This is a genomic window from Frankia sp. RB5 (genome assembly GCF_059816245.1).
This window is the reverse complement of record NZ_JCBATA010000074.1, coordinates 1-40,806: the sequence shown is the minus strand read 5'-3', so window position 1 is coordinate 40,806 and position 40,806 is coordinate 1. Positions and strand designations below refer to the sequence as shown.

Below are 40,806 nucleotides of genomic sequence, written 5' to 3'. Positions count from 1 at the left end.
GATTCCGCTTCCAGGACGTGAGCATCCTGTCGGTTTCGGCGTGGGTGACCCGCCGCTGTTCCTGAGACCAGGCCCGGTGCCGTTCGGCCAGCGCACGATTGTACACGTAGCGCACGCAGCCGAAAGTACGGGAAAGCTGCGTGGCCTGTTCCGGTGTCGGGTAGAAGCGGTAGCGGTATGCCCGCTTCACCACCCGATTCCCCATACCCGAAAGAATACATCATGCCGCTGTCATCCTGACGCCGGAGCTGATGCGCTAACCCCGCCCTGAAGGGCGCGGCCTGCGCGCTACGTTTCCCGGTCATAGGGCTCCAGCTCCACTTCTACGGCTCGTAGTAGAAGGCCGGGTTCAGGGTAGGCGCGGGTGGACGGCGCGTGTGGCGGCTTTCGTCGTGGATCTCCCTCACGGTGTGGGCGTGCCGTCCCTGACCTGCTCGGGTCGTGGTGGTAGGCGCGGCGTCGGCCGTCCGGTGGGTGCGCTTTGGTGGCGTGGTCGCGCCCGGTCGGGCGGCGCTCCGGTATGAAGTGATGGATCGGGTGCACTGTGTCACGCTGCCGGTGTGGGGGTGCGGGGGCGCGGCGTCGGTCGCGACGGTGCGACGGGGACGCGACGGTGAGCGGCACCGGCGACGCGGGTGCGGGCGGGCCGAGCCGGCGGGGTCTGCTGTGGCGGCTCGGCGGCTTCGCGTGTGTCGGCGCCACCGGGCCTGGGCGCGCGGGTCGATGGGCCGCGGGCGGACTCGTCGCGGCTCTGGCGGCGGGGCTCGGCAGCGACAGCGCGGGGCGGAAGGCCACTGCGGCGGCGGGTGGGGTCAGTCAGGGTGACGAGGGACAGGCGACTCGCGGGGACAGGGGCAATCCTGGCGATCCGGGTGATTCTGGTGATCCGGATGACAGCCTGGTCGGACCGGACGTCCTGTGGGAGTGGGTCGAGCGGATGGCGGCGTTCGGCCCCAGGCTGCCCGGCTCGCCGGCGCACCGCCGCCACATCGACGATCTCGACACCCGGCTGCGTGACCTGGGGCTCGCGGTCAGCCGGCAGCGGGTCCCGCTGGACCGCTGGCTCGCCCGGACCTGGGCGCTGCGGATCGTCGACGCCCGCGGCGCGACGACGGTGGTGCCCGTCGCCGCCTACCGCCCCTGCTCGGGGGAGACGTCGAGCCGGGGCGTCACCGGCCCGGTGGTGGACGTCGGCGCCGGTGCGGAGGAGGACTACCGGGCCCGGCCCGCGGTGGCCGGCGCGATCGTGCTCGCCGACGGCGGCATCGCCCGGCTGAGGGCCGACGTCCTCGCGGGGCTCGCCCTCGACGTCGCGCCGCCGAACGCCCGCGCCCGGTTCGCGACCGAGGACTACACGCGGGTATGGCTCGGCGCGCCGCCCCAGCCCGACCTCACACTCGCCCGCCGGCGCGGCGCCATCGCCATGATCGAGATCCTCGACCTGCCCGCCGCGCTCGCCGCCGGCCAGTACACCCCGCACCAGCAGGCTCACGCCGGCCTGCCCACCCTGCACGTGGACCGCGACCAGGGCGCCCACCTGCGCGCGCTGCTCGCGGCCGGGCCCGTCCAGGCGACCGTCATGCTCACCGCCCAGCGCGACGGCACCGACGTCGACTACCTCCTGGCCCGCCAGCCCGCGAGCCACGCCGGTGCCACCGGTGGAGGCGGTGTCGTTGGTGGAGGCGGTGTCGTTGGTGGTGGCGGTGTCGTTGGTGGTGGCGGTGTCGTTGGTGGTGACGGCGACACGGTGCTGGTCGCCACCCACACCGACGGCCAGAACGCGGTCGAGGAGAACGGCGGGCCCGTGCTGCTCGCGCTCGCCGAGCGCCTCGCCCGCCACCCGCCCCCGCCCGGCGGCCGCGACGCGCTGTTCCTGTTCGCCCCGGCCCACATGGCCGCGGACTCGGCGACGATCAAAACGGACGCCTTCCTGCGCGCGCGGCCGAGCCTGCTCGCGTCGATCAACGCCGCCCTCGTCGCCGAGCATCTCGGCGCCCTGGCCTGGGACGACCAGGACGGCACGATGCCCTACGGACCGCGCGGGCGTAGCGAGCCGGCCGTCGTCGCGGTCGGTAACAGCGACGCCCTGCGCGGACTCGCGTGGGCGGCGGCGCGCGCGCACGGGCTCGACCGGATCGCGCTGATGCCGCCGTACGAGGACGGACTGTACGGCGAGGGCACCTTTCCCTACCGGCTCGGGCTACCCACGGTGGCCTTCCTCAGCGGTCCGGCTTACCTGCTCCAGGTCGGCCCGGGCGACCAGCTCGACAAGCTCGACCGGCACCTGCTGCACCGCCAGGCGACCTTCCTCGCCGATCTGCTCGACCGGATGCTGCGCCGCTGACGCGAACAGGGCGCCACGGCGCTCCCGGTATGCCACGGCGCTCCGGACGCCGCGGCGTACCGGGATCGGCGGCGGACCAACGTCCGCCCGGCCGGCCTCAGACGTCCAGGGGTGGGCTCGTGCGGGCGGGGATGGCGAGTCGGTTCCAGGCGTTGATCGTCGCGATGGCGAACAGCAGGTCTGCGGCCTCCTTGTCCGACCAGTGCTTGGTGACCTGGGCCCAGGTGTCGTCGCTGACGCCGTCCGGGCCGAGCCGGGTGGCCTCGTCGGTCAGGGCGAGGGCGGCGCGCTCCCGCTCGTCGAAGAACGGCCCCTCCCGCCACGCGCCGACCGCGAACAGCCGCCGGCTCGACTCGCCGGCCGCCAGCGCGTCCCGGCTGTGCATGTCGACGCAGTACGAGCAGCCGTTGAGGATCGACGCCCGCAGTTTGACCAGTTCCAGCACCGTCGCGTCGACATGTGCGTGGATGTAGGTCTCCAGGCCCATCATCGCCTTGTAGCCCGCGGGCGCGAGCTTCGCCAGGTCCAATCGCTGTGTCATGTGTCTGCTCCTTCCGAACGGCCGGGCCTGTCACCGCGGCCGGCCGGGCCGCGTCGGGCGACCCGTCGAGAGGAAGGACGGCCCCGTCCGGGGAAACGTGACATGGCTCCGTGACCTGCCCGGACGCCATGACCCGCCGGGCGGAACGCGGTGCCCGGACGCCGTCACCCGCGGATGCCATGACCAGCCAGGACGGGCAGCCCGCCCCCGCTCGTACAGGCTGCCCGGCGGCGTCGCCGCTCACCCGTCCCGGCCACCGCCGAGGCTGTCGGCCGCGGCGCGCAGTGTGGCGGCCAGGGCATGCCGGGGCAGGTCGGCGAGGCGCGCGGTGAGGAGGTCGGGATCGGGAGCGGCGGCGTGCACGGCGGCCATCGCCTCGCGCTGGGACGGCGCCTGGCCGGTGCCATCCCGGGTGATCCGGATCAGGCCGTCGCGCCAGACGTTGCCGAGCCGGCCGTGGGCGCGGTCGAGCAGCCAGCGGGCAAGCCGGCCGGCGGGGTCGAGCGTCGCCGGGTCCACCGCGGTGAACGTCAGCAGCGCCCGCTGGCCGTCAGGCGTCGCGACCACCTGGTCGCGCTCGGGGGTGCGCGCCCATTTCGCGGCCAGCGGGGCGAACTCGTCCGTTCCTGGCGCGCCACCCCGGCGCGTGCGGGCGGCGGGGTGCCCAGCATCGACGATCACGGCGAGGTGGGCGGCGTTGACCGCCAGCAGCAGCCGGGTCAGCCAGGGGCCGGGATCGTCGGTCAGGTCGGCGACGACGCACGGAGCGGGCCCGGAACCGCCCGCGGCGGCCGGCAGCCCGCGTTCGAGCACCGTCTCCAGACGCGCGTGCGTGGCGCCGAGGGCCGGTCGGTCCCCGAGGAACACCGTCCGCCCGCCGGACCCCCCGTCCCGCCCGCCGGACCCCTCGTCCGCCGCCGCGGCCAGGAACCGGCCCGCCGCCTCGAGGACCGGCTCGGCGAGCGGTGCGGACCGGCTCTCCTCCGACAGCCGGCCGTGGGTGTAGATCGCCCGCGTCACCGGCTCGCGGCCGGCCGGCCGTTCCAGGCGCTTCCAGGTGGCCGGCGTCGGCTGGCAGACGTACATGTCGGCGCGGGCGCCGACCGCCTCCGCGCCGTCGTAGGTGTGGAACGCCGGCCAGATCGCCTCGAAGACGAGGCCCTGGTCGAGCAGCGCCCGCTGCACCTTGCCGCCGAGCGCGGGCGTGCGCTCGCTGTACCCGTAGGCGACGAGGACCCGCCCACGTTCCCGGTCGGCGAGGGCCTGCGCGCCGCGGGCGGCGAACAACGCCACCCCGGCCGCGGTGTACGGCGGGTCGGTGAAGGCGAGGTCAGCGGACGCGGCCACCGACGGCGGCAGCCCGAAGCGCAGATCCGCGTACCGGCAGCGCACCCGCACGCCGAGCCGGGCGGCCGCGCCGTCGAGGTATTCCAGCAGCTCCTCGTCGATGTCGACCACCGTGACCGACGGTCCGCCGCCCCGGACCGCCCCCCCGCCGCCCCGCCCGGCGGAGCCCGTCCCGTCGCCGCCCCTCGCACCCGTGGCAGCCGCGTCAGCCGCCGTGCCCGCGCCCGCCGTCCCCGTGGCGAACAGGGCGACGGCCAGCGACGTCAGGTCGTGGTCGCCGACGCACAGCAGGTGGGCGCCGCGCAGGTCGTAGTGCGTCCACAGCCACACCGCCCGGCGCACGACCGTCGCCGCGGTGGCGGGTACATGGTCCAGCTCGGCGCGGGGGCGTGGAGCCGCGGCGATCAGCTCGTGCATGGTCGTCGTCAGCGCGCCGCGGCGGCCGATCTCGGCGGCCAGCGGGTCGATCGACGTCGCCGTCCGCAGCTCCGCATAGTCGATCATGTCCCGGTATCGGTCGACGGTGCCCGCGCGCAGCACCAGCCGCCCGTCGGCGGCGGGGCGAAGATCGTCACCGAGGCTCGCCAGGATCTCCTCGACCGAGCGGCGCGGCAGGCCCGAGTCCTGCACCAGCGCGCGCAGCGTGTGAGGCCGCTCGGTCAGGGCCGCCACCACGCGGCGCGGGGCCCGCGCGTGCACCCGGTAGCCGTGTAGCAGCGTCGCGAGGGACTCGTCCGGCGCGGGCGCGGTGCGGGAATCGGTCATCGCACCAGCCTGACATCCCACGCCGCGCGGTGATTTCCCGGTCCTCGCGGCGCCAGTTACCCTCGTAGCGTGCTGAGAAGGCTGGATCTGCGAGGTGCGACGCCCGCCGCGGCGGAGGTCCGGCGGCTGCTGCCGCGTGCTCCGATCGACGTGGACGTCGCCGTCGACGCGGTCCGCCCGGTCTGCGACGACGTGCGCGCCCGAGGCGACGCCGCTGTCCTCGACGCGGCCGAGCGGTTCGACGGCGTGCGGCCCCCCGCCCTGCGGGTACCCCCGGCCGCGCTGGCCGCGGCGGCCGAGGCCCTCGACCCGGCGGTGCGCGACGCGCTGGCCGAGGCGATCCGCCGCGCCCGGCTGGTGCACCGCGCCCAGCTGCGCGAGCCGGTGACGATCGAGGTCGCCCCGGGGCTGACGGTGACGGAGCGCTGGGTGCCCGTCGAGCGTGTCGGGCTGTACGTGCCGGGCGGGCGGGTCGCCTACCCGAGCAGCGTCGTGATGAACGTGGTCGCCGCGCAGGAGGCCGGCGTCGCGTCGCTCGCCGTGTTCTCCCCGCCGCAGCGTGACAACGGCGGCCTGCCGCACCCGGTCGTGCTCGGCGCGTGCGCGCTGCTCGGCATCGACGAGGTCTACGCCGCCGGCGGCGCCCAGGCGATCGCGATGGCCGCCCACGGCACGGCGAGCTGCCCGCCGGTCGACGTGATCACCGGCCCTGGCAACGTCTACGTCACCGCGGCCAAGCGGCTGGTGCGCGGCCTCGTCGGCGTCGACGCCGAGGCCGGCCCGACCGAGGTCGCGATCCTCGCCGACCACACCGCCGACGCGTCGTTCGTCGCCGCTGACCTCGTCGCGCAGGCCGAGCACGACCCGATGACCGCCTGCCTGCTCGTCACCACCTCCGTCGAGCTCGCCGACGCGGTCGACATCGAGCTCGGCAAGCAGGTGCCCGCCACCCGCCACCGGGCGCGCGTCGAGGAGGCGCTGGCCGGCCAGGGGGCGATCGCGCTCGTCGCCGACGTCGACGCCGGCCTCGCCGTCGTCGACGCCTGGGCCGCCGAGCACCTGGAGATCCAGACCGCCGACGCCGCCGCGGTGGCCGCCCGGGTGCGTCACGCCGGTGCGGTGTTCGTCGGTGCCCACACTCCGGTCCCGCTCGGCGACTATCTCGCCGGCTCCAACCACGTCCTGCCCACCGGCGGCACGGCGCGCCACTCCGGCGGCCTGTCGGTCGCCTCCTTCCAGCGGCAGGTCCACCTCGTCGAGAGCACGCCGGACGCCCTGCACGCCGTGTCCGGGCGGCTGCGCGCGCTCGCCGGCGCCGAGGACCTCACCGCACACGCCGATGCCGTGGAGGTTCGATTCCGTTGACAGCCCAGGCAACCGGATTCGGCGGCGCCGTAGCCGCACCGGTGGGGGACGACCGGCCCTGGCGGCCGTTGGATCTCGACGGGTTGCCACTGCGGGACAGCCTGCGCGGCCAGTCCCCGTACGGCGCGCCGCAGCTCGACGTGCCCGTCCGACTCAACACCAACGAGAACCCGCACCCGCCGTCCATCGGGCTCGTCGACGCGCTCGGCAAGGCAGCGACGCTCGCTGCCACCGAGGCCAACCGATACCCGGACCGCGGTGCCGACGCGCTGCGCGCCGATCTCGCCTATTACCTGACGCCGGACGCCGGTTTCGGCGTGCACACCGCGCAGGTCTGGGCGGCCAACGGCTCCAACGAGATCCTCCAGCAGCTGTGCCAGGCGTTCGGCGGCCCGGGGCGGGTCGCCGTCGGCTTCGAGCCGTCCTACTCGATGCACCGGCTCATCGCCCTGGCCACCGCCACGGAATGGGTGGCCGAGCGGCGAGCGGCGGACTTCACGCTGTCCGCCGAGGCGGTCGCCCGGGCGATCGAGCGGCACCGCCCGGCGCTGCTGTTCCTGTGTTCGCCGAACAACCCCACCGGCACCGCCCTGCCGCTGGACGTCGTCGTCGCCGCCTGCGAGGCGATGCACGCCGTCGGCAGCGGGATGGTCGTCGTCGACGAGGCGTACGCGGAGTTCCGCCGGGCCGGGGTGCCCAGCGCGCTGACGCTGCTGCCGCAGCACCCGCGGCTGATCGTCACCCGCACGATGAGCAAGGCGTTCGCGCTGGCCGGGGCCCGGGTCGGCTACCTGGCCGCGCACCCGGCGGTCGTCGACGCGCTGCAGCTGGTCCGGCTGCCTTACCACCTGTCGAGCTTCACCCAGGCCGTCGCCCGCACCGCGCTCGCGCACGCCGACGAGCTGCTCGGCACGGTCGAGTCGGTCAAGGCCCAGCGGGACCGGATCGTCCGCGAGCTGCCCGCCCTCGGGCTTCGGCTCGCCCCCAGTGACGCCAACTTCGTGTTCTTCGGCGTCTTCGGTGACCAGCAGGCTGTCTGGCGGGCGCTGCTGGACGCCGGGGTGCTGGTGCGCGACGTCGGCATCGACGGCTGGCTACGGGTCACCGCCGGCCTGCCCGGCGAGATCGACGCGTTCCTCGCCGCGCTCACCCGCGTGCTGGCCGGCGCCGACGTCGACGCGGACGGCCGCGTCACACTCGCCACCCGCTGATCTCCGTCCGAACCGGTCCCGTCCGAGAGGTCCGAGTAACCCCGATGGCCCGCACTGCCCGTATCGCCCGCAAGACGCTGGAGTCCGACGTCCTGATCGAGCTGGACCTGGACGGGACGGGGGTGGCGAGCTCCGACACCGGTGTGCCGTTCTTCGACCACATGATGTCCCAGCTCGGCAAGCACGGTGGCTTCGACCTCACCGTGCGGACCCGCGGTGACCTGCACATCGATGCCCACCACACGGTCGAGGACACTTCGATCGCGTTCGGGACCGCGCTGCGCGAGGCGCTCGGGGACAAGGCCGGCATCCGCCGTTTCGGCGACGCCACCGTGCCGCTGGACGAGGCGCTCGTGCAGGCCGCCGTCGACCTGTCCGGCCGGCCGTACTGCGTGCACGTCGAACCCGACCTCGTCGGGATGATCGGCACCTACGACACGACGCTGACCCGCCACATCTTCGAGTCGATCACCGCCTCGGCGCGGATCGCGCTGCACGTGCGGGTGCTGTCCGGGCGCAACGCCCACCACGTCGTCGAAGCCCAGTTCAAGGCGGTCGCCCGGGCCATGCGCGACGCGGTGGCCCTCGACGCGCGCGTCGCCGGCGTGCCCTCGACCAAGGGCGTGCTGTGAGCGGGGCCGCCGGCCGGCGGGTGGTGGTGCTCGACTACGGGTCGGGCAACCTGCGCTCGGCGCAGCGGGCGCTGGCCCGGGTCGGCGCGGACGTCACGGTCACCGCCGACCTGGACGCGGCCCGCGCCGCCGACGGGCTGGTCGTGCCCGGCGTGGGTGCCTACGCGGCGTGCATGGCCGGCATCGACCAGGTCGGCGCGGGCGCGGTCGTGCGGGAGCGGCTCGCCGCCGGCCGGCCGGTGCTCGGCATCTGCGTGGGCATGCAGGTCCTCTATGAGCTCGGCGAGGAGCACGGGGTGCGCACGATCGGGCTCGGCGTGCTGCCCGGCCAGGTGCGCCGCCTGGCCGCCCCGATCCTGCCGCACATGGGCTGGAACACGGTTCGCCCACCCGCCGGCTCCGCGCTGTTCGCCGGGCTGCCCGCGGACACCCGCTTCTACTTCGTCCACTCCTACGCGGCGAAGGCCGACGAGGGTGCCGGGGACACGGTCGGCGAGCACGGCGAGCCGTTCGCCGCCGCGGTCGAGCGGGGGCCGCTCGCCGCCACCCAGTTCCACCCGGAGAAGTCCGGCGACGCCGGCGCCCACCTGCTCGCGAACTGGCTCGGTGCCCTGTCCTGACAGCCGCCAGCCGCCAGCCGCCCGTGACCGCCCGCTGTGGCGCGGTCACGAAAGTGCGGGCCCTGGCGGTGGTGGCGGCCGTGACGGGCTCGCCGGCGGCGGTTATACGCAGATGGCCGGCACCCGGCCGCTGGTGAGGGCGTCGGGGACGGGGAAGCCGAGCCGTTCCAGCAGTGTCGCGAGCTTGAGGTCCAGCTCGATGCCGACGATCGTGACGGCGCGGATGCCGTAGCTGCGGAAGTGCGTGCTCGGCTGGTCGACGCTGAACCGGGTGGCCCCCTGCCGGTCGGTGTGGATCGTGACGCGCAGCGGGGCGTGCAACAGCACTCCGGGGTCGTGGCGGAACATCCGCTCGGCGATCACGTGGTTGCCCATCAGGTACTCCACGCAGCGCCCCTCGTCGCCGGCCGCGCGCAGCATCCAGCCGAAGTCGCCGCGCCAGTAGCGCAGGAAGTCGGTGGTCGCGTGCGGCGCGGTGGCGGCGCGCACCTCGTCCCAACTGGGCCGGCCGGCGGCGAGAGCGGCGAAGCGCGTCTCGTCGAGGGTGGGGACCGCCTCCTCGAACCGGCGCACCGTCTCGTCGTAGGACAGGCCGGTCGCCACCGACAGTCGGTGAACTTCGTAACACACGGTGTCGACCGGGCGCGGGACGTGACCGCTGCCGACGGTGGGAGCGGACCGTGGATCTGGGTTGGTCATCTCGCGGGCCTCCCGTCCGGGTGGATGCCGGCGGCATGCCGGGGCGCGCCGCGTCCGGATCGCCGGGATCCCCGTCGTCGGTCGGGTTGAAACCCGGGCCGGACGAGCGGTCCCCGATCCGGTGGCGGATCCTTGGCCTGCGGGAAACCCGTAGGGTGGCGCTCATGGCTCTGACTCTGCTGCCCGCCGTCGATGTGGCCGACGGCAGCGCCGTGCGCCTCGTCCAGGGCGAGGCCGGTTCCGAGACGTCGTACGGCGACCCGCTCGAGGCGGCGCTGACCTGGCAGCGGGACGGCGCCGAGTGGATCCATCTGGTGGACCTCGACGCCGCGTTCGGCCGGGGTTCGAACCGGGAGCTGATCGCCAAGGTCGTGCGCGCGGTGGACGTCGCCGTCGAGCTGTCCGGCGGCATCCGCGACGACGACTCGCTCGACGCCGCGCTCGCCACCGGCGCCACCCGGGTCAACATCGGCACGGCCGCGCTGGAGAACCCCGACTGGGTCCGCCGCGCGATCGACCGGGTGGGGGAGCGGATCGCCGTCGGGCTCGACGTGCGCGGCACCACCCTCGCGGCCCGCGGCTGGACGCAGGAGGGCGGCGAGCTGTTCGACGTGCTGGCCCGCCTCGACGCCGACGGCTGCGCCCGGTACGTCGTCACCGACGTCCGCCGTGACGGCACCCTGACCGGCCCGAACGTCGAGCTGCTGCGCTCGGTGACGGCCGCGACCGACCGCCCGGTGGTGGCCAGCGGCGGCGTGTCGTCGCTGGCGGACCTCACGGCGATCGCCGCCGTGCCCGGCGTCGAGGGCGCGATCGTCGGCAAGGCCCTGTACGCCGGCGCCTTCACCCTGCCCGAGGCCCTCGCCGTCGCCGGCGGGGCGGCGGCCCCGCCGCGGGGGCAGGAGCGTTGACCCTCGCTGTCCGGGTCATTCCCTGTCTCGACGTCGACGGCGGCCGGGTCGTCAAGGGCGTGAACTTCACCGACCTGCGCGACGCGGGCGACCCGGTGGAGATGGCCCGTCTCTATGACGCCGAGGGCGCCGACGAACTGACGTTCCTCGACATCACCGCCTCCAGCGGCGACCGGCGGACCACCTACGACATCGTCGCGCGCACCGCGGAGCAGGTCTTCATCCCGCTCACGGTCGGCGGCGGTGTCCGCTCCGGTGACGACGTCGACCGGCTGCTGCGCGCCGGTGCCGACAAGGTCGGGATCAACACCGCCGCCGTCGCCCGCCCCGAGCTGGTCCGCGAGTGCGCGCACCGCTTCGGCAACCAGTGCATCGTGATCTCGGTCGACGCCCGCCGCTGCCCCGACCCGGACGGGCCCCGCTTCGAGGTGACCACCCACGGCGGACGCAAGGGGACGGGCATCGACGCCGTCGCCTGGACCGCCCGCGTCGTCGAGCTCGGCGCCGGCGAGATCCTGCTCAACTCGATGGACGCCGACGGCACCCGGGACGGCTACGACCTGGAGATGATCACAGCGGTGCGCGCGGAGGTCGACGTGCCCGTGATCGCGAGTGGCGGCGCCGGTGATCTGGCGCACTTCGCGCCGGCGATCGCAGCCGGCGCGGACGCGGTGCTCGCCGCCAGCGTCTTCCACTTCGGCCAGCTGCGCATCGGCGAGGTGAAGGCGGCGCTGCGCGGCGCGGACGTTCCCGTGCGCTGATCCGGCCGGTGCCGACGCCGCGGGCGCCGGCACGGTGACGCGCGGCAGGCACACGGGTTGGTACGGAGGATACGGATGGGTCGGCGGCTGGCGGGTGGCGACCGAGGCCCCGGGGTCCTGGCCCTCGGCTTCGCGAGCCTGTGGCGGGGCGTGCGGGGCGAGCCGCGGATGTTCGCCCTCGCCGCTCTCGGTGGCAGCCTGTTCACACTGACCGGGGTGGCCAGCTCCATCGTCCTCGGGGAGGCCACGGACCGGGTGCTGATCCCGGCCGTCCGCGACGGCCACGCCGACTGGTCGGCCGTCGCGGTGGCGGCCGGGGCGCTCGCGCTCGTCGGACTCGTCCGCGCGCTGGGCATGTTCCTGCGCCGCCTCGCCGGCGGAGCGGTGGTCTTCCGGCTGCAGGCCCACGACCGGCATGCCGTGACCCGCCAGTACCTGCGGCTGCCGCTGTCCTGGCACCAGCGCCACTCCACCGGAACCTTGCTGTCCAACGCCAACGCGGACGTCGAGGCGATCTGGTCGCCGCTCATGCCCCTGCCGTTCGCCCTCGGAGCCCTCGTCATGCTCGGGGCGGCGCTGGTCCTGCTGCTGCTCACCGATCCGGTGCTCGCGCTGATCGGGTTCGTCGTGTTCCCCGCGTTCGGCGCGCTCAACGTCTGGTACGGCCGGCGGGTGTGGCCGCGGTACGCCAGCGCCCAGCGGCTGCGCGGCAAGGTCAGCGCGGTGGCGCACGAGTCGTTCGACGGCGCTCTCGTCGTGAAGTCGCTGGGTCGTGAGGAGGAGGAGACCGTCCGCTTCGCCGAGCAGGCGACCCGGCTGCGCGACGCGATGATCAGCGCCGGGCGGCTGCGCGGCCTTTTCGATCCGCTGGCGGACGCGCTGCCGAACCTCGGCATCCTGCTTGTCCTGCTGGTCGGCGCGATGCGGATCCGTTCGGGGGCGATGGACGTCGGGCAGCTCGTCCGGGTCGCCTACCTGTTCACCCTGCTCGCCTTCCCGCTGCGTGCCTTCGGCTGGGTGTTCGGCGATCTGCCCCGTGCGGTGGTCGGCTCCCAGCGGGTGGGCTCCGTGACCCGCGCCCGCGGCGAGGACCAGTACGGCGCCCGTGGCCTGTCGACCACCGGCCCCGCGGCACTGCGCCTGGACACGGTCGGCTACGTCTACCCGACCGCCCACCTCCCGTCCGACGACGCTCTCGCCGCCGGCGACGACTCCGCCGCCGATGACTCCGCCGCCGGCGACGCTTTCGCGGCCGAGGGCGCCTCGGCGGCCGGTGGTGGTCCCTCCTGCGCTGGTAACGCCGGCGGGCGGCGCGTGCTGGACGAGGTGAGCTTCGAGGTGGCACCGGGCAGCGTCGTCGCCGTGACCGGCCGCACCGGTGCCGGCAAGTCGACACTGATGGGCCTGCTCGCCCGGCTCGTCGACCCAGGCCACGGCGCCGTGCTGCTCGACGGCGTGGACCTGCGGGAGCTCGCGGCCGGCGAGGTCAGCCGGGCCGTCGCGATCGTGCCGCAGCAGGCGTTCCTGTTCGACGACACTGCCCGGGCGAACATCACCCTCGGCGCGGACGTCACCGATGAGGAGGTCTGGGCCGCACTGCACCGCGCCCAGGCCGCCGGGTTCGTCGCCGCCCTGCCCGATGGCCTCGACACGCGGGTCGGGGAACGCGGGACGACACTGTCGGGCGGCCAGCGGCAGCGGATCTGCCTGGCTCGAGCCCTGCTGCGCAGTCCCCGCCTGCTCGTGCTGGACGACGCGACGGCCAGCGTCGATCCCCGGGTGGAAGCCGAAATCCTGGCCGGCCTGCGGGCCAGCGCCGGCACCTCGACCGTGGTCGTCGTCGCCCAGCGCCGCTCGACGATCGCGCTCGCGGACGAGGTGATCCACCTCGATGGCGGCCGGGTGATCGGGCGTGGTCGACACGAGGACCTGCTTGCCTCCTCGCCGCGGTACGCGGCCCTTCTCACGGCCTACGAGGAGGCCGCCCGCGCCGCCGGCGCGGACCTCGCGCCGGAGACACCCCCCGGGCCACCACCTGGGCCGCATGAGGACCCGCCGGGTGATCCGCGGCCCGAGGAGCGGGTCGCGGAGGCAGCGCCTTGACGTCCTCCATCCCGCACACGCGGCCCGCCCCGTCCGCCCCGTCCACGCGGCCCACCCCGGAGCCGTCACCGGTGCCGCCGCCCTCGGTGGGGCCGCCGTCGCTGGCGTCGACGTTGCGGCGGCTGCGGGCGATCTCGCCGGGGCTGACCCGCGGCCTGCTGGGCACGCTGGCGCTGGCCCTGGTGGCGACCGTGGGCAAGGTCGTCATTCCGGTGGTCGTGCAGCAGATCCTCGACCGCGGCCTGGCGGGCGACACGGTCGATCTCGGCCTGGTCGGTGCTGCCGTCGGGACGGCCGCGGGGGTGATCGTGCTGACCACGGTCGCGACCTACCGGATGAACCTGCGGCTGTACCGGGTGTCGGAGGGCACGCTGGCGACCCTGCGGATCCGCGCGTTCCGCCACATCCACGACCTGTCGGTGCTCAGCCAGTCGGCGCAGCGCCGCGGGTCGCTGACCGGCAGGGTGACCAGCGACGTCGACCAGATGTCGCAGTTCCTCCAGTTCGGTGGCGTGATGCTGCTGGTATCGACCGGGCAGATGCTGCTGGCGACGGTGCTGATGCTCGTCTACTCCTGGCCGCTGACGCTGCTCGTGCAGGCCTTCTACATCCCGATGTTCCTGCTGACCCGGGTGCTGCAGCACCGCCTCGCCCGCCGCTACGCGCTGGTCCGGGAACGGGTCGGGGACCTGCTCGGCGCGGTCGCCGAGGCGGTCGTGGGCGCGCCGGTCGTCCGTGCCTACGGCATCGGCGAGCGCACCGCACGGCGCATCGACGGGTCCATCGACCGCTACCGGTCGGCGCAGACCTCCGCCCAGCGCCTCGTGGCCGGCGTGTTCTCGCTGAGCGAGCTCGTCGCCGCGCTCGCGACGGCCGCGGTCGTCGCCGCCGGGGTCGCGCTGGGCGTCGCCGGCGAGATCAGCACCGGGCGCCTGGTCGCCTTCCTGTTCCTCATGACGCTGTTCGTGATGCCGATCCAGTCGATGACGGAGGTGCTCAACGACGCCGCGAACGCCTTCGCCGGCCTGCGGCGGGTGCTCGACGTCCTCGACCTGCCCACGGACGTGCGAGACCCGGCGCTCGGCCTCGCCGGGCCCGCCGCGGCGAGCGTGGACGGCGAGGCGGGCGCGCGGCCGGGAGCGCCCGCCGGCCGGGACCTGCCCGCCGGCGCCCTGGGCGTGCGGTTCGCCGCCGTCGGGTTCGCCTACCCGCAGGGGCCGCCCGTGCTGCGCGACATCGATCTGGAGATCGCGCCGCGGACCCGGGTCGCCGTGGTCGGTGAGACGGGCTCGGGCAAGACCACGCTGGCGAAGCTGCTGACCCGTCTGATGGACCCGACCAGCGGCGCCGTTTCCGTCGGCGGTGTGCCGCTGCCCGAGGTGAGGTTCGCCTCGCTGCGCTCGCGGGTGCTGCTCGTGCCACAGGACGGCTTCCTGTTCGACCTGACGATCGCGGACAACGTCCGCTACGGCCGTCCGGAGGCCGACGACGCGGACGTAATGACCGCCTTCGAGGCCCTCGGTGTCGCTGACTGGCTGAGCGGGCTGCCCGCGGGCGCACGGACGCGGGTCGGCGAGGGCGGCTCGCGGCTGTCGGCGGGTGAGCGCCAGCTCGTCGCGCTCGCCCGGGCCTGGCTGGCCGACGCGGATCTGCTGGTGCTCGACGAGGCGACCTCGGCGGTGGACCCGCAGACCGAGGTGCGCCTCGCCACCGCGCTCGCCGAGCTGACCCGCGGCCGCACCTCGGTGACCATCGCCCACCGCCTGTCCACGGCCGAGGCCGCCGACGAGGTCGTGGTCGTCGACGCCGGACGGATCGCGCAGCGCGGTCACCACCGCGACCTCGTCGCACGGCCCGGCGTGTACCAGCGCCTGCACCGGTCGTGGGCGGCGGGCATCGGGTCGGCCGCGGGTGGCGCCGACCGCCTCGCCGTCCCGGCACCGGCCGGGCCCGCGGACGCCGACCCGGCCGGGCCGGCGGGGCGGGCCTGGCGGAGAGCAGAATGAAGCCGTGACCGATCGTCCCAGCAGCGCTCTGGATCCCGCCATCGCCGCCCGCGTGCGCCGTGACGGCGCGGGGTTGTTCCCGGCCATCACCCAGCAGCACGACACCGGAGAGGTGCTGATGCTCGGGTGGATGGACGACGAGGCGCTGCACCGGACGCTGACGACCGGCCGGGCCACGTACTGGAGCCGCAGCCGCCGCGAGTACTGGGTCAAGGGAGACACGTCCGGCCACCAGCAGTGGGTGCGCTCGGTAGCGCTCGACTGCGACGGCGACGCCGTCCTGCTCCGGGTCGACCAGATCGGTCCGGCCTGCCACACCGGCACCCGGACCTGCTTCGACGCCGATCCGCTGCCGGCCCGCGTGGGTAACCCGCCCGCCACGGCACAGGCGGGCACCGACCGATGACAACCGGGCGCATCGTCCCCGACCGGGCCGGATTCCACGCCGCCGCTGCGGCCCATCCGGTCGTCGCCGTCACCCGCCGCCTGCTCGCCGACGGGGAGACCCCGGTCGGGATCTACCGCAAGCTTGCCGGTGGCCCGGGAACGTTCCTGCTGGAGTCCGCCGAGCACGGCGGCGAGTGGTCGCGCTACTCGTTCGTGGGCGTGCGGGCGGCGGCAACCCTGACCGAGCGCGACGGGCAGGCGGTCTGGGTGGATGGCACCCCTCCGCCGGGCGTGCCGACCGACGGCGATCCGCTGGACATCCTGCGCGCGGTGGAACGCCACCTGCGCGCGGCGAACGGCCCCGACGTCCCGCCGCTGATGGGCGGCCTCGTCGGCTACCTGAGCTACGACATCGTGCGCCGCATCGAGCGGCTGCCCTCGCACGCCGTCGACGACCTCCACCTGCCCGAGCTGCGGATGCTCCTGGCCACCGACCTGGCAGTCCTCGACCATCGGGACGGCTCCTGCCTGCTGGTGGCCAACGCGTTCACCGGCCGCGAGGCGGCCCGCGACGGCGGTGCCACCGCGGTCGCCGGCGCGGCGGACCTGGACGCGCTGTACGACGACGCGGTGGCCCGCCTCGACGCGATGACCAGCGACCTGGCCAAGTGGAGCGAGCCGACGGTGGCGACCACGACGGGCGCGGTCACCGGCGTCGGGGAGTTCGTCTCCGCCACGCCGCCGGGGGAGTACCACTCCGCCGTCGGGCGGGCGATCGAGGAGATCCGGGCCGGGGAGTGCTTCCAGATCGTGGTCTCCCAGCGGTTCGAGCGGGCCACCGCCGCCGATCCGCTGGACGTCTACCGGGTGCTGCGGACCACCAACCCGAGCCCGTACATGTACCTGCTGCGGTTCGGCGACCACGATGTGGTCGGCTCCTCGCCGGAGGCGCACGTCAAGGTCACGGGCCGGCGCGCCCTGCTGCATCCCATCGCGGGCAGCCGCCCGCGGGGGACGACGCCGGAGCAGGACGCCGAGCTCGCGGCGCAGCTGCTGGCCGATCCGAAGGAACGGTCCGAGCACGTGATGCTCGTCGACCTGGTCCGCAATGATCTCGGGCGGGTCTGTGTGCCCGGTTCGGTGCGGGTCGTCGAGTTCGCCGCTGTCGAGCGGTACTCGCACATCATGCATATCGTCTCCACGGTGATCGGTGAGGTGGCGCCGGAACGCAGCGCCGTGGACGTGCTGACCGCGACGTTCCCGGCGGGCACGCTGTCCGGGGCGCCGAAGGTCCGCGCGATGGAGGTCATCGACGAGCTGGAGCCGACCCGCCGTGGCGTGTACGGCGGCGTGGTCGGCTATCTGGACTTCGGTGGCGACCTGGATACCGCGATCGCGATCCGCACCGCCGTGCTGCGCGACGGCATGGCCTACGTGCAGGCCGGCGCCGGGATCGTCGCCGACTCCGATCCGGCCACCGAGGACCTGGAGAGCCGCACGAAGGCGGCAGCGGTCCTGCGCGCGATCGAGGTCGCCGAGTCGCTGCGGCCGCCGGCATGACCCCCGACGGCCGGCCGCCCACCAGCCCGACCGGCACCCGCCACGCTGATCCCGCCGGGCGCCCGCCGACCTCCGCCGACCGGCAGGGATCGCAGGCCGACCGGCAGGGGCGGCGGGAGCGGGGTCTCGCCGTGCTCGGCTGCCTGCTCGGGTCGGGCCTGGTCCTGGCCTGCGGCGGGGCGACCTGGGTCTCCGCACGGATCGGTGCCCCGCACTCCGGCCAGGACGGCTCCGCCGTGGCGGCGCCGCTCGCCGTCCACTGGACCGGTAACCGACTCGCCTCGGCCGCGACCGCCCTCGCCCTGCTGGGGCTCGCCGCCGTCGTCGCGATCGTCGCGACCCGCCGCATCGGGCGTACCGTCGTCGGCCTGCTCGCCGCCGCCGCGGGGATAGGCGTCGTCTACGTGACCGCCCGGATCGGGCTCGATCCGCTGCCGGCCCTGCGGCGCACCGACGAGGTCCGCCCGTTCGCCGTCGGCGGCCAGGCGTCCATCACCGACATCCATCGCACGGCCGGGCCGTGGCTGGCCATGCTCGGTGGCGTGCTGCTCACCGCCGCCGGCGCGCTCGCCGCCGCGCGCGGCCGCCGCTGGCCGGTGATGTCCGGCCGCTACCAGGCCCGCGATGCCAGGCCGGTCGACGCCTGGGACGCGATCGAGCGGGGCCACGACCCCACCTGATCACCGGGGCCCACCGCGCCGGCCGGCCCCCCGCCCCCCACTACGGCTCGCCGGCCCGGACGAGACCGGGCGCAGGCCACCGCCCGGTCGGTTCGACCCGGCCGGGCGCGGGGCCGGCGCGGGAGGCAGGACAGGCAGGCCAGGCAGATCCGGCGCGGCCGCGAGCGCCGCCAGCGCGCCGCGCTGGCGATCCAGGTCGGCCTCCAGCAGGCTCATCAGTGTGTCCATCCGGGCCAGGCGGCGGCGTAGCCCTTCGAGCGGATCGGCCCGCTCGTCGGCGGCGCCGGGCGGCGCACATCCCGACAGCGACGGCAAGGAGGTGGGGCGAGTGTCCATCGGAACTCCCTCGATCTCGAACGCGTGTTCGACTATAGGGGATCGCGGGCGGGTTCGGCCAGCGCGCCGCGCCAGCCGGCGCGGCGAGTGGCGCGGCGGGCGGATCCGCCCGGGCGTGGCGGCCGGTCCCGCGGATGAGGGTGGCTGGTCGCGGGTGGTAGCAAGGCGCGGGTGCCTCGGGCCCGCCATGGCGCACTGGCCTACCATCGGCGGCATGACCGCGACAGCCGCGAGCGCGGGTCGATGAGCGTTCTCGCCGAGATCCTCGACGGGGTGCGCGCCGATCTGGCCGCGCGTGAACAGCAGACCTCCCTCGCAGACCTCAAGCAGCGCGTGGAGCGCGTCCCCGACCCCAGGGACGCCCTCGCCGTCCTGCGTGACTCCCCGGTGTCGGTGATCGCCGAGGTCAAGCGCCGCTCCCCGTCCAAGGGCAGCCTCGCGGCCATCGCCGATCCGGCCGCCCTGGCCCTCGACTACGAGGCCGGTGGCGCCGCGGCGATCAGTGTGCTGACGGAGGGCCGCCGGTTCGGCGGCTCGCTCGCCGATCTCGACGCCGTGCGGCGGGCGGTGGACGTCCCCCTGCTCCGCAAGGACTTCGTCGTCTCGCCCTACCAGGTCTTCGAGGCTCGCGCGCACGGCGCCGACATCGTGCTGCTCATCGTCGCCGCGCTCGACCAGCCCCGGCTGGTCGGCCTGCGCGAGCGGATCGAGTCGCTGGGGATGACCGCGCTGGTCGAGGTCCACGACGAGGCCGAGCTGGTCCGGGCGCTGGACGCCGACGCCCGGCTGATCGGCGTGAACGCACGCGACCTGCGCACCCTGGAGGTCGATCGGGGCACCTTCGCCCGGCTGGCCCCGATGATCCCGGCGGGTGTGCTCTCGGTCGCCGAGTCCGGCGTACGCGGGCCGCACGACCTGCTCGCCTACGCGGCGGCCGGGGCGGACGCGGTGCTGGTCGGCGAGGCCGCGGTGACCGGTGATCCCCGCCAGACCGTCGCGGACCTGGTGGCCGCGGGGGCGCATCCGGCGGCCCGGGTCGGACGCTGACACCCGGCGCCGGTGTCCACAGCCGGTGCGGTGTCCACAGCCGGTGCCGGCGTCGGCGTCCCGCCGGTCCGGACCGATACAGTCAGGACCGTGTCCAGTCGAACCGCTGCTCCGTCAGCCTCTCCCGCCGCGGCCTCGTCCGATCCGACCGAGGTCGGCACCGGTCGTCCGGGCGTGGGGGACTGGCAGGCGTTCCCTGACGCGTCCGGGCATTTCGGGCGCTTCGGTGGACGGTTCGTGCCCGAGGCGCTCATGGCGGCGCTCGACGAGCTGACCGAGTCCTACGACCGGGCCCGCACGGACGAGGCGTTCACCGCCGAGCTCGACGATCTGCTCGCCACCTACGCCGGGCGGCCCACGCCGCTCACCGACGCGCGCCGGCTCACCGAGCGGATCGGCGGCGCCCGCATCCTGCTCAAGCGCGAGGACCTGGCGCACACCGGTTCACACAAGATCAACAACGTGCTCGGTCAGTGCCTGCTGACCCGCCGGATGGGCAAGTCCCGGGTCATCGCCGAGACCGGCGCCGGCCAGCACGGGGTGGCCACGGCCACCGCCTGCGCGCTGCTGGGCCTCGAGTGCGTCGTCTACATGGGCGAGGAGGACACCCGTCGGCAGGCGCTCAACGTCGCCCGGATGCGCCTGCTCGGCGCGGAGGTCATCCCCGTCACCTCCGGCAGCCGCACCCTCAAGGACGCCATCAACGAGGCGCTGCGCGACTGGGTCGCGACCGTCGACCGGACCCACTACTGCATCGGCTCGGTCATGGGGCCGCATCCCTTCCCGATGATGGTGCGCGACTTCCAGCGCGTGATCGGCGTGGAGGCCCGCGCTCAGGTCCTCGAGCGCATCGGGCGCCTGCCCGACGCTGTCGTCGCCTGCGTCGGCGGGGGATCCAACGCGATGGGCATCTTCCACCCGTTCATCCCCGACGACGGCGTCGCGCTGATCGGCTGCGAGGCGGGCGGGGACGGCGTCGCCACCGGGCGGCACGCGGCGGCGATCGCCGGCGGCTCGGCGGGCGTCCTGCACGGCATGCGGACCTACCTGCTGCAGGACGACGACGGCCAGACGCAGGTGTCCCACTCGATCTCCGCCGGGCTGGACTATCCCGGCATCGGTCCCGAGCACTCCCTGCTGCACGAGACCGGGCGGGCCAGCTACCGCGTGGTCGACGACGCCGCCGCCATGGAGGCGCTCGCGCTCGTCGCCCGCACCGAGGGCATCCTCGTGGCGATCGAGAGCGCGCACGCCTTCGCCGGCGCCTTCGGGGTGGCCCGCGAGCTCGGCCCGGAGGCGACGGTCCTGGTCAACTGCTCGGGCCGCGGCGACAAGGACGTCGACACCGCCGCTCGCTGGTTCGACCTGCTCGATCCGGAGGCCGGTGGCGAGCCCGCCCCCGGCGAGGACGCGCCCGCGCGCGGCTGACCGAGCTCATCCACCCCGGCCCCCGCGGGCCCGACGGAGAACGGACGCACGATGCACAGCCGGTTGGACGCGTGTTTCGCGGCGGCCCGCGAGGAGGGCCGGTCGCTGCTGGTCGGCTACCTGCCGGCCGGGTATCCCACGGTCGACGGCGCGATCGCCGCAATGCGGGCGATGGTCGAGGCCGGCGTCGACGTGGTGGAGGTCGGCCTGCCCTACTCCGACCCGACGATGGACGGGCCGGTCATCCAGGATGCCGCCGACGCGGCGCTGCGCGGCGGGGTGACGACCCGGGACGTGCTGCGCACCGTCGAGGCCGTCGCCACGACCGGCGCTCCGACCGTCGTCATGACCTACTGGAACCCGATCGACCGCTACGGCCCGGCCCGCTTCGCCGTCGACCTCGCCGCCGCCGGCGGGGCCGGAACGATCACCCCCGATCTGCCGCCCGAGGAGGCGGGCCCCTGGCTCGCCGCCAGCGCCGAGCACGGCCTGGACTCGGTGTTCCTGGTGGCCCCGAGTTCGTCGGACGAGCGGATCCGGCGGGTCGCCGGTATCGCCCGCGGGTTCGTCTACGCGGCCTCGCTGATGGGCGTAACCGGGGCGCGCGCCGAGGTCGGGGAACAGGCCGCGAGCCTGGTCGAGCGGGTCCGCGCGGCGACGACACTGCCGGTGGCGGTGGGTCTCGGGGTCAGCACGGCGGCCCAGGCCGCCCAGGTCGCGGGATTCGCCGACGGCGTCATCGTCGGCTCCGCGCTGGTGCGGGTGCTGCTGGACGCCGAACGCCGCGGCCTCGGTGAGGCCGCCGCTCTGGACGGCATCCGGGCCCTGGCCGCCGACCTGGCGGCGGGGGTGCGCGCGGCCGTGCCCGCGTCCGCCTGACAACCGTTCGCCACGTCCCGATCGCCGTCGACCCCAGGCGCCGAGATAGCCTGACCACCGTGGTAGTCGCCGCCATCCCCAGTCCGTCCCGCGGTGTGGTGCATCTCGGGCCGGTGCCGCTGCGCGCCTACGCCCTGATGATCATTATCGGGATCGTGGTCGCCATCGTGGTCACCGGCCGCCGGCTGCGCGCCCGCGGCCTGGAGCCCGAGATCGCCAGCGAGATCGCCTTCTGGGCGGTTCCCTTCGGGATCGTCGGGGCCCGCATCTACCACGTCCTCAGCACGCCGGACCCCTACTTCGGCGCCAACGGGCGCGTGGGCGACGTGGTGAAGATCTGGAACGGCGGCCTCGGCATCTGGGGCGCGATCGCCGGCGGCGCCCTCGGCGCGTGGATCGCCGCCCGCCGCCTCGGGATCAGCCTCGCCCTGTTCGCCGACGCGGCCGCGCCCGGCATCGTCCTGGCCCAGGCCATCGGCCGCTGGGGGAACTGGTTCAACCAGGAGCTGTACGGTCGGCCCACCACGCTGCCCTGGGCGTTGCACATCGACACGGCCCATCGGGTCTATCCCGACATCGCCACATACCACCCGACGTTTCTCTACGAATTCCTCTGGAACCTCGCCGTCGCCGGGATCCTGTTCTATGTGGACCGGCGTCACCGCCTCGGCCGCGGGCGCCTGTTCGCCCTGTACGTGGCCCTGTACACGTTCGGCCGGCTGTGGATCGAGTTGCTGCGCATCGACACGGCCGATCACGTGCTCGGCCTGCGGGTGAACGTCTGGACGTCGATGCTGGTCTGCGTCGCGGCGGTCGTCGCGCTGGTGGTCAACCGCAGCCCCGTCGACCAGGACGTCTCCGCGGCGGAGCAGCGGGAGCTCGGCCTCGCGGGCAGGGGCGCCCGCCGCCCCGCCGGCACGTCCAGCGGGTCCACGGGCGCAGGCGAGGGCGAGACCGTGGGGGATGGTTCGCCGGCGGACGACGGCGCGCCCACCGACGACGCCACGGACGGCACGTCGAGCCAGGCTGACGCGCCAGGCCAGGCGGATGCGCCACGTCAGACGAATGCGTCGAGCGAGGCGAACGCGTCGAGCACCGGGACGCGATGAACGCGGGGTGACGTCTCGGCGGCGATGCCATTACCGGGCCGCTCGGGGGGATGCCGGGAAATGTGACGTTATACGGCTGTGATCTCCGGGACATATATGATCAAGGCGTATCGCCGCTACGCGTGGCACACTCGACGGGAGGCATACAGCCGCTGGGCCAGCGTCGTCATGCCATGATCCACCCTCGGACAGCGTCGTCCGCCTCTCCTTCAGCCCCTGAAGACGGACAGGACTTCGCCGGATGCCGAGTGCGCAAGGTCTCTACGACCCCACCTTCGAACACGACGCCTGTGGTGTCGGCTTCGTCGTCGACGTGCACGGTCGTCGCAGCCATGAGCTGGTCGACCAGGGCCTGACCGTCCTGCGCAATCTCGATCATCGCGGCGCGTCGGGCAGCGACCCGGATACCGGCGACGGGGCCGGCATCCTCGTCCAGGTCCCGGACCTGTTCCTGCGCGACGTCGTCGACTTCGCGCTGCCGGCCCCCGGGCGTTACGCGGTCGGTATCGCCTTCCTGCCGCAGGTCGCCGGCGAGCGGGACGAGGCGGTGCGCACGATCAGCCGCATCGTCCGCCAGGAGGGCCTGCGGGTGCTCGGCTGGCGCGAGGTGCCCACCGTCAGTCACATCGTCGGGCACGCGGCCCGCGAGGTGGAGCCGCGGATGCGCCAGCTGTTCCTCGCCCTGCCGGGCAGCCTGGCGGGAACCGAGGCGAACGGTGTGGCGGGTGCGCAGGCGCCGGCCGACGGCGGCGACGGTGGGTTCGACGTGGCCGGCCTGGAGCGGCGCGCGTTCTGCGTGCGCAAGCGGATCCGCCGGGAGACCGGCGTCTACATGGCGTCGCTGTCCTCGCGCACCCTGGTCTACAAGGGGATGCTGACCACCCACCAGCTCTCGGCGTACTTCCCGGACCTCGACGATCCCCGTTTCTCCAGCGCCATCGCGCTGGTGCACAGCCGGTTCTCGACGAACACCTTCCCGAGCTGGCCGCTGGCCCACCCGTACCGCTTCGTCGCCCACAACGGCGAGATCAACACCGTTCGCGGCAACCGGAACTGGATGCGGGCCCGCGAGGCGCTGCTGGCCAGCGACCTCATCCCCGGCGACCTGTCCCGGCTGTCCCCGATCTGCGCCGAGGGCGCGAGCGACTCGGCGAGCTTCGACGAGGTGCTGGAGCTGCTGCACCTGGGCGGGCGCAGCCTGCCGCACGCGGTGCTCATGATGATTCCGGAGGCGTGGGAGAACCACGCCGAGATGGATCCGGCGCTGCGCGCCTTCTACCAGTTCCACTCGACGCTCATGGAGCCGTGGGACGGCCCGGCGTCGATCGCCTTCACCGACGGCACGGTCATCGGCGCCGTCCTCGACCGCAACGGTCTGCGCCCGTCCCGCTACTGGGTGACCGACGACGGCCTGGTCGTGATGGCCTCCGAGGTCGGCGTGCTCGACATCCCGCCGCACAAGGTGGTGCGCAAGGGCCGGCTGCAGCCGGGCCGGATGTTCCTCGTCGACACCGCGCAGGGCCGCATCGTCAGCGACGAGGAGGTCAAGACCGAGCTGGCGAACGCCGCGCCGTACGCGGAGTGGCTGCACGCCGGGCTGATCTCGCTTGATGACCTGCCCGACCGCGAGCAGGTCATCTACGGCCACTCGTCGGTGCTGCGCCGTCAGCAGGTGTTCGGCTACACCGAGGAGGAGCTGCGGGTCCTCGTCGCGCCGATGGCGCGCACGGGCGCGGAGCCGATCGGCTCGATGGGCACCGACACGCCCGTCGCGGTGCTCTCGGCCCGCCCCCGGCTGCTGTTCGACTACTTCACCCAACTGTTCGCGCAGGTCACGAACCCGCCGCTGGACGCGATCCGGGAGGAGCTGGTCACCAGCCTCGGGCGCACGCTGGGTCCGGAGGGCAACCTGCTCGCGCCGAGCCCGGCGTCGTGCCGGATGGTGCACCTGCCCTACCCGGTGATCAGCAGCGGCCAGCTCGCCAAGATCGTTGGCATCAACGACGACGGCGACATGCCCGGCTTCGCCTCGGTGACGGTGCGCGGCCTGTACGACGTCGACGGCGGGGGAGAGGCGCTCGCTGCGCGGCTCGACGAGATCTGTGCCGGGGTCAGCGAGGCGATCGCGGACGGCGCGCGCATCGTCGTGCTCTCCGACCGTGACTCCGACGAGCGCAAGGCGCCGATCCCGTCGCTGCTGCTCACCGCGGCCGTGCACCACCATCTGATCCGGGAGCGGACGAGGACGAAGGTCGGGCTCATCGTCGAGTGCGGCGACGCCCGCGAGGTCCACCACATCGCCCTGCTCACCGGCTACGGCGCGGTGGCGGTCAACCCCTACCTGGCGTTCGAGTCGGTGGGCGGGCTGATCGCCGAGGGCGAGGTCGTCGGCGTCACCCCCGAGCAGGCCGAGAAGCACCTGATCAAGGCGCTCGGCAAGGGCGTGCTGAAGGTGATGTCCAAGATGGGCATCTCCACGGTCGCCAGCTACACCGGCGCGCAGGTCTTCGAGGCGATCGGCCTCGCCCAGGAGTTCGTCGACCGCTACTTCGTCGGCACCCCGTCGCGCCTCGACGGCGTCGGCCTCGACGTCGTCGCCGCGGAGGTCGCCGCCCGGCACCGCCGGGCCTACCCGCGGGTCTCCTCCGAGCTCGCGCACCGCGGCCTGGAGGTCGGCGGCGAGTACCAGTGGCGGCGCGAGGGCGAGATCCACCTGTTCAACCCCGAGACCGTCTTCCTGCTCCAGCACGCCACCCGCACCCGCCAGTTCGACGTCTTCCAGCAGTACACCGACAAGGTCGACGAGCTGTCCCGGGAGAACTCGACCCTGCGCGGCCTGTTCGAGCTGCGCACGGGCGTGCGCCCGCCGGTGCCGATCGACGAGGTCGAGCCGGTCTCGGAGATCGTCAGGCGGTTCGCGACCGGCGCGATGAGCTACGGCTCGATCAGCGCCGAGGCACACGAGACGCTCGCCATCGCGATGAACCGGCTCGGCGGCAAGTCGAACACCGGTGAGGGCGGCGAGGACGCCCGCCGCTTCGTCCCCGACGCCAACGGTGACCTGCGCCGCAGCGCGGTCAAGCAGGTCGCCTCCGGCCGCTTCGGCGTGACCAGCGACTACCTGACGAACGCCGACGACATCCAGATCAAGATGGCGCAGGGCGCCAAGCCCGGCGAGGGTGGCCAGCTGCCCGGCCACAAGGTCTACCCGTGGATCGCGAGGACACGGCACTCCACCCCCGGCGTGGGCCTGATCTCCCCGCCGCCGCACCACGACATCTACTCGATCGAGGACCTCGCCCAGCTCATCCACGACCTGAAGAACGCCAACCCGAAGGCGCGGGTGCACGTCAAGCTCGTCGCCGAGGTCGGCGTCGGCACGGTCGCGGCCGGGGTGTCGAAGGCGCACGCCGACGTGGTGCTCATCTCCGGGCACGACGGCGGCACCGGCGCGTCCCCACTGACCTCGCTCAAGCACGCCGGCGCCCCCTGGGAGCTGGGCCTGGCCGAGACGCAGCAGACCCTGCTGCTCAACGGGCTGCGCGACCGGATCGTCGTGCAGGTCGACGGCCAGCTCAAGACCGGTCGGGACGTCATCGTCGGCGCGCTGCTCGGCGCCGAGGAGTTCGGCTTCGCCACCGCGCCGCTGGTCGTCGCCGGCTGCGTGATGATGCGCGTCTGTCACCTCGACACCTGCCCGGTCGGCGTCGCCACCCAGAACCCGGTGCTGCGCGAGCGGTTCACCGGCCAGCCCGAGTTCGTCGAGGCGTTCTTCCTCTACATCGCCGAGGAGGTCCGTGCCTACCTCGCGGCACTGGGCTTCCGCACCCTGCAGGAGGCCGTCGGCCGGGTGGACCTGCTCGACGCCCGCACGGCGGTGGAGCACTGGAAGGCCTCCGGGCTCGACATCACCCCGCTGCTGCACACCCCCGAGCGGCCTTTCGGCGGCGAGCTGCACAGCACCTCCAGCCAGGACCACGGGCTGGACAAGGCGCTGGACAACTCGCTGATCCAGCTGTGTGAGGGGGCGCTCGACGAGGGCCGGCCGGTGTGGCTGGAGATGCCGATCCGCAACGTCAACCGCACCGTCGGCACGATGCTCGGCTACGAGGTGACGAAGCGCTACGGTGCCGCCGGCCTGCCGGATGACACCATCCAGCTGCGCTTCACCGGGTCGGCGGGCCAGAGCTTCGGCGCGTTTGTGCCCCGTGGCATGACCCTGACCCTCGAGGGCGACGCGAACGACTACACGGGCAAGGGCCTGTCCGGCGGCAAGATCTTCGTCTTCCCGCCGAAGGAGTCGCCGCTGCGCGCCGAGGAGAACATCGTCGCCGGCAACGTCCTGCTCTACGGGGCGACGGCGGGGGAGGCGTTCTTCCGCGGCATCGTCGGGGAGCGCTTCTGTGTGCGCAACTCGGGGGCGACGGCGGTCGTCGAGGGCGTCGGCGACCACGGCTGCGAGTACATGACCGGCGGCACCGTGCTCGTGCTCGGGCCGATCGGGCGCAACTTCGCCGCCGGCATGAGCGGTGGCGTGGCGTACCTGTACGAGCCGGTCGAGGGGCGGATCAACGGCGAGATGGTGGACGTCGAGGAGCTCGACGGCGCCGACGAGTCGATCGTGCGGGACCTGCTGGTCCGCCACCGCCGCGAGACCGGCTCGACGACGGCCGCCCGGCTGTACGCCGACTGGGAGAGCGTGCGCGGCGCGTTCCGCAAGGTGATGCCGCGCGACTACAAGCGGGTGCTGGCCGTGATGCGGCGCGCCGAGGAGCAGGGCCTCGTCGTCGACGAGGAGATCATGGCGTCGACCCGTGGCTGAGACCGGGTGGGCGCTTCTCGCCGCGCCGGCCGCGAGCGCCGCGCCGGCCGCGAGCGCCGCGCCGATCCGCGCCGCCGCGCTCGCCGGCGACCACGAGCTGACCTGGACCTGGGCCGAGGGGCCCGCGCGTATTCGCGAGGAGTGGCATGGCTGACCCGACTGGCTTCCTGAAGAACCGCCGGGAGCTGCCGACCCGCCGGCCGGTCGACGTGCGCCTCCAGGACTGGAACGAGGTCTACCAGCCCTTCCCGGAGGAGGACCTGCGCGCGCAGGCCGCCCGGTGCATGGACTGCGGTATCCCGTTCTGTCACAACGGCTGCCCGCTCGGGAACATCATCCCCGAGTGGAACGACCTGACCCGGCGCGGTGACTGGACCGACGCGATCGAGCGGCTGCACGCGACGAACAACTTCCCCGAGTTCACCGGGCGGCTGTGCCCGGCGCCGTGCGAGGCCGCCTGCGTGCTCGGCATCGGGGACGACCCGGTGACGATCAAGCAGGTCGAGGTCAGCATCATCGACCGGGCCTTCGCCGACGGGACGGTCGTCCCGGTGCCGCCGTCGGTGCGCACCGGCAGGCGGATCGCGGTCGTCGGCTCCGGGCCGGCGGGGCTCGCCGCCGCCCAGCAGCTCACCCGCGCCGGGCACGACGTCGTCGTCTATGAACGGGCCGACAAGGCCGGCGGTCTGCTGCGCTACGGCATCCCCGAGTTCAAGATGGAGAAGAGCGTCCTCGACCGGCGCCTCGCCCAGATGGAGGCCGAGGGCACCTCGTTCGTCACCTCCTGCAATGTCGGCGTGGACATCACCGCGGACGAGCTGCGCTCCTCCTACGACGCGGTGGTGCTGGCCGGTGGGTCGACGGTCGGCCGCGACCTGCCGGTGCCCGGGCGCGCGCTCGGCGGCATCCACCTGGCGATGGAGTTCCTCACCCCGGCGAACCGGGTCGCGCTCGGCGAGCTGGACGCCTCGCCGATCTCCGCGGCCGGCAAGCGGGTCGTGATCATCGGAGGTGGCGACACCGGCGCGGACTGCCTGGGCACCTCGCACCGCCAGGGTGCGGCCTCCGTGCACCAGCTGGAGATCATGCCGCGGCCGCCGCAGCTGCGGGCGCCGGCCAACCCGTGGCCCTCGTACCCGATCATCTACCGGGTGTCGAGCGCGCACGAGGAGGGCGGCGAACGGGTGTTCGCCGTGTCCACCGAGCGCTTCCTCGGCGATGACGGCGACGACGGCGGCAACGTCCGCGCGCTGCGCATGCACGAGGTGCGCTTCGAGGGCGGCCGGTTCGAGAAGGTCGAGGGAACCGACGTCGAGCTGCCCTGCGAGCTCGTGCTGCTCGCGATGGGCTTCACCGGTCCGGAGCGGCCGGGCCTGCTCGCCGACCTCGGCGTCGAGCTCGACGCCCGCGGCAACGTGGCGCGCGACGCCGGCTGGTCGACGTCGGTGCCCGGCGTGTTCGTCGCCGGCGACATGGGCCGCGGCCAGTCGCTCATCGTCTGGGCGATCTCGGAGGGGCGCTCGGCCGCGGCCGCGGTGGACCGCTACCTGATGGGCAGCACGGACCTGCCGGATCCGATCACCCCGACCCGCCGCTGACCTGGACGGCGCCGCCGGCCGGGGGTGGCGGGCGGCGCCGCGGGTGACACGTCTGCGTGGTCATACCTGCGCGTCGGGTGAGAAAGTGCTGTGATCTGTGTTGCTCCCCGCGGGAAGTGCGCCGATTGACCGAGATCGGCGGTGGGAAGCGTCGCCGGTGGCGGTACCGTCCTGTGCCATGAGGCTCGTGCTGCTCGGTCCCCCCGGTTCCGGCAAGGGAACGCAGGGTGCGCGTATCAGCGCCCGGCATGGCATCCCGGCGATCTCCACGGGCCAGCTGTTCGACCGGCAGATCGCCGCCGGCACGCCGCTGGGCCGCCGCGCCGAGCGGTACGTCCGCGCCGGCGAGCTCGTCCCCGACGAGATCGTCCTCGACATCGTCGGCGAGCGGCTCGAGGGCAGTGTCGACTGTGCGGTCGGCTTCCTGCTCGACGGCTTCCCGCGGACCTTCCCGCAGGCCGAGGCCCTCGACCGGATGCTCGCCGTCACCTGCGGCCCGCTCGACGCCGTCATCGACCTCGACGTCGACATCGACGAGGTGCTCGACCGCATCCGCCGCCGCGCGCGTCTCGAGGACCGCCTCGACGACACCGAGGACACCGCACGGCGGCGGATGAAGGTCTTCGCCGAGGAGACCGCACCGCTGCGCCGGTACTACCAGCAGGCCGGCCTGCTGCGCACCATCGACGGTGCGGGCAGCCCCGACGAGGTCGCCGAGCGCATCGAGGCGGTGCTCGCCGACGTCACCCACCCCGAGCTGCGCCTGGGCGGCTGAGCGCCGCTGATCTGGGCCTACGCTGCCCGATCCGCACCTGCCCTGGGCCCGTGCGGCGCCGGACCAGCCGGTGTGACTGGCGCCGTACCCGTCCGCCCGGCGTGATGGACGGGCGCCGCCGCGCGATATCGTGCTGGTGGTGGGCGGAAACACCCGTGGCCGGCGTGTCGCGCATGTCGGGCTGGTGGCCCTGGTGGTGCTGTGCTGGCTGCCGCTGGTCGTGATCATCACCGCGTCGCGGACGGTGCTCAACCCGGCCTTCTACTCCCAGTCGCTCGACCGGGCCCACGCCTATGACCGCCTCTACACCGAGGTGCTGCCCGACCCGGCGGTCGACACCCTGCTGGCCGGCCTGCCGATCGACTCCAGCCTCGTCACCGCGAACCTGCGTACCGTCCTGCCGCCGGCGACGGTGCAGGCGATGACGGACGAGCAGATCACCCGCATCGTCGACTACCTGCGTGCCCGCACCGGCGACGTCGAGCTGGCCGTCGACCTGCGGCCGATCTTCGGCAACATCTCGGGTCTGGCGAACCGGTACATCGCCGGGGAGCTCGGATCCGGCTCCACCTACCGGGCCGCCTCCGTGCAGGACTTCACCCAGGGTGTGCTGAGCACGCTCGACGACATCGCCGCCGGCCGCCCGCCGCGGTCGCTGCCCACCATCGAGCTGACGGCCCAGGACACCGATCGGGTCCTGCCCGTCATCCTCGACCGGGTCGATCCCGCGACCCGCGACCGGGTCGGCCCCCAGCTGCGGGCGATGCTGCGGGCCGGGGACGTCGCCGGCGCGCTCGCCCTGGTCGGCCCGCAGCTCTTCCAGGGCGACGAGCGGGCCACCACCAGCCTGCGGACGTCGCTGCGCGGGTCCACCCTCGACCTCGGGGTGCGCCTGTCGGACCTGCGCGATCAGCCGGCGATCCGCGCGATCGACCGACTGCACGACGTCGCCGCGACGCTGGGCTGGCTGACGGTGCTGCTCAGCGTGGTCATGGCCGGCGCGCTGGCCGGGATCGTGGTGCTCGCCGGCTACCGCGGGGTGTCCCGGGTGCGGGCCGCGGCGACCGCGGTGGTGGCCGCCGGCGCCGGCGCCGCTCTGCTCGGCGTCGGCCTGCGCCTGGGTCTGCCCAATCCGCTACGCCCGCTCGCCGGGCCGCACTCGCCGCTGCCGCCCGGCGCGAGCGCGGTGCTGGTCGACTTCTCCCGGCGCGCCTACGGCGCGGTGGAGGGCGACTACCTGCGCGTCGTGGCCTGGACGCTGGTCGTCGGCCTCGCCGCCGGGGGACTGTCGCTGCTGGTCGCGATCTCCGCGCGGTGGAACCGGACGGGCCGGCGCCGCCGGGTCGCCACCGCGTTCGCCCTCACCGTCCCGGTGATGGTCACCGTCACCTGGACGGCGTTCCCGGGGGCCGCCGCGGAGGCCCGCCAGCTGTGCGAGTCGAGCCCGGTGCTGTGCGACCGGCGTTACGACCAGGTGACCTACCTCGCCACTCACAACGCGATGGCGAACAGCGAGGACCGCTTCCTCGGCCCGTCCCAGGACCCGACGATCACCCACCAGCTCGACCTCGGGGTGCGGGCGCTGCTGCTCGACGTCCACCACTGGACGCCCGCCGCGCAGGTCGAGACGTACCTGGCTGGCCTGCCGGCGCGGACCCGCGACGCGCTCGCGCCGCTGGCCCGGGGCGCCGTCTCGCAGCGGCCGGGCGTCTGGCTGTGCCACGACCTGTGCCAGCTCGGCGCGACGGACCTCACCGCCGAGCTCGGGGCCGTGCGGGACTGGATGACCCGCAACCCCACCGAGGTCGTCACCCTGATCATCCAGGACGACGACGTGCCGGCCAGCGAGATCGCCGGCGGTGTCGCCGCCGCCGGGCTCGCGGACATGGTCGCGACGCCCCCGGCTGATCCGCACGGCCGCTGGCCGACCCTGCGATCCATGATCGATTCGGGGCGGCGGCTCGTCGTCCTCACCGAGCGCCAGGACCTGCCCGGCACGTTCCTGCGCGGGTTCTACCGGTACGCCACCGACACGCCGTTCGACGCGAAGCGCCCGCAGGATCTGCGCGCCTGCCCGCGTAACCGCGGCACGGCCGGCGCCGGCCTGCTGCTGATGAACCACTGGCTCACCGACGCCGCGCCGAGCCGGCGCTCCGCGCTCGGGTCGAACGCCGCCGGCACCATCGTGGCGCGCGCCGAGCGCTGCGAGGCGGACCAGGGGCGGCGACCCACGTTCGTCGCCGTCGACTTCTCGACGATCGGGTCGGCGCAGGTCGCCGTCGACCGTCTCAACCGCGTCCCGACGTCGACCGGTCCGGCCGTCGGCGGCTGACCCGACGTCCCTCGTCCGTCAGCGCGCCGCGTGATGTTCGCCGCAGAGGCATCGCCCGGTGGGAGCATGGGCGGCCGACCGTGCGTTCACCCTGCGAGGACGCCGCCGCGTCGCTCAGCTGAGCGACGCCACACCGTCCGGGCGCCCCGGCGTCCGGGCATCCACCCGTGCGAGGGAGCCGAGGTGCCTATCTGGAACCAGCTGCGTCAGTCGGCCCAGACGATGCAGGGCCAGCTGACCGCGAAGAAGAACGACCTGAAGAGCGGCGCCTTCCGCGACGCGAGCATGGCGATCTGTGCGCTGGTCGCCGCCGCGGACGGCACGATCGACCCGGCCGAGCGGCAGCGGGTGGCCTCCCTGATTGTCTCCAACGATGTGCTCAACAACTTTCCCGCCGACGACCTGCAGCGCCGCTTCAACGAGTACGTCACGAAGCTGCAGGCCGACTTCGAGTTCGGCAAGGTGTCCGTGCTGCAGGACATCGGGAAGACCAAGAAGAAGCCGGCCGAGGCGCGCGCGGTCATCCAGATCGGGATCGTCATCGGCGGCGCGGACGGCTCCTTCGACAAGAGCGAGCAGGCCGTCGTACGCGAGGCGTGCTTCGCCGTCGGGATCAACCCGGAGGAGTTCGACCTCTAGTCCCCTCTAGTCCGGGGTCGGCGCGCGGCCGCCCGGTCGCGCGCCGACCACGTCACATCCGCACCCATCTCCGCCCAGGTGGTTGGATGCTCGGGCAGACCGGCAGCGAGAACGCGCAGGTCGGATGGGACGAGGAGGTCAGGTGGGCCCAGGCGGTGCCGCGCTCACCGCCGCCGCGGGCCTGCTCGCCGGTGCCGTCAACGCCATCGCCGGCGGCGGTACGCTCATCGCCTTCCCGGCCCTGCTGGCCGCCGGGCTGCCGGCGCTGACCGCCAACATCACCTCGTCAGTCGGCCTGGTCACCGGGTACGCGGGCGGCGCGCTGGGCTATCGCCGTGAGCTCGCCGACCAGGTGGACCGGCTGCGCGCGCTCGCCCCGCCGGCGGTGCTCGGCGGGATCCTCGGCGCGGTGATCCTGCTCGCCACGCCCTCGTCGAGCTTCCGGACCGTGGTCCCGTTCCTGGTCCTCGCCTCCTGCCTGCTGCTCGCGGTGCAGACCCGCCTGGCCGCCGTGGTCGCGCGCCGGCGGGCATCCTCGTCCAGCCGCGCCGGCCCCGGCGCGCCGCGTCCCGGGCCGGCGCCGGCGGTTCCCGGCGCGGCATCGCCGCCGGCGGGCCCGCCCACCCAGCCGCTCGCGGTCGGCCAGCCCGTCACCTGGCCGACGCGGATCGGTGTGCTGGTGGCCGGGATGTACGGCTCGTACTTCGGGGCGGGGCTCGGCGTCCTGCTGCTCGGCGTGCTCGGGATCCTGCTCGCGGATGAGCTCCAGCGGACCAACGCGCTCAAGACGCTGCTCTCCTTCGGCGTGAACGCGGTCGGCGTCGTGGTGTTCCTCATCACGGCGCGGGTCGCCTGGGGCTACGCCGGCATCCTGGTCGTCGCGTCGCTGGTCGGCGGCCTGCTCGGCGCCCGGATCGCCCGCCGGCTGCGCCCGGACCTGCTGCGGGCGGCTGTGATCACACTCGGCGTGGTCGTCGCCGTCGTCCTGCTGGTGCGCGGCTAGCCACCGCTGCGGCGCGGTTCTGCCACCGTCCGCACCACCCGGCCGCCGGATTGCACGGCCAAAAGCACGTCACCCGCAACGATAACTCTCACGTTACTGTAACGTGCCGGCCGGCTGCCCGACCCCCGGCCGTCTGCTATTCGACCGCCGCTGCATAATCTGTATTCGCGGTGTTCCGCGGGAACGCTGACGTAACGGAACTCCTGTGCGGACGGCGCACCATTCTTGCGCCGCTGCGCGCCTGTCGGCCGGTGCTGTCGGGCGTGTCCGCGCGGGCGGACAGGTCCGGTCGTGCCAAGGGGTGGCGCGATATCGCGGCACGGCACGCGGGTTGGCCAGGTGCGCATACCACGCGCGGCCGTGCGCTGGGAGGGATTGCGTGTTCCACGACGAACCGATCACCGGGGCGGGTCGCCGATGACCGGCTCGGACCCGACGCCCGGCACAGCGGCGGTCTCCCCGCGGCCGTGGCGGGAACGGTCGCTGGCGCTGTGCGGGCTCGCCGGCCTGCTGGCGGCGCTGGCGGTGCCGCGCGGCTGGGCCCACGCGACCCTGTCTGACCGTGGCGCGGACCTGCTGGTCGTCACCCGTACTGGTTGGGACCTGCGTCCCAACGGGCCGCTGGTGGTCGCGCTCGGGCTGCTCGCGGTGGTGCTGTGCGTGCTGGCGCGCTGGAGCGGGCGCACGGCGCTGGCGCTGCCGCTGGTGGCCGCGGGGCTGGCCGTCGCGGGGCTCGCGCTGGGTGAACTGCACGCCGCCGATCCGGACGTGCACCGCATCGGGCGCCTGCGGATCGGCACCTTCCAGACCGACGAACCGGTCGCGGTGGGCACGGTCGGCGCCTGGCTGTGGGTCACCGTCCTGGCCGGCGCCGTGATGGCCGCCGCGGCGGCCACCTGGCTGGTGCTCAGCCGCCGCCCCGCGGCGGGCCCCGGCGGGGGACGCTCCGGAGCCGACCATGGCCTATGACTACGCCTCGTTCTCGACGCTCGCCGGTCCGCTGCGGGAACCGCCGACAAGCGGCGAGTACCACGTCGCGTACCGCAAGATCATGGTTGGCCGGCACCTCTACCAGGTGCTGCCACAGCTTGTCGCGACGGTGGGACTGTCGTCGCTGTTCTTCGTCTGGCTGATCCAGCCGCAGCACTACCCGCACGCGAAGTACCTGCCGACCGCGGTCTCGGTCGGCAACGCGGTCATGTTCTGGCTGATCGTGATCACCGAGGGCATCCGCCTGCTGAACTCGATCACGTTGTGCTGGTCGGCGTTCATCATGCGCAACCCCATCCCGGTCCGCCCGCCGCGCGGACTGCGGGTCGCGTTCACCACGACGATCGTGCCGGCGAAGGAACCGCTCGACGTCGTCCGGGACACCCTCATCGCGGCCCGCAACATCCGCCACGACTCGACGATCGACGTCTGGCTGCTGGACGAGGGAAACGATCCCGCGGTGCGCGCGATGTGCGCCGAGATCGGCGTCAACCATTTCTCGCGCAAGGGCGTGGAACGTTGGAACACCGCGCGCGGAAGTTTCCGGGCCAAGACGAAGCACGGTAACCACAACTCCTGGCTCGACGCGCACGGCGACGCATACGACGTGGTGCTCTCGGTCGACCCGGACCATATTCCGCTGCCGAACTTCGCCCAGCGGATGCTCGGCTATTTCCGGGATCCGAACGTCGCCTTCGTCGTCGGCCCCCAGGTGTACGGGAACTTCCGGCACTACCTCACCCGCGGCGCCGAGGCGCAGAACTACATGTTCCACTCGGTCGTCCAGCGCGCGGCCAACCGGTTCGCCTGCGGCATGTTCGTCGGCACGAACCACGCCTACCGCGTCGAGACGTGGCGGCAGATCGGCGGCTTCCAGGACTCGATCACCGAGGATCTCGCGACGTCGTTCGCGGTCCACGGCGCGCGCAACCCGGTGACGCGGCACCGCTGGACGTCGGTGTACACCCCCGACGTCGTGGCGGTCGGGGAGGGGCCCGCCACCTGGACCGACTTCTTCAGCCAGCAGCTGCGCTGGGCCCGTGGCGCGAACGAGGTGCTGGTCACCGAGGCGGCGGGCCGGATGCGCCGGCTGTCCTGGGGGCCGCGGCTGCACTACGCGACCCTGATGCTGCACTACCCGACGGTGGCGCTCACCTGGATCCTCGGCATGATTCTGACGACCACCTACATGGCGTTGGGGTCCACGGGCGTCGTCGTGCACGTCTCGGCCTGGCTCGCGCTGTATATCGACGTGTTCGCGGCCCGGCTGCTGCTGTACTTCTGGCTGCGCCGGTTCAACACCAGCCCGCACGAGGAACCCGGCAGCGCCGGCATGTCCGGCATCTTCGTCTCGGTGCTGTGCACGCCGTTCTACTCGACGGCGCTCGTTGGTGCGGTGTTCCGGCGCAAGCTCGGCTTCGTCGTGACCCCGAAAGGCGACCAGGCGAGCCCCGACCGCCTGCTGACCTTCCGCAAACACCTGTTCTGGGCGGCCTGGTCGGCCGGGTCGATCGCTGCGGCCGCCGCGCTCGGCCACCTGTACCCGGCGAACATGGTGTGGGTCTCGCTGTCGTTGCTGACCTGCCTGCTGCCGATCGGGCTGTGGCGCCTCGAACTGTTCCTGGCGCCGCGCCGCGCCGCCGCGCCGAACCCGCTGCCCGCCGCGCACGTCCCCGCCCCGCGACGATCCCCGGAACCCGCCCGGGCCTACCCGGCCGATCCGGTCACGGAGGAGGTGGCGGCCGTCGTGGCCGCCGCCTTCGCGGATCCGGTCACTGAGGATGTCCGGATCCCCGAGGAGATCGCCGGCCTGGCCACCGGCGTCACGGCGGACACCATCACCATCTCGCCGTCGCAGATCCCGCGGCGCGACCCGGCCCACAAGCCGCCGGGCCGGCGTGCCCGGCCCGCCGCCGGCCGCCCGCAGGAACCGGCCGCCGCGGCGACGCCGGCGGCCTCCGCCGCGGGCCGGGCCGGGCCCGGCGACAGGGACGGTGGGCTCGCACTCGACCAGGACACCGTCGTCACCCGGTCGCTGCCCGCCCCGGTGCCGGCCGGCGTCGACCAGGACACCGTGCTGACCTCGCGCCGGGAGGCGCTCGCCGGGGTCGCCGCCGCAGCCGGTGACCAGCCGGCCTACGTCGAGGACGTCACGATGCGCCTGACGCCACGCCGCCGCCGAGTCTCTCCTGACGGCATGCTCGAGGAGCTCGCCTGATGGCCGACCGTTCCCACCCGCCGCGCGGCGGCGGGGATCCGCGTCCGGGCGGCCGTCCGACCCCACGCCCGGATCTCGACGCGCCGACGGTGAGCAACCTGCCCGCCGTCGACGCCCCGGAGCCGGTCGACGACCCGCGGATGGCCCCGGTCGTCGCGACGCCGTCGAAGTCCCGGCGCCGCCGCCGGATCCTGCAGGCCGCGGTCATCGTGCTGGTGGTCCTCGGCGGCAACATCCCGTACATGAACTCGTGGGCGTCCGACCGCTACAACGAGTGGCGCTCCCACCAGCCCGACTACATGCGGGCCAACGGGCGCTGGGACATCGTCGCGGACAGCGGCTCCCGCTCGATCCACGCGGCACTGCTGCGCACCGGCAAGGTGCTGCTGATGGCCGGCTCCGGCAACGACAAGAAGTCCTTCGACGCCAAGCGGTTCGAGACCATCCTGTGGGATCCGGTGGCGAACACGTTCCAGAAGGTCTACACGCCCTGGGACGTCTTCTGCGCCGGGCACGCCTTCCTGCCCAACGGCGACCTGCTCATCGCCGGCGGCACCAAGGCGTACGAGGTGCTGGCCCAGGACTCGCCGGACGGCAAGAAGAAGGAGTACCGGGGCCTCAAGGACTCCTACCTGTTCGACCCGATCGCCGAGCGCTACGTCAAGACCGGCTTCCTCGCGCACGCCCGGTGGTACCCGACGCTGGTCACGCTGGCCAACGGCGCGGTGGTCGCGGTGTCGGGGCTCAACGAGAAGGGCGACATCGACCCGGGCAACACCGAGTCCTACGACAGCCAGAGCGCGAGCTGGATCCAGCATCCCGACCTGCGCAAGGAGTTCCCGACCTACCCGTCGCTGCTGCTCGCCGCGGACGGCCGGCTGTTCTTCTCCGGGGCCAACGCCGGCTACGGACCGGCGTCGCTGGCGGCCCGCCAGTCGGGGCTGTGGAACCTGACGAACAACGCCTTCCAGGCTGTTCCCGGCCTGCCGCTGCCCGAGGTCAACGAGACGGCCGGCACCGTGATGCTCGCCCCGGCGCAGGAGCAGAAGGTGATGTTCATCGGCGGTGGAGGCGTGGGTGACACCCAGGTGGCGACCGACCGCACCGCCATCGTGGACCTGACCCAGCCGCAGCCCGCCTGGGAACGCGGCCCGGACCTCAGCTCGCCCAAGCGCTACCCGGGCGCCGTCGTCCTGCCCGACGACACGGTGCTGGTCGCCGGTGGCTCGCGCCGCTACCGGGCCAAGGACACGCTCAGCGCCGAGATCTACGACCCGGCCACCAACCGGTTCCGCCGGGTGGCCGACCCGCACGTCGGCCGCGACTACCACTCCGAGTACCTGCTGCTGCCCGACGGCCGGGTGGCGGTGTTCGGATCCAACCCGCTCACCGACGACAACATCTTCGAGACCAGGGTCGAGATCTACTCGCCCGCCTACCTGTACGCCGGGCCGCGGCCGGTCGTCAGCGGCGCGCCGACGACGATCGGCCGGGCGACCTCGGTCAGTTTCAAGGCCTCCCAGAAGATCGACAAGGTGCGGTTGATCCGCCCCGGCGCCTACACGCACGTGACCGACACCGAGCAACGGTCGGTGGCTCTGCCGATCACCGCCCAGGCGGACGGTACGGTCACGGTGAACGTGCCGGACAATCCGAACGTGCTGCCGGGTGACTGGTACATGCTCTTCGCCGACAACGAGGCAGGCGTGCCGTCGGTCGCGACGTGGGTGCACGTGACCCCGTAGCGCCCGCGCGCGGCCGTCACGCCCGGGCGACGGCCCGCGATGGTCCGCGGCCCGCGCCCGGTCCGTGCCGTCCGTGCTGGTCGGGCCGCCCGTGCCGACGGGTGGTCCGGACGTCACGGACCGTGCCGGTGAGGACACCGCCAAGAGGGAGGAGTGCCTTCGTGCCGATGTCCAGGCCGACGTCGAGGTGGACGGCGGGGTGGGCACCGAGGCGGACCTCGGCGCGCGCCCGCGGCGGGCGGGCCGGCACCGCCCTCGCGGGAGTGCTCGCCGCCGCCCTGCTCGCCGGCTGTGGGCTGGGCGGCTCGCGGGACGCGGGTGGCGGGCAGCGGGACGCCGGTGGGCAGGGCGCCACGGGGACGAGCACGAAGGCCTTGCCCGCTCCCGACCCGACCCGCTGTCCGGCGGGGGCCGGGCAGAGTGGCGGCGGCCAGGACGCCGGGGGCGCCCCCGGCCCCGGGCGCGACCGGGCGCCGCGGGGCCCGTTCCTGGTCGACCCGCGCAGCCAGGCGGCGCAGGTGGCGGCCGCGAACCCGGCGACCGCGCAGGCGATCGCCCCCCTGGTCCAGACGCCGACCGCCTTCCCGGTCGGTGACTGGCTCACGGACGTGACGGGCGAGGTGCGCTCCCGCACCGCCGCGGCGACCGCGTCCGGATCCACCGCCGTCTTCATGATCTATGCCATTCCGCATCGTGACGTCGCCGCCGGCTTCTCGGCCGGCGGGCTGCCGGACGCGGGCGCCTACCGCCAGTTCACCAGGCAGGTCGCCGCCGGCATCGGCGCGGCGCGGGCGGTGCTCGTCCTCGAGCCGGACGCGCTCGGGCAGATCGACGAGCTCGCCCCGGGCCAGGCGGCGGAGCGCTATGTGCTGTTGCGTGACGCCGTCGACGTCTACGCCTCCCTGCCGGCGACGAGCGTCTACCTGGACGGGGCCAACTGCGGGTGGATCGCGCCCGGCGAGATGGCCCGCCGCCTGGCGCAGGCGGGCGTGGCCCACGCCCGCGGGTTCGCCGTCAACGTCGCGAACTACTATCGCACCGGCGACGAGGTCAGCCGTGCCGAGATCGTGGCCGGCCTGCTCGGCGGGGCCCACTACGTGGTCGACACCTCGCGCAACGGCCGGGGCCCGGCCAGCGGCCTGGCGAACGCCTGGTGTAATCCGCCGGGCCGCGGGCTTGGCATCCGGCCGACGACGGAGACCGGCTATCCGCACGCGGACGCGTTCCTGTGGGTGAAGACACCGGGCGCCAGCGACGGGGAATGCGGCCGCGGCGACCCGTCCGCGGGGACATGGTGGCAGCGGGCGGCGACGGACCTCGTCCGCAACGCCTCGGAATGAGCACCGGATGACCGGACGAGCACGGGGATGAAAGGCCGCCGCGCCGCCTGATCGGCTGCGCGCCCGGGCCATCGCGGTGCGCGGAGTATTCGCCGCCGTGACGGAATGGACACTTCCGCAACGGAAGATTTCCGGCTGACCGGACGAGTGCCCCACAACGGCGGTCAGTATGCTTTGCCCGATATGGGCCGCCGTGATGCCCCCGGCCCCGGCGCGAGCAGAATCCGGAGGTCGTGTGTCGCACGCCCGGACCCGCTCCCGGCCTCACCGTCGCGGCCGGTCCGGACCTCGTCGCCTTCCTGGCCTTCCTGGCCTTCGTGGGTTGCCCCGGTCGCTGTGGGCGGTCGCGGCGCTGATGGTCTGCGCCGGATTCGTGCTGGAGCAGGTGGCCCTGGCGCCGAGCGGCGGGTCGAGCACGGTGTCGGCGCGGCCCGGTGTCGTCACGGCGGTCTCGACGGACACCGCCGCCGCCCGCGGCGCCACACCTCACGTTACGAATGCCGTATTCCGGTAAGGCGGTCCACCGGGTGTTCGCTTCGCAGGGGCAGGAGGCGTTCATCGAGGGGCATCTTCATGCGTTCACGGTGCTGGACGGTGTCCCCACCGGGAAGAT

The 40,806-nt window shown here is 73.8% G+C and carries 32 protein-coding genes; 27 read left to right on the top strand and 5 right to left on the bottom strand.

Going from position 1 to position 40,806, the window contains the following annotated elements:
• Positions 1-193, bottom strand: a 193-nt coding sequence (locus tag AC6EXY_RS28430; RefSeq protein ID WP_499818055.1) for a helix-turn-helix domain-containing protein, incomplete at its 3' end; no start/stop codon positions are given.
• A gap of 420 nt (positions 194-613) precedes the next feature.
• On the opposite strand from AC6EXY_RS28430, the gene AC6EXY_RS28425 reads away from it, so the two are divergent.
• The gene (locus AC6EXY_RS28425) at positions 614-2,344 is read left to right on the top strand and encodes a hypothetical protein (protein ID WP_499818056.1); all 1,731 of its coding nucleotides are present in this window, start codon (positions 614-616) and stop codon (positions 2,342-2,344) included.
• A gap of 97 nt (positions 2,345-2,441) precedes the next feature.
• On the opposite strand, the gene AC6EXY_RS28420 is transcribed toward AC6EXY_RS28425, so the two are convergent.
• The gene (locus AC6EXY_RS28420; protein WP_101833152.1) at positions 2,442-2,885 is read right to left on the bottom strand and encodes a carboxymuconolactone decarboxylase family protein; all 444 of its coding nucleotides are present in this window, start codon (positions 2,883-2,885) and stop codon (positions 2,442-2,444) included.
• A 240-nt stretch (positions 2,886-3,125) separates the two neighbouring features.
• Positions 3,126-4,997: a bis-aminopropyl spermidine synthase family protein gene (locus tag AC6EXY_RS28415; RefSeq protein WP_499818057.1), complete on the bottom strand. Its 1,872-nt coding sequence runs from the start codon at positions 4,995-4,997 to the stop codon at positions 3,126-3,128.
• Between the two features lie 69 nt (positions 4,998-5,066).
• Here AC6EXY_RS28415 and hisD point away from each other — a divergent pair, with 69 nt between their 5' ends.
• From hisD to hisH, 4 genes are read left to right on the top strand one after another with little or no spacing between them, the layout of a single operon-like run.
• Positions 5,067-6,362 carry a histidinol dehydrogenase gene (gene hisD / locus AC6EXY_RS28410; protein ID WP_101831948.1) on the top strand — a complete coding sequence of 432 codons (1,296 nt, stop codon included), beginning with the start codon at positions 5,067-5,069 and terminating at the stop codon, positions 6,360-6,362.
• Positions 6,359-7,573: a histidinol-phosphate transaminase gene (locus AC6EXY_RS28405; protein ID WP_423748073.1), complete on the top strand. Its 1,215-nt coding sequence runs from the start codon at positions 6,359-6,361 to the stop codon at positions 7,571-7,573. The genes hisD and AC6EXY_RS28405 overlap by 4 nt, the downstream gene beginning before the upstream one ends.
• Before the next feature lie 44 nt (positions 7,574-7,617).
• Positions 7,618-8,205, top strand: a complete 588-nt coding sequence (gene hisB / locus AC6EXY_RS28400; protein ID WP_101831946.1) for an imidazoleglycerol-phosphate dehydratase HisB — start codon at positions 7,618-7,620, stop codon at positions 8,203-8,205.
• Complete coding sequence (hisH, locus tag AC6EXY_RS28395) at positions 8,202-8,825, top strand: imidazole glycerol phosphate synthase subunit HisH (RefSeq protein WP_101831945.1); 624 nt, start codon at positions 8,202-8,204, stop codon at positions 8,823-8,825. The genes hisB and hisH overlap by 4 nt, the downstream gene beginning before the upstream one ends.
• A 102-nt stretch (positions 8,826-8,927) precedes the next feature.
• On the opposite strand, the gene AC6EXY_RS28390 is transcribed toward hisH, so the two are convergent.
• Complete coding sequence (locus AC6EXY_RS28390; RefSeq protein WP_101831944.1) at positions 8,928-9,524, bottom strand: DUF302 domain-containing protein; 597 nt, start codon at positions 9,522-9,524, stop codon at positions 8,928-8,930.
• A 164-nt stretch (positions 9,525-9,688) separates the two neighbouring features.
• Between AC6EXY_RS28390 and priA the strand changes: the two genes are divergently transcribed.
• The 7 genes from priA to AC6EXY_RS28355 all read left to right on the top strand — a co-directional run bounded on the left by priA (position 9,689) and on the right by AC6EXY_RS28355 (position 17,932).
• Positions 9,689-10,435, top strand: coding sequence for a bifunctional 1-(5-phosphoribosyl)-5-((5-phosphoribosylamino)methylideneamino)imidazole-4-carboxamide isomerase/phosphoribosylanthranilate isomerase PriA (gene priA, locus AC6EXY_RS28385; RefSeq protein ID WP_101831956.1), 747 nt, complete (start codon positions 9,689-9,691; stop codon positions 10,433-10,435).
• The gene (gene hisF, locus AC6EXY_RS28380; protein ID WP_101831943.1) at positions 10,432-11,196 is read left to right on the top strand and encodes an imidazole glycerol phosphate synthase subunit HisF; all 765 of its coding nucleotides are present in this window, start codon (positions 10,432-10,434) and stop codon (positions 11,194-11,196) included. The genes priA and hisF overlap by 4 nt, the downstream gene beginning before the upstream one ends.
• A 75-nt stretch (positions 11,197-11,271) precedes the next feature.
• Positions 11,272-13,299, top strand: a complete 2,028-nt coding sequence (locus AC6EXY_RS28375) for an ABC transporter ATP-binding protein (protein WP_499818058.1) — start codon at positions 11,272-11,274, stop codon at positions 13,297-13,299.
• A complete protein-coding gene (locus tag AC6EXY_RS28370; protein ID WP_423748072.1) occupies positions 13,296-15,305 on the top strand; it encodes an ABC transporter ATP-binding protein in 2,010 nt (669 codons plus the stop codon). The genes AC6EXY_RS28375 and AC6EXY_RS28370 overlap by 4 nt, the downstream gene beginning before the upstream one ends.
• Positions 15,306-15,309: 4 nt before the next feature.
• Positions 15,310-15,711 carry a phosphoribosyl-AMP cyclohydrolase gene (gene hisI / locus AC6EXY_RS28365; protein ID WP_101831941.1) on the top strand — a complete coding sequence of 134 codons (402 nt, stop codon included), beginning with the start codon at positions 15,310-15,312 and terminating at the stop codon, positions 15,709-15,711.
• The gene (locus AC6EXY_RS28360; RefSeq protein ID WP_101831940.1) at positions 15,708-17,252 is read left to right on the top strand and encodes an anthranilate synthase component I; all 1,545 of its coding nucleotides are present in this window, start codon (positions 15,708-15,710) and stop codon (positions 17,250-17,252) included. Before hisI ends, AC6EXY_RS28360 begins: the two co-directional genes overlap by 4 nt.
• Positions 17,249-17,932: a Trp biosynthesis-associated membrane protein gene (locus tag AC6EXY_RS28355; protein ID WP_101831939.1), complete on the top strand. Its 684-nt coding sequence runs from the start codon at positions 17,249-17,251 to the stop codon at positions 17,930-17,932. The genes AC6EXY_RS28360 and AC6EXY_RS28355 overlap by 4 nt, the downstream gene beginning before the upstream one ends.
• On the opposite strand, the gene AC6EXY_RS28350 is transcribed toward AC6EXY_RS28355, so the two are convergent.
• Positions 17,933-18,268: a hypothetical protein gene (locus AC6EXY_RS28350; RefSeq protein WP_101831938.1), complete on the bottom strand. Its 336-nt coding sequence runs from the start codon at positions 18,266-18,268 to the stop codon at positions 17,933-17,935.
• A 243-nt stretch (positions 18,269-18,511) separates the two neighbouring features.
• On the opposite strand from AC6EXY_RS28350, the gene trpC reads away from it, so the two are divergent.
• From trpC to AC6EXY_RS28275, 15 genes are all read left to right on the top strand, one after another.
• Positions 18,512-19,315, top strand: a complete 804-nt coding sequence (gene trpC / locus AC6EXY_RS28345; RefSeq protein WP_101831954.1) for an indole-3-glycerol phosphate synthase TrpC — start codon at positions 18,512-18,514, stop codon at positions 19,313-19,315.
• 90 nt (positions 19,316-19,405) lie between these two features.
• Positions 19,406-20,743, top strand: a complete 1,338-nt coding sequence (gene trpB, locus AC6EXY_RS28340) for a tryptophan synthase subunit beta (RefSeq protein ID WP_101831937.1) — start codon at positions 19,406-19,408, stop codon at positions 20,741-20,743.
• Positions 20,744-20,794: 51 nt separating this feature from the next.
• On the top strand, positions 20,795-21,622 hold the full coding sequence (trpA, locus tag AC6EXY_RS28335) for a tryptophan synthase subunit alpha (protein ID WP_101831936.1): 828 nt from the start codon (positions 20,795-20,797) through the stop codon (positions 21,620-21,622).
• A 59-nt stretch (positions 21,623-21,681) separates the two neighbouring features.
• A complete protein-coding gene (lgt, locus tag AC6EXY_RS28330; RefSeq protein ID WP_499818059.1) occupies positions 21,682-22,731 on the top strand; it encodes a prolipoprotein diacylglyceryl transferase in 1,050 nt (349 codons plus the stop codon).
• A 241-nt stretch (positions 22,732-22,972) separates the two neighbouring features.
• Positions 22,973-27,553: a glutamate synthase large subunit gene (gene gltB, locus AC6EXY_RS28325; RefSeq protein ID WP_101831934.1), complete on the top strand. Its 4,581-nt coding sequence runs from the start codon at positions 22,973-22,975 to the stop codon at positions 27,551-27,553.
• A complete protein-coding gene (locus AC6EXY_RS28320) occupies positions 27,546-27,707 on the top strand; it encodes a hypothetical protein (protein ID WP_499818060.1) in 162 nt (53 codons plus the stop codon). The genes gltB and AC6EXY_RS28320 overlap by 8 nt, the downstream gene beginning before the upstream one ends.
• The gene (locus AC6EXY_RS28315; RefSeq protein WP_101831933.1) at positions 27,700-29,151 is read left to right on the top strand and encodes a glutamate synthase subunit beta; all 1,452 of its coding nucleotides are present in this window, start codon (positions 27,700-27,702) and stop codon (positions 29,149-29,151) included. Before AC6EXY_RS28320 ends, AC6EXY_RS28315 begins: the two co-directional genes overlap by 8 nt.
• A 178-nt stretch (positions 29,152-29,329) precedes the next feature.
• The gene (locus AC6EXY_RS28310; protein ID WP_101831932.1) at positions 29,330-29,926 is read left to right on the top strand and encodes an adenylate kinase; all 597 of its coding nucleotides are present in this window, start codon (positions 29,330-29,332) and stop codon (positions 29,924-29,926) included.
• Positions 29,927-30,065: 139 nt separating this feature from the next.
• Positions 30,066-32,258 (top strand): phosphoinositide-specific phospholipase C-related protein, encoded by a 2,193-nt coding sequence (locus AC6EXY_RS28305; RefSeq protein ID WP_165818377.1) that lies wholly within the window; start codon positions 30,066-30,068, stop codon positions 32,256-32,258.
• A 183-nt stretch (positions 32,259-32,441) separates the two neighbouring features.
• Positions 32,442-32,897, top strand: a complete 456-nt coding sequence (locus AC6EXY_RS28300; RefSeq protein WP_101831931.1) for a tellurite resistance TerB family protein — start codon at positions 32,442-32,444, stop codon at positions 32,895-32,897.
• 142 nt (positions 32,898-33,039) lie between these two features.
• Positions 33,040-33,900, top strand: a complete 861-nt coding sequence (locus AC6EXY_RS28295) for a sulfite exporter TauE/SafE family protein (protein WP_499818061.1) — start codon at positions 33,040-33,042, stop codon at positions 33,898-33,900.
• 417 nt (positions 33,901-34,317) lie between these two features.
• Positions 34,318-34,869, top strand: a complete 552-nt coding sequence (locus AC6EXY_RS28290; RefSeq protein WP_101831929.1) for a hypothetical protein — start codon at positions 34,318-34,320, stop codon at positions 34,867-34,869.
• The gene (locus AC6EXY_RS28285; RefSeq protein ID WP_499818062.1) at positions 34,859-37,108 is read left to right on the top strand and encodes a glycosyltransferase family 2 protein; all 2,250 of its coding nucleotides are present in this window, start codon (positions 34,859-34,861) and stop codon (positions 37,106-37,108) included. The genes AC6EXY_RS28290 and AC6EXY_RS28285 overlap by 11 nt, the downstream gene beginning before the upstream one ends.
• Positions 37,108-38,853, top strand: coding sequence for a galactose oxidase early set domain-containing protein (locus AC6EXY_RS28280; protein WP_243407525.1), 1,746 nt, complete (start codon positions 37,108-37,110; stop codon positions 38,851-38,853). The genes AC6EXY_RS28285 and AC6EXY_RS28280 overlap by 1 nt, the downstream gene beginning before the upstream one ends.
• 167 nt (positions 38,854-39,020) lie before the next feature.
• Positions 39,021-40,193, top strand: a complete 1,173-nt coding sequence (locus tag AC6EXY_RS28275) for a glycoside hydrolase family 6 protein (protein WP_101831951.1) — start codon at positions 39,021-39,023, stop codon at positions 40,191-40,193.
• Positions 40,194-40,806: the final 613 nt, after the last annotated feature.

Excerpts from the sequence above, each read along its gene's own strand:
- AC6EXY_RS28275 (WP_101831951.1), top strand. The coding sequence starts at position 39,021 with ATGTCCAGGCCGACGTCGAGGTGGACGGCGGGGTGGGCACCGAGGCGG.
- AC6EXY_RS28420 (WP_101833152.1), bottom strand. The coding sequence starts at position 2,885 with ATGACACAGCGATTGGACCTGGCGAAGCTCGCGCCCGCGGGCTACAAG.
- AC6EXY_RS28350 (WP_101831938.1), bottom strand. The coding sequence starts at position 18,268 with ATGGACACTCGCCCCACCTCCTTGCCGTCGCTGTCGGGATGTGCGCCG.
- AC6EXY_RS28290 (WP_101831929.1), top strand. The coding sequence starts at position 34,318 with ATGACCGGCTCGGACCCGACGCCCGGCACAGCGGCGGTCTCCCCGCGG.
- AC6EXY_RS28310 (WP_101831932.1), top strand. The coding sequence starts at position 29,330 with ATGAGGCTCGTGCTGCTCGGTCCCCCCGGTTCCGGCAAGGGAACGCAG.
- AC6EXY_RS28285 (WP_499818062.1), top strand. The coding sequence starts at position 34,859 with ATGGCCTATGACTACGCCTCGTTCTCGACGCTCGCCGGTCCGCTGCGG.
- trpC (WP_101831954.1), top strand. The coding sequence starts at position 18,512 with ATGAGCGTTCTCGCCGAGATCCTCGACGGGGTGCGCGCCGATCTGGCC.
- AC6EXY_RS28375 (WP_499818058.1), top strand. The coding sequence starts at position 11,272 with ATGGGTCGGCGGCTGGCGGGTGGCGACCGAGGCCCCGGGGTCCTGGCC.
- AC6EXY_RS28390 (WP_101831944.1), bottom strand. The coding sequence starts at position 9,524 with ATGACCAACCCAGATCCACGGTCCGCTCCCACCGTCGGCAGCGGTCAC.
- gltB (WP_101831934.1), top strand. The coding sequence starts at position 22,973 with ATGCCGAGTGCGCAAGGTCTCTACGACCCCACCTTCGAACACGACGCC.
- trpA (WP_101831936.1), top strand. The coding sequence starts at position 20,795 with ATGCACAGCCGGTTGGACGCGTGTTTCGCGGCGGCCCGCGAGGAGGGC.
- AC6EXY_RS28355 (WP_101831939.1), top strand. The coding sequence starts at position 17,249 with ATGACCCCCGACGGCCGGCCGCCCACCAGCCCGACCGGCACCCGCCAC.
- AC6EXY_RS28415 (WP_499818057.1), bottom strand. The coding sequence starts at position 4,997 with ATGACCGATTCCCGCACCGCGCCCGCGCCGGACGAGTCCCTCGCGACG.
- AC6EXY_RS28280 (WP_243407525.1), top strand. The coding sequence starts at position 37,108 with ATGGCCGACCGTTCCCACCCGCCGCGCGGCGGCGGGGATCCGCGTCCG.
- AC6EXY_RS28360 (WP_101831940.1), top strand. The coding sequence starts at position 15,708 with ATGACAACCGGGCGCATCGTCCCCGACCGGGCCGGATTCCACGCCGCC.
- hisB (WP_101831946.1), top strand. The coding sequence starts at position 7,618 with ATGGCCCGCACTGCCCGTATCGCCCGCAAGACGCTGGAGTCCGACGTC.
- AC6EXY_RS28315 (WP_101831933.1), top strand. The coding sequence starts at position 27,700 with ATGGCTGACCCGACTGGCTTCCTGAAGAACCGCCGGGAGCTGCCGACC.
- priA (WP_101831956.1), top strand. The coding sequence starts at position 9,689 with ATGGCTCTGACTCTGCTGCCCGCCGTCGATGTGGCCGACGGCAGCGCC.